Below are 55530 nucleotides of genomic sequence, written 5' to 3'. Positions count from 1 at the left end.
TGTCCGGCCGTTTGGCAGCAGCAATATGTCGAGTTATAGCTATTCCTGGTATTTTAAAGGGATTAAAACTTTTACAAACGGGAATGTCAGTTTGGGCGCCTATCTGGCAAAAGGGCAGTCCTATAAACCATTTATGCAGCTTCTGTCGCCTATTGAAGGCATTACAATCAATGGTCAAGATGCGCATAAAAAACCAATACCAGGCCCTCTATACAGCCAGCAAACATCCGGATTTTATGGTGCTCTACCATACAAGGATGACAGCAATACCGTATGGATGCTTTATCAAAAAACGAATGTGGATATTGGTGCGGGTACTGAGCTTCATAATATGGTTTGGTTTCGCCATGGTGATAGATTGCATTACCAAATCAGTCGATTTTACCCTGAAGACTATGAATATTATACGCCACATACCAATGTATATGGAGATAAGCTGAGTTTTGTTACGCATTTGCCATGGAATGAGCTGGAGTATGGTGGCTATTTTATCAATGAACGGTATACCGTAGAAAATAACAATTTTCCTTATGGTGCATATGACCCGGCAGCGGCCTTTAAACAAAAATATTTATATAAAACATTTGACTCAACGGCATTGGCAGCTTATCTGCAAGATCGCATCTCGCCCATTGAATCTCTGGATATCACCCCTGGGGTTCGCGTCGTAGGTTACCAAACCCGTTATACTCCCAATATGTGTGCAGAATCGCCTGAGGCCTGTGCGCTGGACCCGAAAGGTGAAGAATCCAGTCTTCCAGCTTCCTCGAAAAGCTATGAACAGGTGGAACCCTCGTTGGCAATCAACTGGAGACCAATGCAGCATCTCGCATTATTTGCCAGCTACGCAGTAGCCTATAAAACGCCGGGTGCTGCAGATGACGGTGGTGGGGTATTTCAGAGCATCCCGACCAGTGCCTTGAGTTTAGAAAAAGGTCAGGAATATCAGGCGGGCATGAAATTTCATGTCAAAGAAGCACCGTATCTTCATAACTTTCTCGCTAGTGTGAACTGGTATTTCCTGCATTTTTCAAATCAGTTTATTCCTATTACTTTGCCTGATAATTCGGTGATCAATGCTCAGGGAACATCTGATTATGACGGCGTCAACATCTCTCTGGAAGATGACCCGATCTATTGGCTACACCTGTTTACCAATCTGAGTTTTGAAAAGGCGAATTTTACCCACTATGCCCTTCAGGGTGGAAAAAGCTACAACGGCTTACCACTGCCTTATGTCCCCTCCCAAACCGCAAATGTAGGGTTTTATACGCAGAACTACGTTGCAGGGGTAGATATTGAACCACGGCTGTGGATGACCTATACCGGGCCACAGGCGATATTTGACTCCATCACAAATGCGCCCTCACCAGATATTAAAATGCCTGCTTTTACCCTGGTCAATTTTTCTCTGGGCGCGAAAGTGCCGGTGCATTTCATAGGTTTGAACTATCTCAGTAGCAAGCTGGAAATCATGAACCTGCTGGGAAAGAAATATAATCGTTATGTTCAGGTAGATAGCGGAAGTTCTGGCCAATTTGGTCCCTTGGGGGCAGGTGCACTGGTGGGTTACGCCGGAGCACCAAGACTGGTTTACTTCAGCGTTTCGGCAAAGTTCTAGATATTTACTACGCAGGGTGAGCCAAAGTCCCATTATCGGGGCCATTGGCAACCCTGTACTTATCCGCACTGTCAATTATTGCTGATTATTACTTCGTGGAGACTTTTATGACAAAGACCATATATCGCCGTGATTTCATGAAGCAAATGCTTGGAATCACCGCTGGCATCATCACCGCACCCTACCTCATGACCTCGGCAAAAGCTACAGGTACCACATCCTATAACCAATTACGTAATAATATTGATCATATAGTGGTCATTTTTCAGGAAAATAGAGGTTTTGATCATTATTTCGGGACTTATCGTTCACCACATGGTGCAAAAATTCTGAACCTTTTAAATGCCCAAGGTGAAGTGGATCCAAGATTTACCGGATTACAGAAAGATATATCTGGGACCCCCTACCAAACTTTGCCATTGCCAAAGGATGTTCCTGGTTTTCAAAATGTGACTTTGATGAACAAACCTTTTCATCTGGAGCCATACATTCCATCTGATTCTGGAGTACGCTGGAACCCTACCCATCATTTTTTTCGCATGCGGGCAGAAATCAATAACGGGAAAATGGATCGTTTTGTCGCCCTGGCGCTCGGGCAAAAAAATGTACACCTATCCCCAAAAGATTTGGAGACCTTTTCTCCTGACCAGCTCGCTCGCAGTCTCAGTGCACCCACTGGTCCCGTACTTGGGTATTATGAGCGGGCGGATATACCCTTCTACCACCAACTAGCAGATAAACATGTATTGTTTGACCGATTTTTTCAGGCGATGAGTGGGGGCTCTACCGGTAATGCGTTGTACCTGGCTGCGGCCCGTTCCTGCATCAATACCAAGGCCCCTGTAGATCGCAGAAGTCCGGCAAATCCACCTTTCGATGCCCGGGAGCATCCGTTTTATGATTTACCCTACAATCATGAGGGAGTACTCATCAACGACATCAACCCGGTACAGGGGCCAACAGTGGTTCGTTCCGACAAATTTCCTGCAGATTATCCGCCCCCGGAAGAACAAACGTATGCGAACATTGGCGATCGTCTGCAATCGGCTGGACTGGATTGGGCCTGGTACAACGAAAATTGGGAGATGGTCAAGCCCTGGGCAATGAAAAGCGCCTTTGACCGTGGTGATGGTTCGGCGGTGATTGATGAAATACACGAAAGTCACTATGTGCCTCATCACAATCCTTTCCAATACTACCAGCGCTGGTATGACTATGTGCGGCAAGGGCATATGCGCAGTACGAATGATTTTGTGGATGATGCCAGGAGTGGAAAATTGCCGCCGGTTTCGTTCATCAAGGCTGCAGGTCCCCGTAGTGAACATCCTGGTGAGGATACACCCGTAGCGGGGATGAACTGGGTAGAATCCCTGCTCAAAGCGGTCTCGGAAGGTCCTGCGTGGGGGAAAACCGCTATATTTATTACCTATGACGAGGGTGGTGGTTTCTGGGATTCTGTACCACCGCCACAGCTTGATGCATTTGGCTTGGGTACGCGTACCCCAGCTCTACTGGTGAGTCCTTTCAGCCGTTCAGGTCTGGTAGATCACCATCTGGCACACACGGGCAGCATACTGAAACTCATTGAGACACGTTTCGGACTTGATCCGCTGAATGAACGTGATCGTCATGCCTACGATATGCTTGCGGCTTTCGATTTTGATCAGGCACCCAAGGCGTTGCTATGAGAAAATCATACCGGAAGTAGGTTTCCTTTTCATAATTACTTAACCCGTATACTCTTAACGGAACAACCTTATAAGGGGGGTGTTCTCATGACTACAGCAAGACAGTTTGAGGAACCAATAACCAATCTATACGAAGTGGACTTTCTGGCATGGATAGAAGACCAGGCCCAGGCCTTGCGTGCTCGGAAGTCAAGCAGCCTGGATTGGGAAAATATTCTGGAGGAATTGGAGAGCATGGGCAGAAGCGAAAAAAACGCCCTCAGAAGCCATTTGCGAGTGCTGCTCATGCACTTGATAAAATGGCAATGGCAGCCCCAAAAACAGACCAAGAGTTGGGCGACCACCATAAGAAACCAACGGCTTGAACTCAAATATCTCCTTAAAGACTCACCAAGTCTCAAGAGGCTGATTCCTGAAATGCTGCCGGACGCTTGGAATAATGCCGCTGACGAAGCTGCTTTTGAAACGGAGTTGCCGATCTCCACCTTTCCAGAATTGTGTCCTTGGGATATTGACACGCAAATCTTTGCTAACTGGTGGTCAGAATAAACACGGTCACTGCGTAAGCCTTTTCCACGCTCATTATCATACTCACAAGGCGGCACGGTCTGCGGTACGCGCCAAACAACCCATTTCCAGGATGTCACCGTTAGGTGCAATATCCCTAAAGCGGGTGATCAATGTTGCTTTCATGGAATGATTTTATCGTTTTCTTGGATCCGTGACACAACAGAACTGACGCTACTGACGGAGCCAGAGCAGCAACTCTATCGGGATCTCAAGCGGCTGCGCTGGGGGCAAAACATTCGCTTGGAGCAGGCGCGGATCAACTGGGCTACCGCATGGAGCGTGTTGCAGCGGACATTGGCCTAAAGCCACTGGCCCGCAATGGTTACCTGCCGATGGCAGAACCCGATCAACGCAGCGCGTTCAACACTTTTTCGGCTTCCGGCCAGGGCAGCCGTCGCTTACCTGACTTCATTCGGTCGAGTGCCTTGAGGGCGTCGTCGACTATCAGCAGGTGGTTCTTGATCATGGCGTACAGCAACCCGATGGTGCCCATGACGTTGACCTGCTCCTTGTTGGCAACAATCCGCAAATTGGTGTCGCCGGTCAGTAAGGTGCAGGTCTCCTGCTTCGCAAGCGCCAGTGCCAAGTAGTCGTTGTGACTGGGCTTGGGGCCGTTTTTCGCGGGAAGCAGATGGTTGTGCTGGCCTGGCAACTGCTCGGCATACGCCACGAAGTCGCCGCTGACCTCCATGACCTGCAAACCCAGGTCTTCAAGGCCAGGACTGCCCGGCTCAATTTCTTCGTAGTACAGCAAATCAGGGATGCCGAACTGCATCGGAAGCTGGAAGAGCGTCGCCATCAACGCTCCCGCTTCCATATCGATCAAGATGTTCGCATCACTGATGAGCAACCGCATCCGATGACTCCAGTTGGCGTTCTTTGTGGAAGCGCATCATCGGGATGCCCAGCAGTTCCGCCGCCTTGCCTTCGGAGATGTATTGCTCGGCCAACGCGCGGTACACCAACTGATCAAATAGTCGGGGATGCTCTTGCGGCAGGGGCTGGCCAGGCTCGGTCTTGCGCCAGCCCTTGGCCGAAAACCGCTTGAACAGAGAGAGATGAGCGGCCTCGGTGATCACGCCACACTGTTTGGCGCGCTGCAGCCATCCAGTCATCGACAGTCCGAACTTGTGCTTGAGCACATACAGCTCTTGCCATTCTAGCGCATGGCGTTGTGCACCAAGCAACTGCAACACCGCGACACGCGGAGCCAGGAAGGCACCGGCGAACCGGTCGCAAGCTTTCTCTTCGTTGATGCCGTCAGCCAGTCGTCCTTCGAGCAGCAGGTGCCCCAGTTCATGCGCCAGCGTGAACCGCTGCCGATCACCGGGCCAGCGCTTGGAAACAGCCACGACCGGATACTCCCGGCCATCTTCGGTCCGAGCCTTGGCCGTCAAGCCAGAGAAGCCCGGGTTCTCTTCATCGACCACGATGACCAGTAAGCCAACCCCTTCGAGGGTGTCGGTGAGGTCAGCAATCGGATTCAGCCCCAACTGCCAAGCGTTGCGGACCGAATCCGAGAACGCATCGATCTCATCCAGCGAGGAGATGTGCTCGGGCAGATTCGCGGGCGGCGCAAACGCCGGGAATGGCAGTTCGGGAAATGCGCCGAGCAACTCCACGCGCTTTTCCACCAGCTCGGCGACCTTGATCTTCAGCGCATCCTGCGCGGTCTTGCCAAAGGTCGAGAGCTTGCGGAACTCGGGCTGCAGCAGTTCAACCGTATGCATGCGAAAGAAGTATTCGGTCCGAATGCCGCAGGCGCGGGCCAGTTTGAGCAACTGAGTCGACGACGGCGTCAGCAGACCCTTCTCGTACTTCTGGATGGCGGTGTGAGAAACACCCACCTGTTCGCCCAACGCACCCAGGGTCAGACCTGCCGCCAATCGTGCTTGACGAATGCGATCTGCAATCATGACGTCTCCTTGGGTTAGGTTTAAAACAACCGATATTCTACAAAATTTTTAAACCAAAGAGAAGCCTGCCCGTCTCGGTGACCGTGGCGTCACTCGTGGGCGTAGCGCCACAGATATAGTAAGCGGCACCATCTCGGCATTCGCAGACGTGTTTCAGAAGCACATTGGCCGATGCCAATGAAACTCGTGATGTTGAGAATTTAGCGTTTGGGGAACAGCACGGGAAAACATCACCAACTGGTGGCCTTCACCACCCCGCCGGATGCTGCAGTACCCGCTAGCCCGTGTTCACGGCACAAATCCCGCCACTGCAAGGCGGTCACGGACTGTATCAATGACACGCTGGCGATCCGGCATGGCCAGACAGCCTATGCGTTCTGCCATATCCATCTCTACAGTGGCGATTTTTGCTGTGCGCACCACCGACGCCGCCGACAGGCCGACACCTGCGAGATCAGCAATCTCAACATCTCCAGACCACCCCCTGTTTTCCGCGCTGGTGATCATGAGCACCCACAGCAGGAGTGGACTCCCCGTGCCGTTGCTGATTGCAATGACCAGGGCGGGGCGGTACTGATGAACAGGTCGGTTGGTATAGGGGAACGGTAGCCTTACGACATCCCAAACTTCACAACTGCCCATAGGCCCGTCGATCTGCTTCGCTGTCCCATTCGGAAAATAGCACGAAGGGGTCTTCCTCAGCCTCTTGAGTCGCTTTACTCAGCAGGACCCGGCCATCCTCAATGCGGTAGGCGATCGCATCCCCCTCACGAAGATGCAATGCAATCCGCACCGGCTGCGGAATGGTGGTTTGGGCTTTGCTGGTCAATTTGCTGGTAATCATGGCGATCATCCCTGCGAGTTCCGAGACGACTTATGGTAAGGATATTCCTTGCTGGCTGCAAGCCCTGGGAAGAACTGAACTGACTGATCCACTCAAAGGCCAACAATCGCATAATCACTGAATCTGCCAAAGTATGGGGTCGCCCCAAAAAGATTCAGCGGAGTATCGCTCTTACGGTCATAGTGCTTATGATTAACCTCTGACCAGACTCGCCCAGCGTAAATAGACCAGCTGCGGCTTTCAGTTGATATCATATCAATCATACGATGGGTGGGTTTTTGAGGATAGGTAATCATATAATATACGCATCAAACTATAGTGCATATCTATAAATTGACAAAAAATGGTTGAATGCCTATATTCTGATAGGTGATAAAGGGCGGATTGGCTGCGCAACCGGATGAATATAAAATGGATGTTAGGAATACGGCCAGAAAGCAGTACGTACGAATAGTGGATCGCACATCGGAGCAGCTTCGTAATCTTTACCAACCGAAAGGCGGGTGGCTAACTCTGTTGCGTCATGCACTTGGCATGTCCGGCGCTCAGGTCGCCGCCCGCATGGGCGTTAGCCGCAACGCGATCTATCAGGCGGAAGGCAACGAACGCGCCGGCGCGATCACCATCGCCCAGATGCACAAAATAGCCAAGGCCATGAATGCCGAGTTCGTCTACGCGCTCGTACCCAAAGGCAGCGTTGACGATGTCATCCGCGCCCAGGCAAGGCAGAAGGCCGAAGCACTTGTGCGGCGTGCGAGCGCGCATATGGCCCTCGAAAGCCAGTCACTTTCCAATGAACAGACCAAACAGCGGATCGAAGATCTCGCCGATGAGCTTGTTCGTGACATGCCTTCCGGCTTCTGGGAGAACGAATGATTTTCGTGGGGCCGGAAGGCACGACACCGCTCGACCCCGATGAGCGGCAAGGCCTCAGATACGAACACATCAGCACACGCTCCGAGCTGGACGAACTGGAGCAGGCAAACATCGAGCAGGGGCTCGCCTGGGTCACGAGGCAACATCGTGTCGATATCTTCGATGACGCCTTTATCCGTCGGCTCCACATGAAGCTCTTCGGCGATGTCTGGACTTGGGCAGGTCGTTTCGACTTGCGACCCTTGCTTCTCTATGGTTTCCTGCCAATAGCGCGTAACCAATGTTTCCAGATTCGACGCCGCTGCAGTCCAGGCATTCGCCGCCCCATTGCATTGGCGGGTATCTCACGATGTAAATGAACGGTTCCTTGCGCATATATAACGTCATTTGGGCAAAAAGGCAATGAGACGCAAAAAAGCACCTAGCAAATATCGCTAAGTGTTTGTTTTATTTGGGGTGGCTGACGGGGCTCGAACCCGCGACAACCGGAATCACAATCCGGGACTCTACCGACTGAGCTACAGCCACCATATTGAAGAGAGCGCATGATACAACGGGCAAAGTTTGGCCGCAAGGCGACAGGCAGGAATTAATCCGATTAATCCATGAATAATGAGCTGACCGAGTCTTCTTCAGCAATGCGACGAATGGTTTCGGCCATGAGTTCGGCGACCGACAGTACGCGAATTTTCGGGCTATTCTGCGCTTCTTTGCTGAGCGGAATGGTGTCCGTAACTACCAGTTCATCCAGTTCGGAGCGCGCTATCCGTTCCATGGCTGGCCCGGAGAGGACTGGGTGAGTACAATAGGCGCAGACCTTGACCGCCCCCTGGGCTTTGAGGGCATGCGCTGCCTCGCAAAGGGTATTGGCGGTATCCACCATATCATCTACCAATACGCAGGTCCGTCCTTCGACGTCACCAATAATGTTCATGACCACGGATTCATTGGGGCGAGGACGGCGTTTGTCGATGATGGCCAGATCCACTTCCAGCCGTTTGGCAATGGCGCGGGCACGGACTACACCCCCTACGTCAGGAGAAACCACAATGAGTTCCGGGTAGCTTTTTCGCCAGATGTCACCCAGTAAAATGGGGGAGGCGTAAATATTATCCACAGGAACATCAAAAAATCCCTGAATCTGATCGGCATGCAGATCCATGGTCAAAACCCGATTGGCCCCGGCGCTGGTGATGAGGTCCGCCACCAGCTTGGCCGTAATGGCCGTGCGCGAGCGGGATTTCCGGTCTTGGCGCGCATAACCAAAATAAGGCATGGCAGCGGTAATCCGGTTGGCCGAGGCGCGTTTCAGGGCGTCAATCATGGTCAGTAATTCCATGAGATGATCATTGGTAGGTGCGCAGGTGGGCTGGAGGACAAAGACATCGCGCCCCCGGACGTTTTCGAGAATTTCGACAAATACTTCGCCGTCACTGAAAGAACTGACTTCGGCGCGTCCAAGGGGGATTTGCAGAAAACGGGCTACTTGCGCAGCAAGAACAGGATTGGCGTTTCCACTGAACACCATAAGATTGCCGTGGGCCATGTGATGTCATTCTCTCTGTGCAGGTGGCAAAACAGTCCGAGGACAATTTGGCTGGGGCGCCAGGGATCGAACCTGGGAATGCCGGAATCAAAATCCGGTGCCTTACCGCTTGGCTACGCCCCAATAACTCATTACTCGGCAGGGTCAAATAGGGGATGCCGATTACATCCTTTGACTGCCCAGGATCGCCATGGCACCGGTACTTGTCCAGCGATGATCCGGGCGCTACTTGCATCTTCCGCAACCCCAAAAACACAGGCTCCGCTCCCCGTTAAACGAACATCGCGCAAGCCATGACTTTTCAGCCATTGGATAGCGGATTCGACCTCTGGATAGCGTGCACATACTGTGCTTTGCAGGGTGTTTTCCATGACCCCGCCGAGAAACGCGCCTATTGTGCTGGGCGGGTGCTGTCGTGTCAATTCTGGAGCGGTAAAAATTTCCCGGGTACTGACAGCAATGCCGGGATGTACGAGTACATAATGGGATTCGGGAACCTCATCCAGGGCGGATAGCTGTTCACCGATCCCTTCTGCCCAGGCGCTCTGTCCAAAAATGAACACAGGAACATCCGCACCCAGTTGGGTGCCGAGCGCCATCAGCTCCTGGCGGGTAAAGCCGGTTCGCCAGAGACGGTTGAGAACGATCAGAGTGCTGGCGGCATCCGAGGAGCCTCCGCCAATCCCGCCGCCCAGCGGCAGAACCTTGTCGATGTGAATATGGACGCCTTCCTGGATGCCGGCACTTTCCATCAGCAGGCGCGCGGCACGGATGGTGAGATCATCTGTCTCAGCTACTGTTGCGGCTCCGCCACTTCGGGAGAACTGACCTGCGGGTCGCGAACTGAATTGTAGCTGATCAGCAAAATCAATAAATTGAAACACGGTCTGCAGTTCATGGTAGCCGTCGGGCCGTTGTCCGACGACCCGGAGCATCAGGTTCAGTTTTGCCGGAGCAGGGTAGGAAATACGCATGTTTACTTTGCCTGACCCATTTGCCACTGAGTAATGGCCATACGCAGGGCAATGCCATCCGGACCATTTGCCTGTAATAATTTGGGCATGGTCAGTCCGCCGACGGGGGTGTATTGCAAATAATGGACCTGCCAGGGGCCACTGCGGAGAATGTTCGGCAATCCTGAAGCGTTGTTGCTGATGGTGCTGGTGTTGCCGCGCAAGCCGAGCATCCAGTCCGGCAGCTCCGCAGCCGGTAGTTCGACATGCAGGACCATGCTCAGTAGCGTGGACAGATTGCGAGCTTGCCGATGTTCTCCGCTAATGGTTTCCAGATGAGCGCCGGAAGCCTCTACCGTGATGCGTGCCACGGTTCTGCCCAGAGGGTCATAAATGGAAAGTTCCTGCAGCTGGGGCGACTGTTCCCAGCGAAAGCCAAAGTTTTCATTCTGTTTGGGTGTGCTGAGGACGGCTTCGCCACTGGCACGCCAGTATTTCAGGCTGGAAATCACCTGATTGCGTTCCGCCGTGGGGAGAACGCTGGACGCGTTGGGGTGCACGGGAGTCATCGTCGCGCAGGCCGAGAGCGTCAACGCAAGCAGTGCCCCGGCACCGAGTTGCAGAGGCCGGTTCAGCACCGTAAAGGGAAAAGTTGTGGGGAAAGAAAGTCTCATGGCTGGCGGGTCAGTTCCTGGCGGAGAGGGATGTCGTTGGGATTTTTATCCAGTGCCTGTTGCCAGACGTTACGGGCTTCCTGATATTTACCCAGAGCCCAGAGGATACGTCCCAGATGCGTGCTGAGTTCGGGATCATCCGGAAGGGCCTGGTGGGCTTTTTGCAGGTATTCCAAAGCTTTCTGGTTGTCGCCCTGACGATGATGGAGCCAGCCGATACTGTCCAGAATTTCCGGATTTTCGGGTTCAAGTTCAATGGCTTTGTGTAAAAGCGTGCTGGCTTCGGGGAGGTTCTGATTTCTTTCCACAAGGCTGTAGCCCAGAAAATTGTAAGCCTGGGCATTATCAGGGGCGAGCTGAATGACCTGATGCATGGATTTCTCCATGGCGGGAAAATCATGGAGTTGTTCCTGGACGGCACCTTGGGCGTACCAGAGTTCCGCATTTTCAGGAAGACCTTCGAGAGCTTGCTGAAGTATTTGCAGGGCTTGCTGCAGGTGGCCGCTGCTTTGTAATAAATCTGCCTGGAGAAGGGGAATCTGCGCCTCTTTGGGGTGGGCAGTCGCCAGGGCTTGCAGGCGGGCCAGGGCTTTTTTATGGTCACCCAGCTGATACTCCACGCGCGCACTGTGAAGTGCCACTTCTGCAGACAGGGGACCAGAGTGAATGCGTTGATACCATTGCAGGGATTCCGCCCAGTGGCCCTGGGCTTCATACAGTCGGCCCAAATAATATATGGGTGCGGGAGATTGGGGGGCCAGATCACGGGCGCGCTGCAGATGACTTTCGGCTGCAGGCCAGTTGTGGCGTTCAATGTCCATGATCCCCAGGGACAAGGCGATTTCAGGATTATCCGGATGCTGCCGCGCCATTCCCTGATAAAGCCGGTAGGCCTGGGTTGTGCCGCCCATTTTCAGGTACAGCGCAGCCAGGTACTGGCGCGCTTTTGTCGCGTCTGGATAACGGGCTGTAAAAGACTGGATGCTGTGCAGGGCCACGGTCGGGCCTTGGGTGGCTTGCTGGGCTTCTGCCAGTTGAATGGCAGCTTCCTGCCAGTCAGGTCGCAGGCTCAAGGCTTTTTCCAGCCAGGTGATAGCATGATCGGGCTGGTTTTCGATCAGATCAATGCGACCCAAGGTATAGTAAGCACTGGCAGAATGTGGATTTTTGCTGGCCAGAGCGGTCAATAGTCGCTTTGCTTCGCCACTTTGGCCGTGGGCAATCAGTAATTCCGAGAGTTGCAGGGTGATTTTGGGATCATCAGGAAAGCGCGCCAGAGTTGCCTGGAGTAGACTAATGGCTTGTTGTTCCTGACCTTTGGTCAGCAGCAGTGCTGCCTCAAACTGGTCGGCCTTGGCGCTATCCGGTGCCAGTTCCCGCCATTTTCTGGCCAGGGTCAGGGCGTCATCAAAATCCCCAAAACGGGCGGTAGCCTGGGTGGCGCGCTCCAGAACATTTGCCTCGGGAGCCAGTTTGGCCGCTTCCGCCCATGCCGGTATGGCGAGCTTCGGCTCCTGCTGCAAGGTCGCAAATTCGGCAACCAATAGGTAATACAACTGTTCTCCGGTCATCCCGGCAGGGTTGGTGTCAGCCACAGCGTTTCCAGCGATGAGGCTGAGCAGTATTCCTGCCACCATGCCGCTCAGCTTGCTTCTCATACCATCTGCTCCGGATTGATCATTCAGCAAGCACAATAACTGCTGGCGCTGCGGCTTGCAATCCTGTGCGCGGTCAGCGACAATTCAGCCCCTCCATCGTCGCTCTGCAGGGACGGTCGCTGCTATTTTCTGCTTTGGTCTAAGTCATCATACTGCCCCGATTGCGGTTCGGGAAAAGGTTGCCTTTTCTCCGGAATCACTGGCTGTGGCGCATCGCGATCTGCTTGATCAGGGGCTCGCCAAGGAAGCTCTGATTGTCTCTACCTGCAACCGCACCGAAATTTATGTGCACGGCGGTCATGGGCTGAATCGTCAGGCCTTGCAGAACTGGCTCTGTGCTTTTCATCAGATTGATCCCCGCTCTCTGGACGGACACATTTATTACTCTAACGACGCAGAGGCTGTCCGCCATCTGTTTCGGATGGCCTGCGGTCTCGATTCCATGATTATTGGTGAACCCCAGATTTTGGGACAGGTGAAAGATGCTTATCAAGCATCTGCCGACAGCGGTGCAGCTGGTCCAGTCTTGAATCGCCTGCTGCACTGGACGTTTCGGGTTGCAAAACGGGTGCGTTCGGAAACCGCCATTGGCTCTGCCCCGGTGAGTGTGGCCTATGCAGCAGTCAGCCTGGCCAAACAGTTGCTCGGTGGTCTGGAAGGTCGCTCGGTATTGCTGATTGGGGCTGGAGATACCATAGAACTGGTGGCTACCCATTTGCGAGAGCACGGCGTAAGTACGTTTGCGGTGGCCAATCGCAGCCTCGAACGCGGTGAGCAACTGGCCGCAAAGTTTGCGGGCAATGCCCATGCCCTGGAAATGATCCCCAGTCTTCTGCATGACGTCGATGTGGTGGTGAGCTGCACGGCCAGTACCCAGCCCATAGTCAGCCGTGAGGCGGTATCTGCCGTCATGGCGCAACGCGAACGTGGCGACCTGATGCTGGTGGATCTGGCCGTACCCCGGGATATTGCCCCCGAGGTGGAAAGCATTGAGCAGTGTTATTTGTACACGCTGGATGATCTGAATGATATTGCCCAGGCGGGAATGCGGGCGCGACGTGAAGCCGCTGCAGCTGCCGAGCTGATTATTGCCGACGAGGTGGGCCAATTTCAGCAGTGGCGCGAAAGTCTGGATGTGGTGCCAGCTATCCGTCGCCTGCGCGATCACGTGGAAGAACGGCGTCAGGACGAAGTGCGGCGTTTTCAGCATTATCTGGATCAGGGCCAGGACCCGCACGCGGTACTGGATGCTTTTTCCAAGGCGTTGATCAATAAAGTGCTGCATGATCCCATTGCGACCTTGCGCCAGCCTTGCCAGGAAGCCACCAATGAGAGCCTGGTCGCGGCTTTGGATATTCTTTTTCATCTCAGTGATGCCGAAGGATGAGCCTCAGTCCGCGTTTGCAGGGGCAACTGGAACAATTGGCCTTTCGCTTTGAAGAGCTGAGCCAGATGTTGACCAGCCCTGAGTTGGTTAATGATACCCAGCGCTTTCAGAGTCTTTCCAGAGAGTTGGGTGAAATCAGCCCCATACTGGATTTGTTGCGCCGTCACGAACTGCGCCAGCGGGATCATGACGATGCGGAAAAAATGCTGCTTGAAGAGCGCGATCCCGATTTGCGGGAAATGGCTCATGACGAGCTGGCGAGCGCCAATAATGATCTGGAGGATCTGGAAGAGTCCTTGCGCTTACGCTTGTTGCCCAAAGATCCTAATGATGAGCGCAATGTTTTCGTGGAAGTGCGTGCGGGGACCGGGGGAGAAGAAGCTGCCCTATTTGCTGGTGATCTGGTGCGCATGTATACCCGCTATGCCGAGAGTCAGGGTTTTGCGGTGCTGTTGTTGTCGGCATCAGAGTCGGAGCGGGGCGGCTACAAGGAGGCCGTGCTGGAAATCAGTGGGCGCGGTGCTTATTCCCGACTCAAGTTTGAATCGGGCGGCCATCGGGTTCAGCGCGTCCCGGAAACTGAAGCCCAGGGGCGCATCCATACCTCCGCCTGTACGGTGGCGGTATTGCCGGAGGTGGATACGGTCAGCGAGATCAATATCAATCCTGCGGATTTGCGGGTGGATACCTTTCGAGCCAGTGGCGCCGGTGGTCAGCACATTAACAAGACCGATTCGGCCATCCGGATTACCCATATTCCTTCGGGTCTGGTGGTAGCCTGTCAGGAAGATCGCTCACAGCACAAAAACCGCGCCAAGGCGATGGCCTTGTTACAGGCCCGATTGCTGGAAACGGAGCAGGAAAAGCAGCAGAGCAGTGCTGCGCAAACCCGGCGGCTTTTGATTGGTTCTGGCGATCGCTCCGAACGCATTCGTACTTATAATTTTCCGCAAGGACGCCTGACGGATCATCGTATCAATCTGACCCTGTACCGACTGGAAGCTATTCTGGCGGGAGATCTGGATGCCGTCATTGCGCCGCTGATCAAGGAATATCAGGCCGATTTGCTGCAAAATCTGGGTGATGATTAGTCTTCTGATTAGTCTTCAGGACTGGCAGCGCCATCTGGGTGCGCAGTTGGCGGCAGTCAGTGACCAGCCCACCCAGGAAGCGCGCTGGCTGATGACACATGGTCTTGGTCTCCGTTCCACGGAACTTCTGATGAATCCTCACCAGGTTTTGACTCCCACTGAAAGAGCGCAATTACAGACACTGCTGGACCAGCGACTCAGCGGTTTGCCCCTGGCTTACTGTCTGGGTGAATGGTCTTTTTATGGACTGGATCTGGCAGTTACTGCTGCAGTATTAATTCCTCGTCCCGATAGTGAATTGCTGGTCAGTCTGGCGCTTATGGAGAGTCAGGCAGAGGATGACCTGCAACTGCTTGATCTGGGCACAGGGTCCGGAGCACTGGCCTTGGTGCTGGCCCGGGAGCGGCCGCAAGCCAGAGTTTTTGCGGTGGAGCAAAGCCCCGAAGCCTTGGCCGTCGCCCGGCTGAATGGGGTTCGAATCGGGCTAAAAAACATCCAGTGGTTGCAAGGTGATTGGTATGCTCCCCTGGATGCTAGCCTGCGTTTTGATCAAATTATTTCCAATCCGCCTTACCTCGCCAGTAATGATCCGCATCTGCCGGACTTACAGCATGAGCCCAGGACTGCGCTGGTGGCTGGTCCAACGGGTCTGGAATGTCTGGAACCTATTATTTTCGGTGCCCGTTCGCGTTTGCATCCGGGGGGACGTATTTTGCTGGAGCATGGGTGCGAGCAGGCTGCTGCGGTGTGCAGACTCCTGCACGACCAGGGTTTTCAGCAGGTACAGACGCACTGTGATCTGGCGGGCAGAGAACGTGTAAGTAGCGCCAGGAGTCCTGATCATGCCTGAATTACCGGAAGTGGAAGTAACCCGCCTGGGAATCAGTCCGCATCTTTTGGGAAAAAATCTGCAGGGCGCGATTGTGCGTGAATCACGTTTGCGCCTGGCCGTGAATGCGGATTTGAGTGCGCAGCTTGCCGGTCAGAAACTGGAGCAAATAAGACGGCGCGGCAAATATCTGCTGCTGGATTTGCAACGCGGCAGTATTCTGATTCATTTGGGGATGAGTGGACACTTGCGGGTACTCCCGCAGGACACTCCGGTGGAGAAGCATGATCATGTGGATCTGCTTTTTGCTCAGGATACATGTTTGCGTTTCCATGATCCCCGCCGTTTTGGCGTACTTTGCTGGCTGAAAGAAGCGGATGCGCACCCATTGATTGCTCGCCTTGGTCCTGAACCTCTGGGCGAGGATTTTTCCGGAGCCTATCTCCATGCTCAGAGTCGTCAGCGCCAGATTCCGGTAAAAGCCTTTCTGATGGATGCGCATCAAGTGGTGGGTGTGGGAAATATTTACGCCAACGAGGCCCTTTTTGCCGCAGGCATTGATCCGCGTCGTCCGGCCGGACGCATCTCGCTGGCTCGCTACACGCTCCTGGCCGCAGCCGTGCGTTCCGTGCTGGAAGCCGCTATTCAGCAGGGAGGAACGACTTTGCGCGACTTTACCCGACCAGATGGCAGAAATGGATATTTTCGACTATCTCTGGCGGTATACGGACGAGAAGGACAAGCCTGTATCCGCTGCGGAAAAGCTTTGCTGGGAATGCGCATCGGAGGGCGGGCGACTACTTATTGTTCCCATTGTCAGCACTGACCTGTCGGGAGTACCTATGAGCATTGAGCAGTCGATTACCCGGTCGCCGATTTTGGACGGCCTGTCCGCATTGAACCGCTGGCGCCAGGATCTGGTCAGTGGTCTGCACGAAATGGCGGCACTCACTGCCGACCTCGGCCTACTGCCCAGCGGAACCATGCTGCAGCTGGAAACTCTGGCCTACGATACGGAACAGGACAGCCTGCGCATTGCTTTTGTCGGGGAATTTTCCCGGGGTAAAACCGAACTGATCAACGCCTTGTTTTTTTCGGATATGGGGCAAAGACTCCTGCCTTCCAGCTCCGGCCAGACCACCATGTGTCCCGTGGAAATTCGCGGCGCGCCGCAAGGTCGTCCCGGTCTGCAGCTACTGCCCATCGCCAGCCGCAGCCTCGATGTCAGCATTGAAAAGCTTAAAAAGGCGGGAAGTGCCTGGCGCAAATTCCCCTTGTCTTTGGCAGACAAAAAGGAGCGTTCCGAGTCGTTGGCGCACTTGACGGAAACGGTTTGTGTGGCCGTAGAAGATGCCCGGCGTATTGGTCTTTGCCCGCCGCTGAACCGTACTCCCAAAAATCGCGAACGCACGGTTTGCCCTTCTTGCGGATTGGGTAAGGTACTGATTCCGCGCTGGCGACACGCCATATTATATATGGCGCACCCCGTCCTGGATGCAGGGTTGACGGTGCTGGATACCCCGGGGCTCAATGCCATTGGTGCGGAGCCGGAACTGACCTTCAGCATGCTGGCAGATGCAGAAGCTATTGTATTTCTTCTGGGTGCAGACACCGGGGTAACGCAAAGTGATCTGATGATCTGGGATCAATACCTGATGCGCAATGCCCATCAAAAGCAAATCGTACTCTTGAATAAAATTGACACCCTTTGGGACGAGTTGCGGGAAGAAGACGATATTCAACAGGAAATTAGCCAGCAGGTGGCTAATACGGCAACCCGCTTACGCATCAGCCCCGATCAGGTCATTCCGGTTTCCGGTCAAAAAGGTCTGGTTGCCCGAATCCGTCAGGATGCGGAGCTTCTGGAACGGAGTGGCATGGCCGCGCTGGAACGCTCCATAGCGGAAGTACTTTTGCCAGCGCGTCATGAAACCATTAAGGAAAAATGCCGGACGCTCATAGAGCGGGCGGTGCTGGATCAAAAAAATATGTTGCAGGATCAGCGCCATCGTCTTTTAGCGCAAATGGATAGTGTACGGAGTCTCAAGGACCGTACGGCTGAAAAAATCCCCAAACTGGTTGAACAGCACCAAATTCTACTCAAAAATTTTGAGCAGGATCGACTAGCTTTTGAAGAGAAAAAAGCCCAGTTTCGCCAGGCAGTGGAAGAGCTGTTGCTGATTCCTCTGGCTCCCAATACCTTTGATCTGGTGATCAGCAATGCCAAGGCGGAAATGCTTTCGGCCTGGACAACCGCAGGAATTGTCGAGCGTTTTCGGCAGTTTTTCAGTGAAGCCATTGCCCACTTTGACCGGGCACTGGCGGGTGCACAACAAGTGTCCGCCATAGTCGCGGAAGAATATCAGGCCTTGCAGAAGCGTTACCGTCTGCCCCCCTTGCGGGCCGTGCCCTACGCCATGATGCCCAGACGTGCGGAATTGATGGATATGTCTGAAAGCTACGAGCGTTTTGGAATGATGCTGGAAATTGCGGTAAACACCCAAAGTAGCGTGGTGCGTAAGGCATTTTTGACGGTAGCGGGCCGCACCCGTGATTTTGTCGTCGAAACCCGTCGGGAAGCAGAAAACTGGGTGGATGAAATCATGGCCGTCATGAACCAGCAACTCCAGCTATTTCACCAGAATGCCGAAGAAGAGCTGAATGCGCTACAAAGCATTGCCACGACCATGGGTAATATTGATACGAGAGTGCAGCAGCTGGAACAAGGTCTTGCCGAGATTCAGGAGCAGAGCGACCGGTTGGATCGGCAGTCTGCTCCGCTGCTGATTCTGCTGAGAGCGCCTTTCAGGCCTGTCCGGTAAGTTGCCGGAATTTGCTTTGCAGTTGTTCAGCCGATTCTGCATGGTCAGGATCTTTGCTGATACAATCCACCGGGCAGACTTCCATGCATTGGGGCGTATCGTAGTGACCAATGCACTCGGTGCAAAGGTTGGGGTCAATGACATAGATGTTCGGCCCCATGCTGATGGCGCTGTTGGGACATTCGGGCTCACAGACATCGCAGTTGATGCAGTTGTCATCAATAAGCAGAGACATTTATTTCTCCTTGGACCAATTCTATATTCTACTTTTCTGAATGGCTCAGGTCCACTCCGTTGCGAAAATGTCTTTTCAGGGCGCTGGCTACAGCAGGATGGACAAAAGCGCTGACATCTCCGCCCAGACGACTGATTTCCCTAACCAGGCTGGAGGAAAGAAAAGTATGCTGATCGGAAGTCATCAAAAATAGCGTCTCAATTTGCGCATCCATACGGCGATTGATGGAAGCCAATTGAAATTCATGCTCAAAATCAGAAATGGCGCGCAATCCGCGCAAAATCAGATGGGTTTTTTCTTCCTGCAAAAGATGGATTAATAATCCGGAAAAAGTGCGTACCCGGACTCCCGGAATGCCTGTGAGGGTTTCCGTTGCCAGGGCGACTCTTTCAGCGAGAGGAAATATGGGATTTTTGGGAGTTTCCGAGGCGATGGCCACCACGACCTCGTCAAAAAGCTGGGCAGCACGACGGACCAGGTCTTCGTGTCCATGGGTGATTGGATCAAAAGTGCCGGGATAAATAATCCGTCGGGGCTGGGATGTTGTGCTCATGGGCTCCTACTGCTTGCTAAACAGCGTGTAAAAAGCATCACCACAATGTCCGTGGCGATAAGTCTGCCAACCCGCAGGAATATTTGCGGCCTGCCATTGTTCCGTAGCCGAGCTTTCCAGGTATAGCCAGCAGGGTTTTTCCGACGTTGCACGGGCAGCAAAACAAGACGCCAGACGCTGTGGCCAGCCCTGATCAAAGGGCGGATCAGCAAGCACTATATCAAAGGAAGCGGCATTCTGCTGTAGATAATGCAGCGCATCCTTACCTGCAAGCTGGCTTTCCGGAACCCCGCAAGCCGTGAGATTCTGGAGTAACAGGGCACGATGCCGGGGATTTTTTTCGACAAAAACCACTTCCTTGGCATCTCTTGACCAGGCTTCCAGCCCCAAAGCGCCACTTCCGGCGAAAAGGTCCAGAACCCGCGCGCCTGCAACCACCCCGCCCAACCAGTTAAACAATCGTTCACGGACTACCCCGGGCGTAGGGCGAACGCCTGAATCTGCGGGAGTCAACAGACGGCGACCTCGATGACGTCCAGCAATAATGCTGACGGTCATGGATTTTTACCCCAAATTGCAGGTGGCAGATAGTCATAAGCGATGGGCGCATTGTTCGCTGCACTGCTTCGGTGGATAATGCAACTATTCATAATGTCTGAGGTTCTGCCCGTCCAATGGTTTTTAATTGGTTCAAGCGTAACAAAAGCCCTTCTCAGGAGGAAATGACAGAAGCTGCTGACGCAACTGTCCAGTCTGAGCCTGCTGAGGAAAAACCTGAGACTGCTCTGCCTGCACATGTTGAGGCAGTGCCAGAAGCCGAATCTGAAGAAGAGGCTTCCCCGCCACCCGAACCCGCCGCTAATTCCGTGCAAAAAGGGCTGTTCACACGACTGCGAGAAGGTCTGAACCGGAGTCGTGAGCAATTTACCGAAGGCGTCGGCCGACTGGTTCTGGGTAAAAAAGTCATTGATGACGAATTGCTGGAAGATCTGGAAGCGTTATTGTTACAAGCGGATCTAGGTTCTGCAGCGACTCAGGAAATCATGGCCTCGGTGACGGAAAAAGTGCGTCGCAAAGAACTCACGGATCCTGCCATCCTGAAAAAAGCTCTGCGCGATGCGCTGCTCGATATTTTGCGGCCGCGTGCGGAACTCTGGATGCCGGAAAAGGGACGGACTCAGGTATTGATGATGGTGGGTATTAATGGTGCCGGGAAAACGACGACTACGGGCAAACTTGCCGCACGCTGGAAAGCCGAAGGCTTTTCCATGGTACTGGCGGCCGGAGACACTTTTCGGGCGGCTGCGGTTGAACAGTTGCAGGGCTGGGGGCAACGTGTGCAGGTTCCGGTAGTTGCGCAGGGAATGGGTGCAGATAGTGCCTCGGTAGTTTTTGATGCTTTTGCGGCGGCGCGGGCCCGATCTGCCGATCTGCTCATTGCCGATACGGCAGGACGTCTGCATACCCAGGACCATCTGATGGAAGAGCTGAAAAAAGTCAAAAGGGTACTGGCAAAGCAGGATCCAGATGCGCCCCATCAGGTCTGGTTGGTGCTGGATGCAGGAACCGGACAAAATGCCCTGAATCAGGCCCAGCAGTTTCATGAGGCTATTGGTCTGACGGGTATTTGTATTACCAAACTGGATGGCACCGCCAAGGGCGGGGTGGTGGCGGCTATTGCCAAGGCGCTGCCGATTCCGATTCGTTATATTGGCGTAGGAGAACAGGTGGCCGACTTGCGTCCCTTTGATCCAGAATCTTTTGTTGATGCCCTCTTCGCGGAGCCGAAGTCATGATTGAATTTATCAATGTCACCAAACACTATCCCGGCCGCCATCATGTGCTGCGGGAACTGAATCTTAAATTGCCGACCGGGCAGATGGCTTTATTGACCGGGCCTTCGGGGGCAGGCAAAAGTACGCTTCTGAAATTGTTGCTGCGTCTGGAAGATGTCAGCCATGGCACGCTGATGGTCAATGGCGTGGATGTTTCGACCCTGGAAAAACGCCATATACCAGCCTATCGTCGGCGCATTGGGGTGGTTTTTCAGGATCACAAATTATTGATGGATCGTGACGTGTTCAATAATGTCGCCCTGACTTTGCAGGTCAGTGGGGTATCTGGAAAGCAGATTCAGAGCCGGGTAAGGGCAGCGCTGGAAAAGGTCGGGTTGGGTAACCGGATTCATAATTTTCCGGCCACTTTGTCGGGTGGCGAACAGCAGCGGGTGGGGATTGCCCGGGCCATTGTGCATACCCCGGAAATTTTGCTCGCCGATGAGCCGACCGGTAATCTGGATGGTTCGTTGAGCACAGAAATTCTGGATCTGTTTAGGGACTTTCATCAGCACGGTACCACGGTTCTGGTGGCTACCCACGACCAGTCCCAGGTAGAGCGTCTGGGGCTCCCCGTCTTTCATCTGGAGCAAGGGATGCTGCAAAATGCCAAGGAGAAATCCGCGTGAGTGCTATTCGTCGGGAAGCCGCCCAAAATGCCTTGAACACCCTGCTGAAGCAACCGTTAGCGACACTAATGACCATTTTTGCCCTGGCTATTGTGCTGGCACTGCCCGTGGGCCTTTTTGCGGCGCTCAATAATCTCCAGCAATTGTTGGGGCAATGGCGAGATCAAGCCCAGATTTCCCTGTTTCTCCATCAGGATGCTACAGAGCAAGACATACAGCAGCTGCAGAAGCATTTACAGGGCAGCACCGGAGTCGTCAATGTGCGCTATGTCGGTAAGGAAGCCGCATTGAAAACATTTGAAAAAAACGCCGGAATGACTGCTGCCATCAAAATTCTCGGAGAAAACCCACTACCGGCTGCGTTTATTGTTGAACTGAATCCATTGTCTGAAAGTCCGGCGGCCTTGCAGGCGCAAGTTCAGAAGTGGGCGCGTCAACCCGGAGTTGCCAGTGCCCAATCCGATTTGCATTGGGTGGCTCGCCTGCAGGCCATTCTGGCCCTGGGTAAAACGGCTGTCTGGATTTTGGCCATTATGTTGGCCGTGGGCGCAATTCTGGTCATGGGTAATACCATTCGCCTGCATATTGCCCAGCGCCGCGATGAAATTGATGTCGCCAGTCTGGTGGGGGCAACGCGGGCCTTTATCCGCCGGCCATTTTTGTACCAGGGACTGATCCAGGGGGCCATTGCCGGAATACTAGCCTGGATTATTATTGCGATTACCATCACGATTTTGCAGGGACCGGTTGATCGTCTGGCGACTTTGTATGGTACCCGGTTTCAGCTTTTGGGCCTGACGGGTCTGGAAGGGCTGATCCTGATTATTATCAGCGCTATTCTTGGCTGGTTGGGTTCACGCCTTGCAGTGGGCCAGCACCTCGACCATACTTTTTCATAATGGATGCGCTGTCCTTGAAAATATTATTCGGGATCCCCATCTAGTTAACATGTTGTGTATGTATTGAGAGGCTGGGTTCAGTTTTCGGGAATAAGGAACCAGCTGCAGATCTTGAGAGTCCAAGGTATGTTGATTGATGCGGGGACTAACTATGAATGAACTTGCTATAGCCAGTAGGGATTTGGTCAGCGCCGACGGGCTGACGGCTTACCTGCGTTTCGTCAATGCCCAGCCCATGCTGGAGCCCGAAGAAGAGCGGGATCTGGCCCTGCGTCTGCGCGATCATGAAGATGTCGAAGCGGCAAAATCCCTGGTGCTCAGTCATCTGCGCTTTGTGGTGCGGATTGCTCGGGGTTATCGGGGCTACGGCCTGCAGGAAGCCGACCTGATTCAGGAAGGGAATATTGGCCTGATGAAAGCCGTCAAGCGCTATGATCCTGATCATGGCGTACGTCTGGTCTCTTTTGCCGTACATTGGGTCAAAGCGGAAATTCATGAATTCATTTTGCGCAACTGGCGTATTGTCAAAGTGGCTACTACCAAGGCCCAGCGCAAGCTGTTCTTTAATCTGCGTTCCAGCCGAACCCACACCGGCTGGTTGAGTGGTGAGGAAAGTGCCGCCATTGCTGAAGATCTTGGCGTTACCCAGGAGCAGGTGCTGGAAATGGAAGGCCGGATGACCGGTCATGACTATTCCCTGAATATGGAACCCGATGAGGAAAGTGGCCACTCGCGGGTCATGGAACTGGCTGATCCCGCAGAGTCCACTGTGGATCAACTCCTCGATAGAGATTGGGGCGAGCACCAGCATGCCGTATTGCAGGGTGCCTTGTCGGCCCTGCCTCAGCGCGATCGCTACATCATTGAAAACCGTTGGCTCAGCGAGGATCCCAAGACCTTACAAGTGCTGGGTGACGAGCTGGGAGTTTCTGCAGAGCGTATCCGCCAGCTGGAAAAAAGCAGCATGGGCAAGCTGCGCCAGAAAATGTTGGCATTCAGTCCGGCGGCCTGAGCAGATGTTGTTGTTTCATATTGATGATGCAGGACGTTGGCCGAATTTGTTGGCCAACGTGCGCAATGCAGCGGCTGCTGATCCCGATCAGGCGCTGCGCGTCATCGCCAATGGTCAGTCTCCGGTTTCACTGTGGGCGCATGGTCACTGGCGGCGTGAAATCGAAGAGCGGATCAGCGCCGGTTTATGCGTGGATTTTTGTGAAAACAGCCTGCGCAACATGGGGCTTGACCCCGCCGCCCGGCCTGCTGGCAGTCATCTGGTTCCGGCGGGCGTCATTGCCATTGCCGAAGCCCAGGCGGCTGGAGCGTTTTATCTCAAGCCCTGAGTTCCATTCTGGTAACACCATCTGAACCCGGTCTATAAAATATAGCGGGACAGATCTTCGTCCTGGGCCAGATCCTGCAAGCGCCCATCCACATATTCTGCATTGACTTCCACGCTGGGCTGACTCAGGTCTGGCGCTGAAAAAGCCACTTCTTCCAGCAGGCGTTCCATGACGGTATGCAGGCGACGGGCACCAATGTTCTCGACCCGTTCGTTGACCTGTTGCGCGATTTCGGCAATGCGCCGTACGCCATCATCGGTAAATTGCAGGGTGACCCCATCACTGGCGAGCAGGGCGCTGTACTGGCGCACCAGGGCATTTTCTGGCTCCTGCAGAATACGGACCAGGTCTGCCGCACTCAGGGCATCCAGCTCTACGCGAATGGGGAGTCGTCCTTGCAGTTCCGGGATCAGGTCAGAAGGTTTGCTGAGATGAAATGCCCCGGACGCGATAAACAGGATATGGTCGGTTTTCACCACGCCATAACGGGTGCTGACATTGGACCCTTCCACTAGCGGCAACAAATCCCGTTGCACCCCTTCCCGGGAGATGTCGGTACCCTGCTGACTCCCGGAACGTACGGCCACCTTGTCGATTTCATCAATGAAAACAATGCCGCCCGACTGTACCCTTTCCAGGGCCCGGGCGCGTACTTCTTCTTCGTTGACCAGCTTGGCGGCTTCGTCCTCAGTCAGCAGACGCCGGGCTTCCGCCACCGGCACCTTGCGGGTGCTGGTTTTACCCTGGGACATATTGGAGAACATATCCCGCAGCTGGTTGGTCATTTCTTCCATACCCGCTGGTGCCATGATTTCCACACCCGCTTTGGGCGCAGCAACCTCAATTTCAATTTCCTGCTGATCCAGCTTGCCCTCGCGGAGCATCTTGCGGAATTTTTGGCGGGTACCTTCATCGCTGCGTGGCACAGTGCTGTCCCGGGGGCCAGGAATCAACGCATCGAGAATGCGTTCTTCGGCCATTTCTTCAGCGCGCTGGCGCATGGCTGTTTGGCGTTCGCTACGAATCATGTCTACAGCGGTTTCTGTCAGGTCCCGGATAATGGATTCCACATCCTTGCCGACGTAACCCACTTCTGTGAATTTGGTGGCTTCCACCTTGATGAAAGGGGCGTTGGCCAACTGCGCCAGACGGCGGGCAATTTCGGTTTTGCCGACGCCGGTAGGTCCAATCATCAGGATATTTTTGGGGGTGATCTCCTGATGCAGGGGGGCAGGCACCTGGCCGCGCCGCCAGCGGTTGCGCAGGGCAATAGCCACGGCACGCTTGGCGTCAGACTGGCCGATGATGTACTTGTCCAGTTCCTGGACGATTTCACGGGGGGTCATTTCAGACATGCTCATAGTTCTTCAATCGTATGGTTGTGGTTGGTATAAATGCAGATGTCCCCGGCGATGCCCAGCGCCCGTTCGGCGACCTCTCGGGCCGGCAACTCGGTATTTTCGAGCAGGGCACGGGCTGCAGAAAGCGCATAGGGACCGCCGGAGCCAATGGCAATAATGCCGAATTCCGGCTCCAGCACATCGCCCTGTCCGGTAATAATCAGACTTTGTTTATCGTCCGCAACGGCCAGCATCGCTTCCAGTCGCCGCAATACCCGGTCGGTGCGCCACTCTTTAGCAAGTTCAACGGCAGCCTTGGCCAGTTGTCCGGGATGGGCTTTCAGTTTGGCTTCGAAGCGTTCGAGCAGGGTAAAAGCGTCGGCGGTAGCCCCCGCGAAGCCAGTCAATACGTCCGGTTCAATACGCCGTACCTTGCGGGCATTGCCTTTCATGACGGTATTGCCAAAAGTTACCTGACCATCTCCGGCCATCACCACATTGTTGCCGCGTCGCACGCAAAGAATGGTGGTGCCGTGCATGGGTAATGCATCTGTCATAAGTTGTCCTCGGTTTCCGGGCGTTTTGTGTGTCTGGCGCGCGGGTGAGCCGCATCATATACATGCGCCAACTGCTGATAGTCCATATGGGTATAAATAGCCGTCGTTGCAATACCTGCGTGTCCCAAATACTCCTGCACGGCGCGCAAATCTCCGGCGGACTGGAGAAAATGGCTGGCTGCACTATGGCGCAGGGTGTGGGGATGAATATGCTGACCCAGGCGTTTTTCTCCCATTTCCTTCATGCGGATCTGAATGCTGCGGATACTGAGGCGATGCGCAGAGGCGTTGAGCAGTAAAGCGTTTTCTTCAAGAAGATGCTTGTCCATAAGCAGGGCATGACGTAGGGGTAAATACAGATCGAGCATTCGCCAGACGGTTTTCCCGGCCGGAACAATGCGCTCCTTGCTGCCTTTGCCCATGACCCGCACGGTCCCGCCATGACGATCCAGATCTTGCAGGTCCAATCCCGCCAGTTCACTGACGCGCAGGGCGCTGGAGTAGAGCAGTTCCAGTATCAGTTGATCGCGGCTCTGCGCAAAATTGGGGGTTGTAGAGGGTTTTTCGGCAGGGTCCATCAACTGTTTGGCCTGATCGACGGTCAACCAGTCCGGCAGGCGTTGTTCGGATTTGGGCATGATGATGCCTTGCACCGGGTTCGACAAATCCGGTGATTCCTTTTGCAAATGCCGATACAGGGCACGGAGGGCGGCGAAACGTCTGCGCAGGCTGCGCACAGCCACTCCGCGACTGCGTTCCGCCATCAGATAAGCGCGCAAATCGCCGGGCTGAATATGGGCAATGTCCTGATGTCCACGGCTTTGCATAAAGTGTAACCAGCCTTGTAAATCGCGATGATAAGCCTCGACGGTGGCAGGGCTGCTGCGCCCGCTGCGGGCAAGAGTCTCTGTGAAGTCGTTGACGGCTTCCTGCATCAACATGGGGTCAGGCAGCGATCCAGAGCGGCTGTCACCAGGCGGGCAATTTGATTGAGCAAATCCGCACCCGCATCCTTGGCATAACGCTCAGGATTTTGACTGCCCAGCACAATGCCCGCCTGAATATGCTGGCCAACCAATGGAATCAGGGCAAAAGATTCCAGAGCGGCGCCCTCGGCTGCAAACAAAGTGCTCCGCAGGCTCGGATTGATAGAGAGACCAGTGGCCGCTTGGGTGGGCGGCGAGCCGTCCAGTATCTCCAGAAAATCCGCTTCTTCAAGCACCGTAAATTGGGGCAGACCTGACACCGGCGTGCGGGCAATTAAGGCCAGCGCCTCCACCTGAAAACCTTCGTGCAGCCGGGTCAGCACGGTATTCATGGTTGCCGGACAGTCCGGCGTGTTCAGCAATTCGGTAGCCAGATCCGAAAGGTGCAGGCCCAGCGCCGCGTTTTGTTGGGCGGCACCCAGCAGGGCGGCAATACGTTGCTGCAGACGGCTATTTTCGTCGCGTAAAACCTGTGCCTGTCTTTCCAGCAGGGAAGAGGCGGACCCGCGACCTACATGGGGAAGGGTCAGGGACAGTAACAAATCTTCCTGATCCCATAAATATTGAGGATGTTCGAGCAGGTACTGGCGGACTTGTTCTGCCTGAGCATCGTGTTCAGGGGCTGTTGCCAACTTAATCGTCCTCCCAATGGGTATCGCTATAGCGTTCGGGGGCGCTGTGTACTTCCAGTGCCGCGATCAGATGGGCGAGGGTTTCGCCTTCCTGATCCGTCAATTTGTGTAGAAAAGCCAGATCCCGGGCGTCGCAGTTCAGGCTGTCAGCTATGGCTTGTACCGTAGTATTTTGCATGATGGTGTTCCCCTTTGTCTGTCAAACCATGCGTTATAAGGGCCAGGTTCCGTCAAAAACCACCTGCGCTGGTCCTGTCATCATAACGGCTTGTCCCGGTCCTGCCCATTGAATGTGCAATTGCCCACCGGGAAGATCTACCGCAACGGCCTGATCCAGCGCTCCCCAGCGGATTCCAGCCACCACCGCCGCACAGGCATTACTGCCACAGGCCAGGGTTTCTCCGGCACCACGTTCCCAGACCCGCAGACGAATGTGGGAGCGGTCACAGATTTCCATGAATCCGACATTGCAGCGTTGCGGAAAATCCGGGTGTTTTTCGATTTGCGGCCCGAGCTGGGTGACGGGTGCTGTGACCACATCCGGCACGCGCAGCACGGCGTGCGGATTACCCATGCTGAGTGCGGCCAGGCGCAGGGTGTCATGGTTGACTTCCAGCAGGTATTCGGGGCCTTCTTCCTGAGTTTTAAAAGGAATGGCCTCCGGAGAAAAACGCGGTGCCCCCATATTAACGCTTACCTCGCCGTTTTCGAGAATGCGCAGTTGCATTTGTCCGGATTGGGTTTCTACCTGAATGACATCCTTGTCACTGAGCCCGGCGCGGCGAACAAATACCGCAAAGCAGCGCGCACCATTACCACACTGGGCGACTTCACCGCCGTCCGCATTGAAAATGCGATAACGAAAATCACAGTCCGGGGACTGGGGAGGTTCTACCAGCAGGATTTGATCGCAGCCGATACCAAAATGACGGTCAGCAAGGGCGCGAATTTGTTCTGGCGTCAGATGGACCCGCTGGCGGATACCATCGAACACGACAAAATCATTGCCGAGGCCGTGCATTTTAGTGAAATTCAGTGCGCTGCGGGCAGTTTGATCGGTTTTAGCTATCATGGACAAGAGTTTAGCACGGACTTAGGCGGAAGGCTCGAAAAGGGCCAGTGTCCCCATGGCAACAAAAAAGCGCCGAGGAAAAACCTGGGCGCTGCTATGTTCTTGGCTGGGGAACGTGGATTCGAACCACGGTTAGCGGAGTCAGAGTCCGCTGTCCTGCCGCTAGACGATTCCCCAAGAGTGGCGGCGATAATAGCTTCAGGCCTGCTTCCCTGTCAAACCGGATTGCCGGATCAGGTGAAAGCAAGCCTGAATTTTGTATTTATTTTGCCGACGTTGTAAAAAAGGTGTTGTCAAAATGTTGCAAGCTGTCCACACCGGTGCTATAACTTGCACCGTAGTATCCAAACAATGCTCTCGAGGAGGGGCTTTATCATGAAGAAGAATCTTATCGCTTTGGCCGTTGCGGCCGCAGTTTTGGTTCCTGGTGTGGCTTTTGCAGCAACCAGTGATGGTTCCAGCAAGGTGTTTCTGCCTGAGAACTCCCAGGATACCGGTCCTATCCTTTATGGATTTGCCCAGATCACCGGTAGTCAGCAGTTTGGTACCCCTGGACAGGAAGGGTTGATTTTTGGCGCCCACCGCATCCGTTTGGGCGTGAAGGGTACGGCTGTTCCCGGTGTAACCTATAACTTCCAGTACAAGTGGGATGGCGCTTGGATGAGCGGTGGTTCCCTAGAAAGTGCGAATAGCCTTTTTCCTGGAGTTAGTGGCGAATCCGGCGTACAGGACGCGGAAATTAATTTTGGTTTCATCCCCGAAGTACAACTGAAAGTCGGCAAGTTCCGTGTGCCGGTCGGCATGGAGCGGACCCAGTTCGGTGGCGATGACTTGTGGTTTATTCAACGCTCCATGAATCAGTCTTTGGGTGCCGACCGTAGTGCGGGTGCCATGTTCCACAGCTCGGACGTGATGGGTACTGGTATCTACTACAGTGCGGGTATTTTTGATAATCATTCTTTGGATGGGAATAATGCTTTTACTCTGTTTGGCAAAAATCCCACTGCTTATGCTCCCAACGTGGGGGTTCCTTTTGTAAAAACCACAGCTCAGACCAGCGTCGGTGGAGTGCTGACCCAAGGTTCTGGTCGTTACTTGTTTGCAGGTATGGTGGGTTACAAGCTTAACCCTCTTCTCAATGTTGAATTATCTGGTGCTCGTGCTGACACTTTAGATTCAGCTCCGGGTTATGCCAAGCAAATTGATTCTTGGAATGTCGGCGCCCGTGGCGGCATGATGGGCCTCAAGTACATGGCGGAATATAGCCATGTAACCAGTTATCAGGGCATCGCCGGTCTTGGTGCTCAGGATTGGTATGTAGCTTTAGCTGCTAACCTTCATCAGATGACCTTGACGCCGGATTGGTTGGATATTGAGCCAGCTTTCCGCTTTGAGCGTTTTAACTGGACTGGTGACAACAATCTTGGAAGTCTTAACAACTACACGATTGGCGTAAACTACTCCTTCAATCCTAACAATCCTTACGCGGCTCGCATTCAGGCTAACTATGTGATTCCGCAGGGTGGTTCAATGTATCGTCAGGCTTATGGCCTTGGACATACAGGTTCAGTGCCTACCAACGGCTATATCTACAACACCATGGTGTTGCAGTTCCAGGCTGGTTTCTAAGTCAAAGCAATTCCCGGGCGGCTTCGGTCGCCCTCTTGCCGCCCCTTTCGGGGCGGTTTTTATTTGCTTTTTGAGCAGGATACCGTTATAAGAAAACCCGCTGCGGGGAGGCTTGATCCCGCATTTTTTCTTATGACCGTTTTGGGGAATATCAGTGGCTCGTCAAATTCGTAATATCGCTATCATCGCCCACGTTGACCATGGCAAAACCACGCTGGTGGATCAGTTGCTCCGTCAGTCCGGTACTTTTGCCGCTCACCAGCAGCTGGAAGAGCGGGTGATGGACAGCAACGATCTTGAAAAAGAGCGCGGCATTACCATTATGGCGAAAAATACGGCGGTGCAGTGGGGAGATACCCATATCAATATTGTCGACACTCCCGGACATGCCGACTTTGGCGCCGAAGTAGAGCGGGTGCTGGGTATGGTCGATGGCGTGTTGCTGCTGGTGGATGCTGTTGAAGGCCCCATGCCGCAGACCCGCTTCGTGACCCGCAAGGCCCTGGAACTGGGTCTGAAGCCCATTGTGGTGATCAACAAGGTGGACCGCCCCGGCGCTCGCGCCGACTATGTCATCAGCGCCACCTTTGATCTCTTCGACAAGCTCGGCGCTACCGAAGAGCAACTGGATTTCCCGATTATTTATGCCTCCGGTCTGCAGGGCTATGCGGGTGAAGATCCTGAGGTGCGCTCAGGGGACATGAAACCTCTCTTTGAGATGGTTTTGACGCATGTGCATGCCCCGGAAGGTGATCCGGAAGGTCCTTTGCAAATGCAAATTGCTGATCTGGATTACTCCAGTTATGTGGGTCGTATTGCCATTGGCCGGATCCGCCGTGGTTCCATGAAACCCGGTCAGGATATTGTCCTGATTCATGGTGTGGATCAGACCCAGACCAAGGCGCGGATTTTGCAGTTGCTGGGTTTTGATGGCCTCAAGCGGGTGCCGTGGGAAACGGCTACGGTGGGCGATATTGTGGCGGTGACAGGTATTGAAGAGCCTTCCATTGGTGCGACCATTGCAGCACCGGAAGCGCCCGAAGCCCTGCCCTGGAAACCCATTGATGAACCGACCCTGAACATGACCTTTCAGGTGAATACCAGCCCCTTTGCCGGGCGCGAAGGCAAGTTTGTCACCAGCCGCCAGTTGCGCGATCGCCTGTATAAGGAGTTGCTCATTAACGTGGCGTTGCGGGTGGAAGATACGGATAATGCCGACGTGTTCATGGTCTCCGGACGCGGCGAACTACATCTCACCATCCTCATTGAAAACATGCGCCGCGAAGGCTATGAACTGGCTGTATCCCGCCCTAGGGTGATTCAGCGTCAGGTGGATGGCGCCTGGGAAGAGCCTTATGAAGCCTTGACCGTAGATGTGGAAGAAACCCATCAGGGCACCATCATGGAGCGTCTCGGTATCCGGCGCGGTGAGTTGCAGGACATGATGCCCGATGGCCGTGGCCGGGTGCGTCTGGAATACAAAATTCCCGCGCGCGGTCTGATCGGCTTTCATACGGAGTTTCTGACGGCCACTTCCGGTACGGGGGTGATCAGCCATATTTTCGACGGTTACGGTCCGGTCAAGGGCAGCATTCCGGCGCGTAATAATGGCGTGCTGATTTCCGCAGAAGAAGGCGAGGCCGTGGGTTTTGCCCTCTTCAATTTGCAGGATCGGGGGCGGATGTTTGTCAGCCCCGGTGACAAGGTCTATGAAGGCATGGTGATTGGTATTCACAGCCGCGACAATGATCTGGTGGTCAACCCCCTCAAGGAAAAGAAGCTGACCAACATGCGGGCTTCGGGTTCTGATGAAAACATCATGTTGACGCCACCCATCAAAATGACGCTGGAAGCGGCAGTAGAGTTTCTGGCCGACGACGAACTGGTGGAAGCGACGCCCCAGTCCATCCGGATTCGCAAGCGCTTCCTTACGGACAACGAGCGTAAAAAGGCGTCACGCGGCGGTGCCGGAAACGGATAAGAGGACTTCGCCACCGAAACACGGCGTGTTCGGTGGCTGACACTGCAGGCCCGGAAGCGGCAACGCTTACCGGGCTTGATATTTTATGGTGTTTTTTCCAGCGTGATGAGGCGGAACCAGCCACCCATGGCACCCGGTTCATCACGCATACACTGTAATTCCGGGCGCTCTGCCAGAATCTCCTCAAAGGTCAGATCGGTATGAGTAGCTACGGCACCCGCCACCCGACCCAGGGCGCGTCTTAACCAGGCTTTTTGGCCGGGACGTAAAAATTTGTCGAGTAGCAAAATCCGGCCTCCGGGTTTGAGAACGCGGCTGGCTTCTGCCAATGCTTTACCGGCATTGGGGACCACCGCCAGAATCAGATGCATCACCACAAAATCGAACGAGGCATTGGCAAAGGGCAGCACTTCTGCGTCGGCCTGAACCAGTGGAATGGGGCTTGGCAGGTTTTGCGCACGGCGCAGCATGGCATAGGTCAGGTCAATACCAATGGCGGTACAGTGAACGGGTAAAAAGGGAATATCCAGTCCGGTGCCGATGCCGTCGACTAAAACCTGACAGGACTCATTTTGGGGGATTTGGCGGAGGCTGCGCTGACGCAAAGGTTCGGAAAAGCCGCGTACTGCCTGATCGTAAATGGGCGCCCAGATGCCGTAGGCGCGCTGCAGGCTACTGCGGCTCAATGAAATACCGTAGCGACGGCCAGACGAAATGCAGGAATGGGGCTTTCGAAGGTTTCCCCGTCTGCTGTAATCCATTCGTAACTGCCGTGCATGCTGCCTACAGCCGTCGACAGAACCGAGCCGCTGGAATAGCGAAAGCGTTGTCCAGGCTGCAGGGTGGGCTGTTCGCCGACTACGCCGGGGCCTTTGACTTCCTGGATATGACCTTCGGCGTCGGTAATAATCCAGTGGCGGTTGAGCAGCTGTGCGGTTTGCGGGCCGTGGTTTTCGATGGTGATCTGGTAGGCAAAAGCATAATGCGCCTGCTCGGGGCTGGATTGTTCGGGAATATATCGGGTTTCTACGGTGATCCGAATGTCTGTGGGGGCGTTTTCTGCCATGATCTTACTCCGGGCGTTGAGCCACTAGGATAATCAAGAACCAGTCTAACGAGCGGGAAGCCACCTGCCAAGCGGCTTCAGCGTCGTTTGTTTGGCATTTTTGCAGCAGGCCGGAGCCGGTACAGGATGACGATGCGGCCAATACGTCCAACAATTTCGGCGTGACTGGCGCTGACCAACTGGGTAATCATGGCATCGCGCAGCGCATGTTCCAGTTGGGGCAAGCGGACTTTGATGAGTTCATGGGCATCCAGAGCAATTTCCAGTTCGGCGAGCAGGGCATCGGTGACGCCCTGAGCACCAATCATCACAACCGGTTTGAGGGTATGGGCCTGACCGCGCAGGTTTTGTCTTTGTTTGGCGTCCAGCATGGTATCCTCGTCAGACAGGTGATTCGATAAATGGTGGACGGGAGTGTACGTTTGCGCGATGCGGTGGTCAAAGGTCGGAGGGTGTTGCAGTGGCTAGAAGTAAATCCAGTGAAAAATGGCTGAAAGAACATTTTCGGGATGTGTTCGTGCAGCGTGCCATGAAAGAAGGGTATCGTTCGCGGGCAGCCTACAAATTACTGGAAATTCAGGAGAAGGATCGGCTGATTCGCCCCGGTATGCGCGTCCTTGACGTGGGTGCCGCGCCGGGTGGCTGGACCCAGGTGGCCGCCCCGCTCATCGGCCGTAACGGGCGGCTGGTGGCTGTGGATCGGCTGGCCATGGATCCGGTCGCCGATGCCACGGTCATTTGTGGTGACGTTTATGAAGATGCGGTGATTGCCGCCTGTCGGGAGGCCTTGCCGGAAGGGGTCGATCTGATCATGAGTGATATGGCCCCCAATATGTCCGGTATTGCCAGTGTCGATCAGGCGCGCGCCATAGACCTGGCGGAGCTGGCGCTGGATATGGCTCAACGCTGGCTGCGTCCGGGCGGATCGCTGCTGATCAAGGTGTTTATGGGGACAGGCGCTGAAGAGTTGCGCCGTGCTCTGCGCAAGGATTTCAAAAAAATTGTGGTACGCAAACCGGAAGCTTCCCGCGCCCGTTCTACCGAACAGTACTGGCTGGCGCTGGACTTTCAGGGGGTTGCACAGGAAAGGTTGGACAACGCGCCAGCGAGTTCCCTATAATCTGCAGCACGCGCAGTTAGCTCAGCTGGATAGAGTGTCGGCCTCCGAAGCCGAAGGTCACTGGTTCGAATCCAGTACTGCGCACCAATAAAATCAATAAGTTGTAAATTTTCTCTTCCCCGGAATATCTCTGCGTGACCACCCCGTGACCATTTCGTGACCGAATCGTGACCAATCACTGAAGCACATCAACTTTTAAGTATGGCTAATTGAGTGTTAGCTTCCGTGACCGTTTTATACGTTCACCTCAGCTGTTTTTGACGCACTATGAACATGTTCATATATCTCGCCTACGTTACATTCTAAGAATTCACATAGCATGTCGATGGTTTCGAGATCTACGCGATTCGCTGTTTCGTGATACAAACGAGAAAGCGTCCCTCTGTTTATTCCTGTTGCAGCGCATACATCAGATATCTTTAAGCGCTTTTCACCCATGATGCGTGATAAGTGACATTTCAGCATTATCCTTCTCCGTATAAAGTGATCTCCTGCAGAGCAAAAAGGCTTGCAATGGGGCAAAATAGTGCTATTATGATCTATAGGAGGTCGTTTGGTTTGCTCGTAAGCATACACAACCTTCTGGAGATCATTATATGTTCACTATCGGAGATGAGCCAATGTCAAAAACCTATTTAACCACTTATGAATTGTCTGAAAAGATCAAGTATGACCCTCGTACTATCCGGGACCGACTGAAGGATTCTGTTCTTATTGAGGGAAGACATTATTTTCGGCCGTTTGGGGGACGCAAGATCCTCTACATTTGGGAAGTTATTGAAGAGGATATGGCCACAATGAGTCTGTCTGGGCATGGCACAGCGATTCCCATGGCTAATGGGGGAGCGTGTCATGGCTAGTATCAATGTTCGCAAAGATCTTGGAACTCTGTATTTTGATTTTCGTTATGCAGGAGTTCGCTGTCGTGAGCAAACGGCACTAAAAGATACGCCAGTCAATCGGCGTATCATGAAAAATACCCTCAAAAAAATGGAAAAGGAAATGGTAGAGGGGACTTTTGATTATCATCGTTATTTTCCTGACGGGCCTAATGGTCACCGGTTTCATCGTGGTGGGAAGGCTCCACTCGCATCCACAATCAAGAGGGTCATACCCGATACTGAAGTTGTTGGTACCCCCACCTTCGCAGAATTTGCAGAGTTATGGTTGGGAGAAATGCGGATTCAGTGGCGGGATACCCAGTACCATACGGTGGAAAACGCATTGCAAAAGCACCTGTTGCCCGCGTTCGGGGAGAAAAGGGTTGGCCAAATCACCAAGGGAGATATTCTTGCGTTCCGTTCGGGCCTCGCCAAAGTCCCCGGACGGAAAGGGAAAACCCTTTCTGCTTCAAGAATCAATCATATCCTCACACCCTTGCGGATGATCCTCAACGAAGCGGCCAACCGCTTTGAGTTTACCGCACCTTATCATGGAATCAAAAGCCTGAAGGTGCCGCGTACGGACGTGGAACCTTTTTCTCTGGAAGAAGTGGATACGATTTTACGGAATGTGCGTGCTGATTTCCGGGATTATTATCTGATCCGCTTCTTTACGGGTTTACGTACCAGTGAAATAGACGGCCTGCGCTGGGAAAAGGTAGATCTAGCACGCCGCCAGATACTGGTGCATGAAGCTTTGGTCAACGGGCAGGTGGTATCTACTAAAAATGATGGTTCCTTTCGGACCGTAGAAATGTCTTTGCCTGTTCATCAGGCGTTTAAGGCTTTGCACGAGATTTACCATCACAAGGATAGGGCCAAGGGGCGGGCGTCTAATGATTATGTTTTCTGCACCCGCGAAGGAACCCCCCTGCGCCACGATAATGTGACCAAGCGGGTCTGGTACCCCTTGCTACGTTATCTGGATCTCAAAGCTCGCAGGCCTTATCAAACCCGCCATACGGCGGCCACACTCTGGCTGGCTTCTGGTGAAAGCCCAGAATGGATTGCCCGGCAAATGGGGCATAGCACCACAGAAATGCTGTTTCGTGTTTATTCGCGCTATGTCCCCAATCTTACCCGGCAGGATGGCTCAGCGATGGAGCGGTTGCTGCTGTCCCATTTGTCATTACCCTCGGAGGTGGATCATGACTGAACAACAACTTCCAACGGTACCATCGTTGCAGCCATCAGGAGCTCTTCCCCCGGTGCGTAATGAGGTTCTGGACCGTCTAGTGGCAGCTCTGGAAGCCTCTTTTATCCTGCCTGATCCAATAACGCTTTGTCAGATGCTTGATGTATCGGGAGAAACTTCCACCCAAGTGATTTTACTGCAATGGATTTGCAGGGTGTTACTGGAAATGGATGAAGCACAGGCCGCACAACGGCTGCCGGATATTGTGCACAGGCTGGATAGGGCGCTGAACGCTGGAGACCTATGCTAATGGCCACCATGACTCATTTGCCGATATATCAACACACATTTGTGCTTTCCCGATTACAGCAACGCACCAGTCGCTTTGGGGAGGCTTTCTGCTCCTGTCGTCTCACAACTCCCGGGGGACGACATTGGATGGCTTATTGGTGGCAGGCGTTTCCGTTCCGAAGCTTCTGGCCAGATGGGGTCGAAGTTTCTGCCAGCGTACGTCCGCGTCGATTGGGACAAGAGTGGGTGCTGGATATCATGGACTTGCGTCTGGCTTCTTTTGCCGATCCTGATCTGCACAACAGAGCAATGTCCAGTCTACCAAACTGGTTGCTATCTGAAACACCTTACCCGGTTCACCTCCGGGAATTATGGGCGCATATCCAATTGATGACGAATGCCTCATTACGCCGCTTCAATCAACGGATTCTACGCGACCCGGAGATCAGCCTGTTTTGGGTCAATATTCCAGCAAGCCAGACACATCACCACGCAGAGAAGGGTGGATTGTTACGGCACTCGGTGGAAGCCCTTCGTCTTTTGACCCGGATGGAACCCATGACATTGCTGGAATGGGAGATCGCGCGCACGGCTCTGCTATGGCACGATGCCGGTAAGGTTCTGGGTTATGAGCAAAATGGCAAGCGCAATATGGAAGGCTGGACCGTTGCCCATGAGGAGGCCACAACAGAAGTGCTGGCTCCTCATCTCGCGTGGTTGAGACAGCAGGATCCTGATCTGGTCGCTGCTCTAAAAATTCACTGGTCCAGTCGTTCGTCCCGCCCCCTGATGCCTGGCAGGATTCAGGTAGAAGCCTGTGACCGGATGAGTGCAGCATTGGATAGCCGCCAGCAGGCATTTACAGCACAACCATCCCATCGACAGTTTGCTTGCCTGCCAGGTCCTGGGCCCGCTTCGCGTTTCTGGCGACCCATGACTGAGGGCAGGCGGTATTAAACCAACGGTCAGCCGTGTTCGCAGCCTGGGCAGTGCATAAAGTATAATCGCCAGAATGGAAGCTCCCCTTCTCCAAGGCCGTTCCCTTATAATTTATCGATAGAGATGAACGGCGTCTATTGCGGACAAATGGCGTTCTCGCCAACCCCCGGCATTTTTTTGGGTGACAATCTCCTGCGGGTACCTAATCGAATCTGATGGAATATTGATATCCAGCAAATAGTGTGATGAGTATTATCTGGCATAGATCAGGCGGCGCTCGGGTAACAACTCCAGATCGCGCTGAATATCATCATGCAGCGCCAAAAGGCGATGGAAAACATTCTGGTCATGTTGATGACGGGCGGCCCACGCCGGATCACGACCCGCTCCGCGCATGCCAATATTCATATTTTGTTGAGAAAACAATGGATACTCCTTAAATTGAAGAAATTGCGCCACACAGACGATTTGCCGGGACGGCCACATCAATGAGTTGGGGATCCGGTAAATCCAGAGCCGTCATGATGGCGATAAATTCTTCTCGTGATTTACCCCCAAGACGCTGATTACTTGGGATTTCTTCAGCAATACAGCTTACCCAACGTCCGTGATAGTCATGGCCAGGGTAAACCAGGGTCTCCTCGGGCAGCGTGAACAGTTTTGAAGTGATGCTGTCGTACAGCGTACCGGCATCACCACCTTGAAAATCTGTGCGGCCACAACCGCCAATCAAGAGGGCATCGCCGGTAAACACGCGGTCGTACCAGCGGAAACTCAGGGATTCCGGTGTATGTCCTGGGGTACTGATGACCCGGATCACTTCATCTCCCAGCACCAGAAAATCTCCATCTTCTACAGCAATATCGGCACAATCTGCGTGGGCTTTATTACTTAAAGCCACTTGTGCGCCGCTTTGCTCTTGCAATTTACGGGCAGCGCTGATGTGATCGGCATGTAAATGGGTTTCCAGAATATGGGTGAGCTGTAAATCCTGCTCACGCAAAATTTGCAGAATTTCGTCGCTGCTATCTGCCACGGCATCAATGACTACCGCATCGCGCCAGGTACTGTCAGCGAGAATTTAGGTATTAAGTACTACTTTCCTCGTGAAATATTTGTCGAAAAAACATGACATATCTCCTTGACCTGATGCTCACGAGAACATCCTTGGCAAGGAGTATCCTGCAGGTACTACAGAGCTGCATTGAGAAAAATCAATTTTAGCTGATGTAGGCATGTATGGACCTACCGCACCTCAAGCAACGCGGATTAGGCTTGAGGATCTGTAACACCACAGGCTCAGTTAATCAATCCGAAATAACCGCTTACATCATTCCTCGCAGCATCGCGGGCATGCCCTCTTTGACAAAGCGCGTAATCTCACGCGCGTGGGCATGAATCACCTGGATCATTTCTGGATCCGATGATGTCTCTGTTATTGCCACCCCATCTTTCAGATAGTCCAGTTTTCTCTGGTATAGCGTCGGATGGGCGAACATGACTGGAACGCTTCGACTGGCCGGATATGGGAAGGGTTGGTCTTCCGCGAGGCGCTGATACATCTGAGTCACATGCGCCTGGAGTAAAGCAACTGTATGTGGCACGGCTGAAATGGTGACTGCGTGTATCCCATCCGGCAAAAAGGTCACTTTGCGATGAACCTCCGCATGTACCTGAAACAACTCCATCCCTGTTCCCATGGGGCCGCGATTCTCCGGCGACATCATGGCGCGCATTCCATCATCTTCAGACGCATTACCTCTCATCATGCCACCCATACCCGAGGCAATGGCTCGGTCCGACTGCACATAACCCGCTATAGCCAGTGCCGACAATATCGACTTCAATAACTGTCTTCGGTTCATAACATCTCTCCATTTATGAATTTTACCGCAGCTTTTAAGTGGCGCAGATGCCAACGCGTATACTCACTCGCCTATTTCGCGACGGTTTTTTAAGCATGGTGGTGATAGTTTTTTCTCCAATCACTGCTTCTGATGAGTTTAGGTCAGTCAACACGCGGACACATTGATAAATATCAATCTAGACAAAATTAGTCGGTCCGGCTGGTGGAGCTTACGGGGGATGCGCACTGCCCGTACAGCCATTACGAAAAAGCGGACATGGTGTTCCAGGCGCAAGGTTAAGATCGTTTTTGATGACAGATAAATTCGCAGGTGCTTGATGGCGCAACGCCGTGCCTGCATATCAATCCGAATAGCCAACAGGTTGATTTATGAACGTCAATTCTGATGATAGTCCTGTGGTTGCCCATTGATGGTATCCGTAGCAACATAATAGCGGATGCATTCTGGGGAGATAGAAAGGCAATGTAATGACTGATGCAGAAAACGCAAGCCTCTCTCGTTCGCCCCAGCTCAAAAAGCCAGGTGGAAAAAAGTCCGCAGCGGTTGCGCCCCGGGACTGCCCGGAATTCCAGCGTTGCATGGAAGCTGCTGAAAAAGACCCGACCATTTCGGCCGCTGCTCTGTTGGCCCTGTTTCGGGATATTGGGGTCTATGGCACGTTACGGGAGTTGACTATTGTTGCAGAAAATCTGCGCTCAATCCTTGACCTGATTGATTCGACGGAATTTTTGACAGCGCCGCCGGTGGAAATGTCGCAGTGGCCCCTGTTGCTTGAATGGATTCAACGCCAGGAACCAGAGGTTATTCCTCCCTCTGAATATGCAAAAAATCCCCATAAGTCTCCCTTGTCAGGTGTTTGTACCAAATCTCATCCACTCTATGCGCTCCTGTGGTGGAAAACTGACTCAGGCCAACAGGATGACTGGTATTTATTGCAGGGACATGTACTTCTGGCGCATCTGCGCTTAATCGCCAGGAACAAAGAACGGTTCTATGACTTTGCAAGTGTTACTTCAGCCCCCTACGACGATATTTTGGGTTATACCTACCGGGCAGGTATTTTTTTACGGGAAATTTCTGTGCGTCGTGCAGGGATTTCGGCAGAACTGTTGCATCCTGAACGCGTTCCTCAGGAACTGGCGGAATCGATTTATAATGCCTGGCAGCTCTTTACCAAGGGCAAAAAGAAAGACGCTCAAAAGGAACAGGATGATGAAGATGAGTGGGAGGAGGAAAACGAGTATGACGAAGATTTGAATGAACTGTTGCGCAAATCCGGTTATTCCTCCCTGCGGAGCCACCTGCAAGGCTTCATCTATATGCTGGCTACCGCCTATGACTGCCATCAGCCAACGGAACGGTTGACTCACGGTAGGGGCAAAAAGGAAAGTATCGCGGGGTACCTGCCTCTTATGGATCTGGATCAAGAATCGATCGAGCCAGATTTTCAAGATCCTCACAAACCTCAGCGCCCCCTTCGCAAAAGGGCCGAAGCGGCTGGCAGTTTAGGCAGCAAGCCGGGTGATGCGGTCCGCTATCAGCTGGAGTATGACATTGATGTCGATGAAAATCTGGGTGAGGCTTTTGTCGAGGAATTGTCCATCTGTTCCCGTAAATCCGGTGGTGGTGCGGCTAATCTGCTGACGACGGCATTGCAGGGTCGAGTTCGGGCGGAGGCTCTGCAAAACCAGCTTTTCCTCTGGGATTATGAACAGTTGACGGATACCGCCATCCGCAGGTTACGTCGTGCAATGGCCGAGGCTTTCCCCGGGGTCCTCAAAAAAAGCTGCCTGAAGTCATCATTGCACGCACAGAGTCTCGTTATCTTGTTTGTTTTACTCGGAACCGGCGTTGGCTTCGAAAAATGTTATCAGCTGAAACTGGTCAAAAGCCGAGGCCATATCAAAGAACACCATCATTTTGCCTATCAACCGGGAGAAGTGGAGCAATGGGGTACATGGTATGTCAAAATCGAGCCTCCCAGCAGTTGGCACAGTCAATCTGCTGAGGCACAGAGCTTGTGTGCGGATATCCAGGACTCCATTTTATGCCTGCCGGATGTGACGGGCTGTGGCAAATATCTGGAGCAGCTACTAAAACATTACTCAGATACAAACCTCTCCAAAATGCACCTGTTCACAGGGGGGAAGCGCAAGCGGCAGCGAGAGATCCAGGAATATTTACGAATGGTTGACCCCTCTGGCTATCTCACCCTGACCCGTGTGGAAAATTATCTCTGGTACCGATGCGCGGGTCGCGGAGACATCGGGGAAACAGAACTGGTTTTTCCTAAAAAACAGCGCCTCGGTCAGGTACGGCGTTTTTATACGACACTCACCCAGAAAAGTCTGGTGGCGCGCTATGTCCAGGTGTTGCAGGAAACCTATGGCAGCCGTTCCTTGTTGGCCGGTTCCGTTGAGGCATTGCCAGCGGATGATTCAGGCTATCTGGGTTCCCTGTTTCGTCCCAGGATAGAAAGCATTCAGACAGGAATAAAACGCTTGCAGGATCGTCTGGATCAGCAAGTCCAGGCGATCCAGGCTCTTGGCAACGATTCCCCCAAGCTGCGTGCAGACTGGAATGCCTATTACAACGACTACACGCTCTACACCTGGTTGTATTTTGCCTATGCCACGGCTTCGCGGGTGATTTGTACGCCCTTTCCGGAACATCCCGCAGAAGGAACTGCCTCGGGCTTTATCGTTCATCAGGATAAATCGACGCGGGATCGGTCGCATCTGCGCCTGCTCTGGTTACCCCCGGATCTGCTTCAGCAATTGCAGAGGCAATGGGATCTGGCCACGCAACAGAAAAAATGGTTGGAGAATTCACATGTCCGCGACAGGATTTCTGGCAGCAATTTTCTGATGAAAGGTCGGGTGATAACACGCTTGTGTCCAAAGGACCTGCGTCCTGCACTGCAATCGCTTTTCGATGCGGATATGCCTGTGAACAGTCATCGGCGATTCTGCCGTAGTTATCTGTTGGAACAGGATTGCCCGGCCGAAGTGGTCGATGCCTTCATGGGACATTGGTATACCGGAGAATCTCCCTGGAGCCGCTACTCCAGTCAGTCGGCTCGAGCCTATGTGAATCTGCTGAAGCCGCATCTGGAGTCGATGCTGAATATCTTGGGTTTCCGGTCATTGCCCTTGCCAACCAGAGTAGCCAAACGACGAAAATGATGGAAGAAGCAAACGCATCCCTGAATGTTGCAACACCCAAACCTCCCCTCCCGACAGCCTCTTTTAAGGAAATTTGTCAGGAAATGCTGCAGATACCGGCTGCCAAACGTGGACAGTTTCTGTTTGGCGAGGCAGAAATCAGAGAGTACGAGCTATGGCTTTTGCGGGAAAGCGATTCGGCATATGCCGGAAAGAGAAGAGCTGAAGGACTGCCTTATAGAACCTTTCTCAATAATCTGCAGGGAGACGTAACCTATTCTTCGGTATCCGATGAGAATCGGGAGTCCCTGGCTACCGCGCTGCATGACCGGATCCTGGAAACCTATGCTCCGGCTGGGGGCGAAAAACAAAGTGCAGACATCAAATCCGGACTCAAATCCGGACTCAAATCCCGGCTGCGGGCTCAGGCCAAATGTTTGCAATATTTTAGTCTGCTGATTCGGCGTGGGAATCAGGCATCTTTATGGACCTGGTGCCCACCGGCCGTGCCGATGATGCTGGAACGCGAAGCGACACCCTTTCGCCAGCAAGCCTTAGCGGATTACCAACAGGTCTGCAATGCCAGAACGCTGCTTAAACAGGCCATGCAGCAAGGGCACCCGAGGCGGGATGGGGCCAGCGAGGAAAGCCAGGCTTATTGTGAGGGAGAAATCCTGCTGGCAGCGCTACTTTTTGGTGGCTTAGGGGAAATGGCGGCATTAAAGCGCCTGTTGTCTATGTTGCGTGGGCGGTGCGCGCTGGTCCACTTCGAATCAGCAGGACTCACATTCTGGGATCTGCAAATACCCATGTCTCGGGGTGGTGTGCGTTTGCGTCGCTGGTTTCCTGATCCATTTTCGGAAATCCTGATTTTGCGCTATCTGCAGGTATTTCCACGACCTGATAATGCAGAAAACATGGTACAGCAACGGACCTCGGGAATATCCGCGCAAGAAATACAACGAATCATGACGTTACCCTTGCGTAAATGGCCCCGGATAGGACGACGGCATCTCCAAATCAGGGCATTGTTCAGAGGCATGACACAAGCAGCGCGCCTGGAATTACCGCAATTTTTGGGTGCTTATGCCTTGGGAGATCTGGATGCCCATGCCTTGGACCGTAAATGTTGGTGGCGCATTCATGGCTATTCTGAAGGGCCTCAGGCCGAAATTTCCGGGGCAAAGGAAATCATACCGAATAAAGCGGACGCGGCGTTGGAATCCGCCCCTGAAGTCGTGGAAGGGGTCGTGACGGTCGCCTGGCTGCGGGCGCTGCGGCAGGCCCTACGGGCCAAAAATCGTCCCAATGCCCTAAAGCTGCTCAAGGACTCTCTGGAGCAGGAGAATGTTTCGGATCCCCTGGGGCAACGCATGTTTGCCTGGGCCGTACATTTATTGAAAGAAGGCTCATCCTATCGCCATCGTTTGGAGATGACGACCATTCGCCGCTATGTCAGCCGTCTTGCTGCCTTGATGCTACAGGTGCTGGAAAACACCCCGTTGGTGGAAAGTTTCGGTGATCCGTCCTGGCGCCAACTTTATGAAGACCTTCTGGAACAGGTCGATACTGTACACCAGAGAGTTCATTTGATTCGGGCCATTCGGGAATGGCATCAGTTTCTGGTGGAGCGTCAGGGGGTAGACCCATTGCTGCTTCAGGATCTGGGTGGGTTTCAGATGGATGTGATTCCGGACGCACGGGTCATCAGCGAGGTGGAGTACGTTTGCCTGAAAAAACGCCTTCAGGATGGAAGGCATGCACTGCATCATCACCAGCTTCCCGATCTGCTCACCCTGGTCGCCATTTTGGGCTATCGCTGTGGTTTGCGACGCATGGAAGTGTTGCGTCTGCGCATGACCGACTGTCATCTGGAAGGGCAGGCCAGATTGCTCATTCGTCCATTCAGTGAACGGCGCCTGAAAACCCGTAATGCAACGCGCGCTTTACCACTGGATGTGTTGTTAGAGAATGACGAGCTGGAACTTCTGCGTAAATGGATAGCCTATCGCGGAGAAAGTGGCGCGGTTTTGGGTGAGGAATACCTCTTTGTGCTGCCTGAGATTGGTCATAATCCTATTGCTCAGGAAACTGCGATGTCCCGCATCCATGCTGATATGCGAGCGGTCACCGGCGACCAGCGTTTGCATTTCCATCATTTGCGGCATAGTTTTGCCAATCAGATACTGTGGAAGTTGATGCTGGCAGATATTGAACCGCAACATTTACCATTGCCATATCGGCGCGAACAAAATTCCGCCCGGGTATTTCGGCAAAGATTGTTGGGCGTCGATCACGCTACCCGCAAGCAGCTCTATGCCATAGCAGCGCTGTTGGGACACTCCGGTCCGGAAATCAGTATGAACCACTACCTGCATAACCTGGATCTGATTCTGGCTTTGCATCTGCGCGCCCAGGTAGCTGAGGCCCATTCGGTCCGTGAATGGCTCGCAATACTGGCAGGCCAACTGCATGAGAAAACCATCTATCGAGCCTACAAGCACGAAGGCATGGATGGTCTGCTGTCCCGGCTTCGGATCAAAATGCCGGATACCCTGCAGATCCCCGAATCTTTACAGGAGGACGGGATGTTTCAAGCAGTGTCCTCTGAAACAGCATCCGCTAAATCCGCAGGAGCGTCCAAAACCCGCATTCTGGAAAATCTTTGGTATTTACTCTTGCAAGGATTTACCCAATCTGCAGCGATTGCTGATCCGCAAAAAGCGGGAGACGAAATGTTCTGGCAGCCCATAGCCGAAGACGTTGACTACACCGCACAGCAATTAGCCCGAATGGCGCGAAAAGCGCAGGACATATTTGCGCTGAAAAGTCGGATGGGTCCGCGCCACAAGTCGCTTAAAATTCCGCAGTTCGGCAAAGGTACGCTGAAAATACCCTTGCCACCCAGGCCCTTAACCCGGAACGATCAGGAACACCTAAAAAACATGCTGCCAGGATTCTGGGCCATGATGGATAAAGATCCTGCACTGTTACGCAGGACGTTGGATGCCTATCTGAAAAGAGCATGGCGCAGTGAGCCTGGCTCTTTACTGATGAAATCCCCGGATGATGCTAAGGAAGTGGCTTTGGCGCAAGCCTACAAGCAACTACTGCTGCAATTGGGCATTTCTCCGCGTAATATCCGCTATCTGAGCTTTGATCATGAGAAGCAGCGTTCCCGTTGGCGGCAATCCTGGCGGGAAGCACTACATCTTAACAAGCGGGATGTGATTCAGGTCAAGCATGCTTTTGAAAAATGGGAGAGTACGGAAGCATCCTGGCTACAGATCCAGCCAGTTTTTGAGCGGGCAGGGCGGCAAGCGCAAGGCATGTCCCCGGCGTTCAGTTATTTGATGGTGATGGGGGCGATGGTTTTGGCGGGGTTGTAAATTGATCGTAAGCTTCAACGTGTGAATTGGTGCGCTTTTAAGATCCTTGCACCATATGGGTGATGTTGCACCGTAATTGTGCAGAATTTCGATGTTCCTAATTTAATCTCTTGTGATTTTCGTGGTTATTTGGACCAGCGCATTTTTGGCATTCAGCAAGGTCGTTTGCGATTTATTAAAAAAGTTCTTAATACTGAAGTTTCACCGTTTTTCCACGAGGGAAATCGGTGGGGTTAACAAAAAAGCCGGCCATAAAATATTATTATTTGTGCATTAATTATACTTAATGACGCGCTATTTGGTTACCCTGTTTTTTTATTTTATTTCTTGTGAATCAGTTAGATAAAGGTGAACAGAACCGCCTTCCGTGATATAATGAGTGATCGTTAACGCACTGATTATAAAACGCAAGAGGCCCTGTTCGATGTCCATGCTACGCGATTTGCTCATCCCTTTCCAATCGGCATTTTCTGATTCGCGACTAGGGCGCGAACGGGCTCAATGGTTCCCCTTCATCCTGTTGGCTATCATAGTGCCCTTCACCTCTTCCATGAGCGCCAATCTGTTGCGCTCCCTGCAGACCCTGTTCGGTCTGGATGTGAACGCCCGCCGCTTCTACCTCTTCATGGCCTCCACCCAACTGGCCTGGGATCGCCTCTGGCCGATTGCCTGGAATCTGATCCCGTCCCCGCTGGTCGATGGGCGCTTGATCCTGGCCCTCGATGACACCCTCAACCACAAAGCCGGCAAGCGGATCTTCGGCTGCGGCTTTTTCTTCGATCATACCGCCAAGGTGAATCATCCCACTTATCCCTGGGCACAGAATATCGTCATGCTCGGCCTGCTCAAGCCCATCAAAGGCCGCTGGGCCTGCCTGCCGCTGGCCGGTCGCTTCTACCATCGGCAGAAGGACATTGAGGCCGGCAAGATCAACGTCCGCTGTCATGGACAGGTGCCGATCTTTCAGTCGAAAATGGCCCAGGCTGCAGCCATGATCCTGCAGGTGGCCACCCATTTCAGCAGCCACTCTCCTCTGATCGTCTGCGACAGATGGTTCGGGAATAATGGGCTGTGGAAGCCTCTGAATGCAGCGGAACCGTCCATCCACCTGTTGTCCCGCTTGCGGAGTAGTACCGTCCTGTATGCAGAACCACCGGATGCGGCCCCGACTGCCAAGGGTCGGCCCCGCAAATATGGGGATCGTTGCGGTTCGGTGACCGAGCTGGCGACGTCTTTGCGGGAGCGGGCGCAAAGGTACACGGTCCAGCTTTATGGCAAAGCGCGGGAAATACGCGCCTATGATCAGATCTGTCTGCTCAAAACCCTGCGCTGCCCGGTGCGGGTGGTCTGGGTCTTTCGCAAAACCCAGTGGGTGGCTTTCTTCACGACGGACCTGACTCTCTCCGTCACCCAAATCGTCGAATACTATGGTGCCCGCTGGAAAATCGAAGCCGGCTTCAAAGAAATCAAACAGGAAATCGGGAGCGCCCGCAGCCAGAACCGTACCGCCGACGCCGTCACCAACCACCTCCATTTCTGCCTGCTCGCCACGACCCTGACCTGGATTTACGCCGACCGGATCACGGCGGACCCCAAACGCGGACATATCGTCAAGGAACGGACCAGTTTTGCCTTCTCCGATGCCCGCAAACTGATTACAGACGAAGCCCTCTCCGACCATTTTCTGGGACTTTGGCCCCATCTCTGCCAACCCCCACATAAATCATTCACTCAGATGCTCATGCGTATGGTGGCGTAACATTCGGCGGGCTGTATCTCATGAAAATCGGTGAAACTTCAATTTGAGGGTGGACACACACTGGGTAGGCATGGCCTGCTGGTGGCGCTGCTGCAGGATGGCGAGCGCGCAGTCGTCGGGCAAAGGCTGCTGGGGATCGAGCCAGCCGTGCTGTGCAGCCTGGTTACGTAGGGCACCCAGTTTCTTGCGCCCCATGAGTCCGGAACGGGCGATCTCTCGGTCCCGATCACCTTGGCGCATCCGCACCAGGATTTGGCGTATCGTAAACATCTCAAACCTCCGATTACTCATGGTTACCCCCCCCAAAAAGCTGGGAGGATAACCGATCCAAGGGAAGTTCAAGACCCTACTGAAGCACTATGTGGGTGGCGCCATTACGCCGACTACGGTTTGGCTCCATATTGCCGATCCGTGACACTTGGCGGCCACAGATATGGACATCGTCATCGAACCTGCCTGGAAAGTGAGTCTGATTTACGGTATGCCCTGTGCCATTTATCATCAATTACCTGCTGCTTACTACTTGGACAGTCGTTTCAGCGATGATTATGAATCCGCCGTATTGCACGCCATCAACGGAGGCGGACAAAATATGTCCCGCGCGATGCTAACAGGGGCGCTCGTAGGAGCTCAGGTAGGTTTGGAGGGGATCCCCCGTCGTTTCATCACCGGCCTGCGTGATTCCCAGCGATATCTGGCGCTGGCCTCGGAAATAGAGCAATTGGCGGTACGACAGAAGCCGATTTAACCCATGCCAGAACAGCAAATGACTGTTCACTGCCCTGCCGCCGTCGAGTCTCGATGGTCGGCAGCAGACTGATTGCGGTCATTCAGCGGCGGAAAGCAGAGGACGTCATCCAACCCATTGCAGCGCTTCGGCGCACTTATTCGGGCGTCAGGTCCGCCGCGTGTGCGGACTTTGGGAGGGGTCACATATGTCCACATATAGGCTCCCAGATGGGGGGTGCACTAACAATGGAAAGTCTGCATTTCACGGGCGTGCGAAGGTGAAATGGAATCGAGAGAAGGTCGATAATAATTTATTTTATTGCTAGTTGAAATAATCCTTATTTATGCCTATCAGTTACTCGTAATGATAGGAAATAATTAGCGCAAAGAATAGAAACTTTTAAACGAAACTATAAATTTTTTTCTTTCTCAGCGTCATGTTTAAATAATCCTGATTTACTTGCTGTGTTAAAGCGTACCCCAGGTGGATCTTGCCATGCTAACCATGTGTGTAGATTTGCTTTATCTATATGACATATTCTGCATGGTGCTCCTGATTGTATTGCACCAGAAACTGATGATTTTTCCATATTCCAAAGGCTGGGCGTTGGCTCGTCAATCAGTGTTGAAAGAAATGTTTCTAGCATTCCGCTTGTACTATTATCAGGCATTATCCACAATCCTAATTGTATCCCGGAATACGTTCTGTGGAAGCAGGAAGGCATTCATAACTTCGCAATTAAGGTGACTGCTTGCGAAATGTAACTTATGATCGAGGCTGCTGTTTGGAAATCTCCGACAATGGCTTTTATTGCATGTTCGTCAGCTTGTAAGCCGCTGGCCTGAGATTGCAACGCTGCCGTGGCGTTGGCAAAACCAACATCATCTGCCGAATTTTGAGCGTGCAGCAACTGGGAAAGGTAGGAATCGAGGTTATTATATTCATTCGTGAGCTTTATCGACGTTAGTACATCGGTTGCTACACGATTTTGTTGGGTAAGCAATTCCTCTGCGGCACGAATGGCGGCAATAGCATTGGCGATGTTGGTTTGCTGGGTGAGTGTCGGCATGGTCGTGTGTCCTCTTAGGAAGGGAATATCATTTAGTGGAATTGAATAGCGTGGCAGCTTGCCGTGCCCGGTCGATTAAATTGGACACTTCTGGAATTGCTCCGTCGTTAGTCGCATGGGCGAGGGCATGGTTGGCCGCTACGATGGCATCAAGAGTATCGTTGAGCTGAGTCACATTTGGGGTTGGGATGATGATCGACTGAAGAGCGATGTGAGCGTAAATAACGTCTAGGAAGCTTGCTGAGTGCATTTGATTACGGGCGGCCAAAAGGGCCGGTTGGAACATATTGGCTACAGCATCAGCCTTACTCGCAAGGCTTTGGGCGTCACTTATATTTTCAGCCTTCAGTTGTGCGATGACGATCGTCAAGGCTGGCTGTACAGAAGAAGCAGCCTCTTTGATTTCTTTATATTTGGTATGGTCAACGATAAAGCTGGTGATGGTCTCGACGGCAGTATTCACTGCGGCGGTATCAGAAGCCGTGACGGCAGTGAAGCCTTGTTGCTTAGCCAGGCTTTGAATATTTCTGGCCAGATCTTGCGAGTTTTTGCTTAAATCAGTGTCATCGGTACCGTTTGCGAGTGTCTGAATCGCATCGGCATAAAGGGTAATGGTGTCTAATAAGTTTTGGCGAATTTGCAACTGAGTATTAGTCAGTTCCTGGGGGGTGCAAGAAGGCGTGAGATCGAGCGAATACGCAGGGTACTTATGTGTCTTTTTGTTCTTTCTTGCTGTCGCAAAGGAAAATGCTTGTTTATAAAATTGTTGTCTGCAGTCTGCAGATTGAACTTGATGGAACAGAGCCATCTCCGCTGTACTTGCGGAATGGACTCCTTGGTCAAACTTGGTGACCGTATTATGCATTTGTGTTAAATCGGTGCTGCAACCGGACATAAGCACGGCAGCGCTGGCAATCGTGATTACTTGAAACGGTCTCATTGCGGCTCCATCCGAGAGAATCTAGTTCGATTGGTAACTATTCGAAGCTAGTGATGCCTGCATTGTCCGTCAATCCAAGACGTTTACCAAGCATCCCTATGAGGCGGTTGAAAAAACCTTGTTTCACATCTCTGGCTCTTTTCTGAATGGGCGTCTTTGGTTGGTTGCACACCTTGTCTGTGGTTCCGACTGGCAGCTTAGAATGCCGTGTATGCACTTGGTCCAAGGTCACACATCATCACTGAACTCCTGCCGAAGCCATTTGTCTACTCACCGGCTAACCACGGTTACGCGACTTGGCTTCACTTACTCGATCAGCGATCTCGGCAAGGTACTGTGCCGCTTGCGCCCTCGTTTTCACCGATTGTGCTCGATTCAGCACCGCCATTCGTTGTTCAGGATTAGACAGCGCAAGTTCGTGGCGCATGGCGATGTGAAGAAACAGCGGCAGGTTCCCGCTATCGACCGAATCGCTTCCTGGTTGCGCTGTTGCAGCCGGTTGTTTGGGTGGCAGGTAGGGAGGCAGGGTTTCCGGTGTGTCACGCCTAGGCTCAGGGAGGGTCAGGAGCGCAGCGACTGAGTTGGCCGCGCTATCGCGCTTGGTCAGAGGCTGCAAACCGAAAGATTTTTCCACCGTCCGCAGGATGGAACTGTGATCATACGCTCGATGATCAATGGTGCCAGCGGGGATATAGGGAGAGATCACCACAGCGGGCACACGGACGCCGAGCCGGGTAAAGTTAAATCCGTATTTATTGTATTTGGACCCCGGTTTCGTGTCCCCAGGTGCCACAGCACTCCCTGGTCGCACGTGATCATAGAATCCACCATGCTCATCCCAGGTCACGATCAGAAGGCTGGACTCCCATAGCTGCGAACCCCGAATGGTCTCATAGACCTCCTTGATCAATTTTTCTCCACCAGCAACATTATCCATGGGATGCTGCGAGGATCCGCCCTTAAATGTACCGGAGACCATGTCGCCATAATCCGGCTCGATCCATGTCAGGCGGTAAGGGTATGTGCCCGAATTCAGGTCATTTCCCATCTTATCAATGGAATGCACATCGAATATGTTGATGCCATTCAGCGCTGAAACCAGCGGAAAGTCGCTCCCAGCATAGATCCGCCATGATTCATCACCGTGGCTCGCCTTAAGCGCATCGAAGATCGAGCCGCGAGGAAATATGAAGCCGTCAAGTCCCTCCCACGTGAGCAATTCCAATGTCGATGGGCTATGGTCCAGGCCACCTGATGATGCCCCCATGGCAAAAAGCCGGTTCGGGAAAGTTGGCCCGGGCAGAGACGAATGCCAACCGTCACAAACCGCAAAAGCATTCGCCAAGGCGTTCAAGACTGGGAGCTGGTCGGCGGTAAAGCCATCCATGATCTGCCCGAAGTTTCGCGTTGCGTTCCCCTCATCCTTCGAGTGCGACCGCGCATAATTGCTCACGAAGCCGCTGTTGTTGATGCGGGGATAGGATCTTCCACGTTTGTAGATTACTTGGGTTCCACAGAGCTGCTCTAGGACGTCAAGAAATTCGTGCGCCGGATCGACTGGGATGGGTTCATGGAAGGGTTTCCCCACAAAATAGGGCGCGCCGAGATAGTTGTTCGATTCCAAACCGTTAAGGCCCGCGATTTGGGGTGGCACACCATTGACTACATCGGTTCCAGTGATGCCGGAGAATCCCAGCATATGATCAAAGGAGCGATTCTCCAGAAGTAAAACAAAAATGTTCTTGATCTCTGCAGCCATCGTGTGCCTCTTCGTGCTGGTGAAAGTTACCTTCGGTCACTTCTCGATCGACTGGACCAATGTTATGCGCAACACCACACCCTACCCCTCAGGCGGAACGGCCTCATTTCTCAGGGCACTTGCAGATTCAGATACTGCATTTGGCAATCTGCGTGCCACCGGTCATTCAACTAGATCAACGCCACCGCTAGCAAGGTCCGGCCTCCAATAGATCGTGGTGTCATCACCGAATGTCCGAAACAGACCGATATTAGTCGTTCTCTGTGCTGACGTAAATGCCCGCTTACGCTGCATTTTGATCGTTCGGATCTTACGCTTGCCGATCCGTGATATTAACCGACCCAACACACGCACGCGCCATGGTGGACATGGCCAAGACCTTGTCGATCCATGTCGTCGCAGAAGGCGTTGAGGACCAACACACGGCAGAGATTCTGGATGCCATGGGCGTGCAGCATGCCCAGGGGTATCTGTTTGCCAAACCCATGGAAGCCGCTGAAATGACCCGGATGCTGGGTTAACGCCGGCGTTTGTTTTGGGCACAAGCAATGACACGGAGCCAGAATCCCCCCGAATGGTTTCACCTGAATAGTTTCAAATTTGCAACAGTTGTTCTTCGTTGTTACAGTGCATAAGCAGAATACGACACCATTATCCGGTAGAGGAATCCACAGACTTCACATAGCCTGGCGAACCCATGAGCCTTTCCGTCGACGATACCAACTTAGGGATGCTGCTGCCCATGCGCGCAGGGCACAGCATGGTCGAATATCAGCAGGCTGTTCTCACAGAATTTGCAGAACCCATTCAGGACCATATCCCCGAACATCTGTGTACGACAACGGCTGCCGACGCCATGCTGTTTTCTGATGAAGCGAGTGAAGACGGGCAGCACTTCGTTTTCCGGGGCTGTGATCAGGGTGGTTTGGTATTTTCCCCGAAAAATCCGCTTCTGCCGGCTGAGCATTATCAAAACACCCTGATATTTTTGGAGATAGACAGCCGCATTTACACCTTCATTGCGCCACTCAAGTACATTTTTCAGGGGGATCTGCATTTCGATATGCCCCAAATCCTCCATAAACGCCAAACCCGTCATAATAAACGCGTCAGAATCGAAGGCAGCGTGGTTCTCGGACGCAAAAATGGCCGTACCGCCATTGCCCGCATTTATGATTTCAGCCCGACCGGACTCAGTTTTCTGAGCGAAGAAACGGACTTTCTGCCCGGAGAAAGCCTATTGGCGTCGTTTGATGTTCCCGAGTGTGGCACCTGCGAAACCATCGCCACCATCGTCCGGGTCGACAACCGGCCTGCGGGGCGCGGTTTTCGGGCTCTCGTTGCGGTCAAAATGACCCTGACTCAGCCGCAACGCGCCAAGGCGGAACAACTGTATCTCTGCAAAAAAGCCGAAGAACTCAAAAAACGTTCGGAATCTTCCCGGACCCTCCGTCCGGGGGAGTTTTATTTAAAATAACGGACTGGCAGAGCCTCAAGCGGACAAATCTGAATGCATCGCCGATAACGCCTTTCGGAATGCTTCGTGCTGCTTTTGCAGCGCTTCGCGCAAGGCCGACAAATCGGGTGAATGTTCTTGCGCCGCCTGCAGGAGTTGAACGGTTAACTGATGAATCTGCTGATGCGGGACGGCCAGCTCCTGAAAACCACGAAGGGAAGCAAACTGCATCCGGCCAGTGCCATCGTACCATTTTCCCAGACGGCAGGCGTGAGAATCCATCGGCAGCGGCAGGTGATCTGGAGACAGGGCCTGGGCGCCCTTTTCGGATTCGCGCAAGGCCACCTCGACGAAATGCTGGTGAGTCTCCTGTGTCGCTTCGAACTGTAACAGCGTGGTCATCTTCCGCAGATGATGCGACTTGTCCAATAAGCGCTGTACGACAGAATCGACGCCAGCCGTCTGCTCCTGAACCGCGCTGTTTTTCTGTTGCATGGCTTTTCCGGAATCCGCAATCTGTTCCATGCCCTCCCGGATTTCGACCGTTGCTTCCTGAACATGGGCCGCCAAGCTGCGCACTTCATCCGCCACCACCGCAAAACCCCGCCCATTTTCTCCTGCCCGCGCTGCCTCAATGGCCGCATTCAAGGCGAGTAGATTGGTTTTATAGGAAATATCCTTGATAGTACCCACGACCCGACTAATTTCCTGAATCTTTTTGAGCAGCAGCTGCACCGAAGACACGTTATCCGTAATGGCCGATTTGACCTGACCAGAACTTTGTTGCACTTCCTGCATGGCTGTTTCAATATCCGCCGCCGCCCCATCCACATTGACGGTAACCGCCCGCAAGTGCTCCACCAGTTGATGGGTTTTTTCCTGCAAACCCAATAGTCGGGAAATCATGGGTTGCGCGAGGGCTTCAAAGTCGGGGTGCTCGACAAGGATCTGCTCCATACGCGGCCCATCGCCTTCCAATTGGGCCTCCAGATATTCCAGTAATGCGCATGCCGCCCTGCTTTCCTCTGCCACGGTTATCTCTCCTCGCTATTTTTATCGACTGCATTAAGTACGGTCACTGATCTCTGAACCCTGTAGACGGGTAACATCAGGAGTTCTCGTTGCCGACATATCCGGAGCACCAGAGACCTCCGTGTTGCGATCAACGCAATAGCCCAGGAGGGCCTCCATCAGGAGGATATCCAGTATACCTTCGGTCGACAGGCCAGAATCCCCGATCAATAGGGTGAGCGCCCTTTTCTGAAAAGGCGTGATGCGTTCCCCAGGCAGGGAATGGATTTTTCTAGAAATCTTCATCTGGCATACCTCCCATGATCGTCCCGCGCTGGCCGCTTCCTTTGAGGCCCGGTGGTGAGCACTAACCTACCGAACATGGGGATTCCCCAGAAAGCGGTGTAACGCATCCATCAGCTGGGCATTGGTTTCCAGCAGCTCCTGAGCTAATTGCCGCGCTGGCGGACTGCCCGGTGGATCGACATGATCTCTCAGCAGTTGGTGCAGGCGGTGATGGAGCCGATCCACCTCGACCGGCAAAGCGGCGCGGTCGGGCAACTGGTCCAGCCACAGGGCCAGATGGCAATGTTCTGCATCATCGAGGCCCAAGATCCGCTCCGGCAGACGGCCCTTCCCCTGGAGGTACTGAACGGATTCTTGTACGCGTATCTGGTGCGCCCCCAACAGCCCCGTATCCGTTATACCCATGAGGTTATTGCGGGGGGGG

At 53.4% G+C, this 55530-nt stretch carries 60 protein-coding genes and 4 tRNA genes (1 of these 64 only partly in view); 29 read left to right on the top strand and 35 right to left on the bottom strand.

Features of this window, described 5'->3' with window-relative positions; translation table 11 throughout:
- The 4 genes from HAP95_RS00600 to HAP95_RS17425 all read left to right on the top strand — a co-directional run.
- Positions 1–1621: the 3' portion of a TonB-dependent receptor gene (locus HAP95_RS00600; protein ID WP_215882519.1), read on the top strand. 761 nt of this gene lie to the left of the window's left edge; only the last 1621 of its 2382 coding nucleotides appear in the window; its start codon lies beyond the left edge, outside the window; it ends in the stop codon at positions 1619–1621.
- A 107-nt stretch (positions 1622–1728) separates the two neighbouring features.
- Positions 1729–3309 (top strand): phospholipase C, encoded by a 1581-nt coding sequence (locus tag HAP95_RS00595; RefSeq protein WP_215882518.1) that lies wholly within the window; start codon positions 1729–1731, stop codon positions 3307–3309.
- 87 nt (positions 3310–3396) lie between these two features.
- Positions 3397–3858, top strand: coding sequence for a DUF29 domain-containing protein (locus tag HAP95_RS00590; protein WP_215882517.1), 462 nt, complete (start codon positions 3397–3399; stop codon positions 3856–3858).
- 147 nt (positions 3859–4005) lie between these two features.
- Positions 4006–4182 carry a Wadjet anti-phage system protein JetD domain-containing protein gene (locus HAP95_RS17425; RefSeq protein WP_215882516.1) on the top strand — a complete coding sequence of 59 codons (177 nt, stop codon included), beginning with the start codon at positions 4006–4008 and terminating at the stop codon, positions 4180–4182.
- Positions 4183–4225: 43 nt separating this feature from the next.
- Here the strand turns inward: HAP95_RS17425 and HAP95_RS00580 are convergent, their stop codons facing one another.
- The 4 genes from HAP95_RS00580 to HAP95_RS00565 all read right to left on the bottom strand — a co-directional run bounded on the left by HAP95_RS00580 (position 4226) and on the right by HAP95_RS00565 (position 6639).
- On the bottom strand, positions 4226–4735 hold the full coding sequence (locus tag HAP95_RS00580) for a PIN domain-containing protein (RefSeq protein ID WP_215882515.1): 510 nt from the start codon (positions 4733–4735) through the stop codon (positions 4226–4228).
- Positions 4716–5795 (bottom strand): helix-turn-helix domain-containing protein, encoded by a 1080-nt coding sequence (locus HAP95_RS00575; RefSeq protein WP_215882514.1) that lies wholly within the window; start codon positions 5793–5795, stop codon positions 4716–4718. The genes HAP95_RS00580 and HAP95_RS00575 overlap by 20 nt, the downstream gene beginning before the upstream one ends.
- A gap of 288 nt (positions 5796–6083) precedes the next feature.
- Positions 6084–6437, bottom strand: a complete 354-nt coding sequence (locus HAP95_RS00570; RefSeq protein WP_215882513.1) for a type II toxin-antitoxin system PemK/MazF family toxin — start codon at positions 6435–6437, stop codon at positions 6084–6086.
- Positions 6424–6639 carry a type II toxin-antitoxin system PrlF family antitoxin gene (locus HAP95_RS00565; RefSeq protein ID WP_226832318.1) on the bottom strand — a complete coding sequence of 72 codons (216 nt, stop codon included), beginning with the start codon at positions 6637–6639 and terminating at the stop codon, positions 6424–6426. Before HAP95_RS00565 ends, HAP95_RS00570 begins: the two co-directional genes overlap by 14 nt.
- A 411-nt stretch (positions 6640–7050) precedes the next feature.
- On the opposite strand from HAP95_RS00565, the gene HAP95_RS00560 reads away from it, so the two are divergent.
- Both HAP95_RS00560 and HAP95_RS00555 read left to right on the top strand, forming a co-directional pair.
- Positions 7051–7515, top strand: a complete 465-nt coding sequence (locus tag HAP95_RS00560; protein ID WP_226832340.1) for a mobile mystery protein A — start codon at positions 7051–7053, stop codon at positions 7513–7515.
- A complete protein-coding gene (locus HAP95_RS00555; RefSeq protein WP_215882510.1) occupies positions 7512–7874 on the top strand; it encodes a hypothetical protein in 363 nt (120 codons plus the stop codon). The genes HAP95_RS00560 and HAP95_RS00555 overlap by 4 nt, the downstream gene beginning before the upstream one ends.
- A 93-nt stretch (positions 7875–7967) precedes the next feature.
- Here HAP95_RS00555 and HAP95_RS00550 read toward each other — a convergent pair.
- From HAP95_RS00550 to HAP95_RS00525, 6 genes are all read right to left on the bottom strand, one after another.
- Positions 7968–8043: transfer RNA gene (locus HAP95_RS00550), tRNA-His, on the bottom strand.
- Between the two features lie 70 nt (positions 8044–8113).
- Entirely contained in the window at positions 8114–9061 is a 948-nt protein-coding gene (locus HAP95_RS00545) for a ribose-phosphate pyrophosphokinase (protein WP_215862662.1), read from the bottom strand.
- A 48-nt stretch (positions 9062–9109) separates the two neighbouring features.
- Positions 9110–9184, bottom strand: a tRNA-Gln gene (locus HAP95_RS00540).
- An 8-nt stretch (positions 9185–9192) separates the two neighbouring features.
- Positions 9193–10035, bottom strand: a complete 843-nt coding sequence (gene ispE / locus HAP95_RS00535; protein ID WP_215882509.1) for a 4-(cytidine 5'-diphospho)-2-C-methyl-D-erythritol kinase — start codon at positions 10033–10035, stop codon at positions 9193–9195.
- A gap of 2 nt (positions 10036–10037) precedes the next feature.
- On the bottom strand, positions 10038–10688 hold the full coding sequence (gene lolB, locus HAP95_RS00530) for a lipoprotein insertase outer membrane protein LolB (RefSeq protein ID WP_215882508.1): 651 nt from the start codon (positions 10686–10688) through the stop codon (positions 10038–10040).
- Positions 10685–12346: a tetratricopeptide repeat protein gene (locus HAP95_RS00525; protein WP_215882507.1), complete on the bottom strand. Its 1662-nt coding sequence runs from the start codon at positions 12344–12346 to the stop codon at positions 10685–10687. The genes lolB and HAP95_RS00525 overlap by 4 nt, the downstream gene beginning before the upstream one ends.
- Before the next feature lie 55 nt (positions 12347–12401).
- On the opposite strand from HAP95_RS00525, the gene hemA reads away from it, so the two are divergent.
- The 5 genes from hemA to HAP95_RS00500 are packed head-to-tail and all read left to right on the top strand — an operon-like array spanning position 12402 to position 18475.
- The gene (gene hemA / locus HAP95_RS00520; protein WP_215882506.1) at positions 12402–13733 is read left to right on the top strand and encodes a glutamyl-tRNA reductase; all 1332 of its coding nucleotides are present in this window, start codon (positions 12402–12404) and stop codon (positions 13731–13733) included.
- Positions 13730–14824 carry a peptide chain release factor 1 gene (prfA, locus tag HAP95_RS00515; RefSeq protein ID WP_215882505.1) on the top strand — a complete coding sequence of 365 codons (1095 nt, stop codon included), beginning with the start codon at positions 13730–13732 and terminating at the stop codon, positions 14822–14824. Before hemA ends, prfA begins: the two co-directional genes overlap by 4 nt.
- Complete coding sequence (gene prmC, locus HAP95_RS00510) at positions 14817–15674, top strand: peptide chain release factor N(5)-glutamine methyltransferase (RefSeq protein WP_215882537.1); 858 nt, start codon at positions 14817–14819, stop codon at positions 15672–15674. The genes prfA and prmC overlap by 8 nt, the downstream gene beginning before the upstream one ends.
- Positions 15667–16479, top strand: a complete 813-nt coding sequence (mutM, locus tag HAP95_RS00505) for a bifunctional DNA-formamidopyrimidine glycosylase/DNA-(apurinic or apyrimidinic site) lyase (RefSeq protein ID WP_215882504.1) — start codon at positions 15667–15669, stop codon at positions 16477–16479. The genes prmC and mutM overlap by 8 nt, the downstream gene beginning before the upstream one ends.
- Before the next feature lie 16 nt (positions 16480–16495).
- Complete coding sequence (locus tag HAP95_RS00500) at positions 16496–18475, top strand: dynamin family protein (RefSeq protein WP_215882503.1); 1980 nt, start codon at positions 16496–16498, stop codon at positions 18473–18475.
- On the opposite strand, the gene HAP95_RS00495 is transcribed toward HAP95_RS00500, so the two are convergent.
- Genes HAP95_RS00495 through rsmD form a run of 3 tightly spaced genes read right to left on the bottom strand, consistent with a single transcriptional unit; the run spans position 18459 to position 19821 of the window.
- On the bottom strand, positions 18459–18710 hold the full coding sequence (locus HAP95_RS00495) for a YfhL family 4Fe-4S dicluster ferredoxin (RefSeq protein WP_215862654.1): 252 nt from the start codon (positions 18708–18710) through the stop codon (positions 18459–18461). The genes HAP95_RS00500 and HAP95_RS00495 overlap by 17 nt on opposite strands.
- 28 nt (positions 18711–18738) lie before the next feature.
- Positions 18739–19263, bottom strand: coding sequence for a pantetheine-phosphate adenylyltransferase (coaD, locus tag HAP95_RS00490; protein ID WP_215882502.1), 525 nt, complete (start codon positions 19261–19263; stop codon positions 18739–18741).
- 6 nt (positions 19264–19269) lie between these two features.
- Positions 19270–19821, bottom strand: a complete 552-nt coding sequence (gene rsmD, locus HAP95_RS00485; RefSeq protein ID WP_215882501.1) for a 16S rRNA (guanine(966)-N(2))-methyltransferase RsmD — start codon at positions 19819–19821, stop codon at positions 19270–19272.
- Between the two features lie 116 nt (positions 19822–19937).
- Between rsmD and ftsY the strand changes: the two genes are divergently transcribed.
- The 5 genes from ftsY (at position 19938) to HAP95_RS00460 (ending at position 23966) form a co-directional block, all read left to right on the top strand.
- Positions 19938–21059 (top strand): signal recognition particle-docking protein FtsY, encoded by a 1122-nt coding sequence (gene ftsY, locus HAP95_RS00480; RefSeq protein WP_215882500.1) that lies wholly within the window; start codon positions 19938–19940, stop codon positions 21057–21059.
- Positions 21056–21727 (top strand): cell division ATP-binding protein FtsE, encoded by a 672-nt coding sequence (ftsE, locus tag HAP95_RS00475; RefSeq protein ID WP_215882499.1) that lies wholly within the window; start codon positions 21056–21058, stop codon positions 21725–21727. Before ftsY ends, ftsE begins: the two co-directional genes overlap by 4 nt.
- A complete protein-coding gene (ftsX, locus tag HAP95_RS00470) occupies positions 21724–22626 on the top strand; it encodes a permease-like cell division protein FtsX (RefSeq protein ID WP_215882498.1) in 903 nt (300 codons plus the stop codon). Before ftsE ends, ftsX begins: the two co-directional genes overlap by 4 nt.
- 151 nt (positions 22627–22777) lie before the next feature.
- Positions 22778–23638: an RNA polymerase sigma factor RpoH gene (gene rpoH / locus HAP95_RS00465; RefSeq protein WP_215882497.1), complete on the top strand. Its 861-nt coding sequence runs from the start codon at positions 22778–22780 to the stop codon at positions 23636–23638.
- A gap of 4 nt (positions 23639–23642) precedes the next feature.
- A complete protein-coding gene (locus HAP95_RS00460) occupies positions 23643–23966 on the top strand; it encodes a hypothetical protein (protein ID WP_215882496.1) in 324 nt (107 codons plus the stop codon).
- Between the two features lie 32 nt (positions 23967–23998).
- On the opposite strand, the gene hslU is transcribed toward HAP95_RS00460, so the two are convergent.
- The 7 genes from hslU to HAP95_RS00425 all read right to left on the bottom strand — a co-directional run bounded on the left by hslU (position 23999) and on the right by HAP95_RS00425 (position 28730).
- Entirely contained in the window at positions 23999–25321 is a 1323-nt protein-coding gene (gene hslU / locus HAP95_RS00455; RefSeq protein WP_215882495.1) for an ATP-dependent protease ATPase subunit HslU, read from the bottom strand.
- 2 nt (positions 25322–25323) lie between these two features.
- Complete coding sequence (gene hslV / locus HAP95_RS00450) at positions 25324–25863, bottom strand: ATP-dependent protease subunit HslV (RefSeq protein WP_303646374.1); 540 nt, start codon at positions 25861–25863, stop codon at positions 25324–25326.
- Positions 25860–26804 (bottom strand): tyrosine recombinase XerC, encoded by a 945-nt coding sequence (locus HAP95_RS00445; protein WP_215882494.1) that lies wholly within the window; start codon positions 26802–26804, stop codon positions 25860–25862. The genes hslV and HAP95_RS00445 overlap by 4 nt, the downstream gene beginning before the upstream one ends.
- On the bottom strand, positions 26798–27481 hold the full coding sequence (locus HAP95_RS00440) for a DUF484 family protein (protein WP_215882493.1): 684 nt from the start codon (positions 27479–27481) through the stop codon (positions 26798–26800). The genes HAP95_RS00445 and HAP95_RS00440 overlap by 7 nt, the downstream gene beginning before the upstream one ends.
- A gap of 1 nt (position 27482) precedes the next feature.
- Positions 27483–27659 carry a hypothetical protein gene (locus tag HAP95_RS00435; RefSeq protein WP_010639806.1) on the bottom strand — a complete coding sequence of 59 codons (177 nt, stop codon included), beginning with the start codon at positions 27657–27659 and terminating at the stop codon, positions 27483–27485.
- Positions 27660–27692: 33 nt separating this feature from the next.
- Positions 27693–28553 carry a diaminopimelate epimerase gene (dapF, locus tag HAP95_RS00430; protein WP_215882492.1) on the bottom strand — a complete coding sequence of 287 codons (861 nt, stop codon included), beginning with the start codon at positions 28551–28553 and terminating at the stop codon, positions 27693–27695.
- Positions 28554–28656: 103 nt separating this feature from the next.
- A tRNA-Gln gene (locus tag HAP95_RS00425) sits at positions 28657–28730 on the bottom strand.
- Positions 28731–28883: 153 nt separating this feature from the next.
- Between HAP95_RS00425 and HAP95_RS00420 the strand changes: the two genes are divergently transcribed.
- Positions 28884–30182: a porin gene (locus tag HAP95_RS00420; protein ID WP_226832314.1), complete on the top strand. Its 1299-nt coding sequence runs from the start codon at positions 28884–28886 to the stop codon at positions 30180–30182.
- 154 nt (positions 30183–30336) lie between these two features.
- Positions 30337–32163 (top strand): translational GTPase TypA, encoded by a 1827-nt coding sequence (gene typA, locus HAP95_RS00415; RefSeq protein ID WP_215882491.1) that lies wholly within the window; start codon positions 30337–30339, stop codon positions 32161–32163.
- Between the two features lie 83 nt (positions 32164–32246).
- Here the strand turns inward: typA and HAP95_RS00410 are convergent, their stop codons facing one another.
- The 3 genes from HAP95_RS00410 to HAP95_RS00400 all read right to left on the bottom strand — a co-directional run bounded on the left by HAP95_RS00410 (position 32247) and on the right by HAP95_RS00400 (position 33600).
- Complete coding sequence (locus HAP95_RS00410) at positions 32247–32849, bottom strand: class I SAM-dependent methyltransferase (RefSeq protein ID WP_215882490.1); 603 nt, start codon at positions 32847–32849, stop codon at positions 32247–32249.
- Positions 32846–33229, bottom strand: a complete 384-nt coding sequence (gene apaG, locus HAP95_RS00405) for a Co2+/Mg2+ efflux facilitator ApaG/CorD (RefSeq protein WP_024892925.1) — start codon at positions 33227–33229, stop codon at positions 32846–32848. The genes HAP95_RS00410 and apaG overlap by 4 nt, the downstream gene beginning before the upstream one ends.
- A gap of 77 nt (positions 33230–33306) precedes the next feature.
- Positions 33307–33600 (bottom strand): YhbY family RNA-binding protein, encoded by a 294-nt coding sequence (locus tag HAP95_RS00400; protein WP_215882489.1) that lies wholly within the window; start codon positions 33598–33600, stop codon positions 33307–33309.
- An 89-nt stretch (positions 33601–33689) separates the two neighbouring features.
- On the opposite strand from HAP95_RS00400, the gene HAP95_RS00395 reads away from it, so the two are divergent.
- Together HAP95_RS00395 and HAP95_RS00390 are read left to right on the top strand one after the other, a co-directional pair.
- Positions 33690–34349 (top strand): RlmE family RNA methyltransferase, encoded by a 660-nt coding sequence (locus HAP95_RS00395; RefSeq protein WP_215882488.1) that lies wholly within the window; start codon positions 33690–33692, stop codon positions 34347–34349.
- A gap of 10 nt (positions 34350–34359) precedes the next feature.
- Positions 34360–34436 (top strand) — tRNA-Arg (locus HAP95_RS00390).
- Positions 34437–34583: 147 nt separating this feature from the next.
- Here the strand turns inward: HAP95_RS00390 and HAP95_RS17420 are convergent.
- A complete protein-coding gene (locus HAP95_RS17420; protein ID WP_075323300.1) occupies positions 34584–34814 on the bottom strand; it encodes a helix-turn-helix domain-containing protein in 231 nt (76 codons plus the stop codon).
- Between the two features lie 387 nt (positions 34815–35201).
- On the opposite strand from HAP95_RS17420, the gene HAP95_RS00380 reads away from it, so the two are divergent.
- From HAP95_RS00380 to HAP95_RS00370, 3 genes are all read left to right on the top strand, one after another.
- Positions 35202–36446, top strand: a complete 1245-nt coding sequence (locus HAP95_RS00380) for a site-specific integrase (protein ID WP_215882487.1) — start codon at positions 35202–35204, stop codon at positions 36444–36446.
- The gene (locus HAP95_RS00375; RefSeq protein WP_215882486.1) at positions 36439–36735 is read left to right on the top strand and encodes a hypothetical protein; all 297 of its coding nucleotides are present in this window, start codon (positions 36439–36441) and stop codon (positions 36733–36735) included. Before HAP95_RS00380 ends, HAP95_RS00375 begins: the two co-directional genes overlap by 8 nt.
- A 128-nt stretch (positions 36736–36863) precedes the next feature.
- Positions 36864–37673: a TraI domain-containing protein gene (locus tag HAP95_RS00370; protein ID WP_215882485.1), complete on the top strand. Its 810-nt coding sequence runs from the start codon at positions 36864–36866 to the stop codon at positions 37671–37673.
- Between the two features lie 234 nt (positions 37674–37907).
- Here the strand turns inward: HAP95_RS00370 and HAP95_RS00365 are convergent, their stop codons facing one another.
- The 3 genes from HAP95_RS00365 to HAP95_RS00355 form a co-directional block, all read right to left on the bottom strand.
- Positions 37908–38081, bottom strand: a complete 174-nt coding sequence (locus tag HAP95_RS00365; RefSeq protein ID WP_215882484.1) for a hypothetical protein — start codon at positions 38079–38081, stop codon at positions 37908–37910.
- 10 nt (positions 38082–38091) lie between these two features.
- Entirely contained in the window at positions 38092–38691 is a 600-nt protein-coding gene (locus HAP95_RS00360; RefSeq protein WP_368356525.1) for an MBL fold metallo-hydrolase, read from the bottom strand.
- Positions 38692–38980: 289 nt separating this feature from the next.
- On the bottom strand, positions 38981–39520 hold the full coding sequence (locus HAP95_RS00355; RefSeq protein ID WP_215882483.1) for a hypothetical protein: 540 nt from the start codon (positions 39518–39520) through the stop codon (positions 38981–38983).
- A 470-nt stretch (positions 39521–39990) separates the two neighbouring features.
- Here HAP95_RS00355 and HAP95_RS00350 point away from each other — a divergent pair, with 470 nt between their 5' ends.
- The 3 genes from HAP95_RS00350 to HAP95_RS00340 all read left to right on the top strand — a co-directional run bounded on the left by HAP95_RS00350 (position 39991) and on the right by HAP95_RS00340 (position 47835).
- Entirely contained in the window at positions 39991–42708 is a 2718-nt protein-coding gene (locus tag HAP95_RS00350) for a hypothetical protein (protein WP_215882482.1), read from the top strand.
- An 83-nt stretch (positions 42709–42791) separates the two neighbouring features.
- Positions 42792–46076 carry a tyrosine-type recombinase/integrase gene (locus tag HAP95_RS00345; protein WP_215882481.1) on the top strand — a complete coding sequence of 1095 codons (3285 nt, stop codon included), beginning with the start codon at positions 42792–42794 and terminating at the stop codon, positions 46074–46076.
- Between the two features lie 424 nt (positions 46077–46500).
- Positions 46501–47835 (top strand): IS701 family transposase, encoded by a 1335-nt coding sequence (locus HAP95_RS00340; RefSeq protein WP_215882480.1) that lies wholly within the window; start codon positions 46501–46503, stop codon positions 47833–47835.
- An 18-nt stretch (positions 47836–47853) separates the two neighbouring features.
- Here HAP95_RS00340 and HAP95_RS00335 read toward each other — a convergent pair whose 3' ends face one another.
- A complete protein-coding gene (locus HAP95_RS00335) occupies positions 47854–48105 on the bottom strand; it encodes a hypothetical protein (protein ID WP_215882479.1) in 252 nt (83 codons plus the stop codon).
- Between the two features lie 163 nt (positions 48106–48268).
- Between HAP95_RS00335 and HAP95_RS00330 the strand changes: the two genes are divergently transcribed.
- Positions 48269–48583 carry an ADP-ribosylglycohydrolase family protein gene (locus HAP95_RS00330; RefSeq protein WP_226832312.1) on the top strand — a complete coding sequence of 105 codons (315 nt, stop codon included), beginning with the start codon at positions 48269–48271 and terminating at the stop codon, positions 48581–48583.
- 391 nt (positions 48584–48974) lie between these two features.
- On the opposite strand, the gene HAP95_RS00325 is transcribed toward HAP95_RS00330, so the two are convergent.
- The 4 genes from HAP95_RS00325 to HAP95_RS00310 all read right to left on the bottom strand — a co-directional run bounded on the left by HAP95_RS00325 (position 48975) and on the right by HAP95_RS00310 (position 52333).
- Positions 48975–49289, bottom strand: coding sequence for a DUF3226 domain-containing protein (locus tag HAP95_RS00325; protein ID WP_368356524.1), 315 nt, complete (start codon positions 49287–49289; stop codon positions 48975–48977).
- A complete protein-coding gene (locus HAP95_RS00320; protein ID WP_215882477.1) occupies positions 49290–49634 on the bottom strand; it encodes a hypothetical protein in 345 nt (114 codons plus the stop codon).
- Positions 49635–49662: 28 nt separating this feature from the next.
- Complete coding sequence (locus HAP95_RS00315) at positions 49663–50574, bottom strand: hypothetical protein (protein WP_215882476.1); 912 nt, start codon at positions 50572–50574, stop codon at positions 49663–49665.
- A gap of 277 nt (positions 50575–50851) precedes the next feature.
- The gene (locus tag HAP95_RS00310) at positions 50852–52333 is read right to left on the bottom strand and encodes an alkaline phosphatase family protein (RefSeq protein WP_215882475.1); all 1482 of its coding nucleotides are present in this window, start codon (positions 52331–52333) and stop codon (positions 50852–50854) included.
- A 326-nt stretch (positions 52334–52659) separates the two neighbouring features.
- On the opposite strand from HAP95_RS00310, the gene HAP95_RS00305 reads away from it, so the two are divergent.
- The gene (locus HAP95_RS00305) at positions 52660–52854 is read left to right on the top strand and encodes an EAL domain-containing protein (protein WP_215882474.1); all 195 of its coding nucleotides are present in this window, start codon (positions 52660–52662) and stop codon (positions 52852–52854) included.
- 176 nt (positions 52855–53030) lie between these two features.
- A complete protein-coding gene (locus HAP95_RS00300; RefSeq protein WP_215882473.1) occupies positions 53031–53810 on the top strand; it encodes a PilZ domain-containing protein in 780 nt (259 codons plus the stop codon).
- A gap of 15 nt (positions 53811–53825) precedes the next feature.
- Here HAP95_RS00300 and HAP95_RS17370 read toward each other — a convergent pair whose 3' ends face one another.
- The 3 genes from HAP95_RS17370 to HAP95_RS00285 form a co-directional block, all read right to left on the bottom strand.
- On the bottom strand, positions 53826–54821 hold the full coding sequence (locus tag HAP95_RS17370) for a methyl-accepting chemotaxis protein (RefSeq protein WP_215882472.1): 996 nt from the start codon (positions 54819–54821) through the stop codon (positions 53826–53828).
- A gap of 33 nt (positions 54822–54854) precedes the next feature.
- Entirely contained in the window at positions 54855–55106 is a 252-nt protein-coding gene (locus tag HAP95_RS00290; RefSeq protein WP_215882471.1) for a hypothetical protein, read from the bottom strand.
- A 66-nt stretch (positions 55107–55172) separates the two neighbouring features.
- On the bottom strand, positions 55173–55530 hold a 358-nt coding region (locus HAP95_RS00285; RefSeq protein ID WP_215882470.1), incomplete at its 5' end, for a hypothetical protein.

It is taken from the genome of Acidithiobacillus sulfurivorans (genome assembly GCF_018853815.1).
GTDB classification, from domain to species: Bacteria; Pseudomonadota; Gammaproteobacteria; order Acidithiobacillales; family Acidithiobacillaceae; genus Acidithiobacillus; species Acidithiobacillus sulfurivorans.
The sequence above is the reverse complement of the archived record's forward strand: the minus strand, read 5'-3'. Positions and strand labels throughout refer to the sequence as shown.

What these genes read in the sequence shown, in the direction of transcription:
- HAP95_RS00370 (WP_215882485.1), top strand. Translation starts at nt 36,864, where the DNA reads ATGGCTTATTGGTGGCAGGCGTTTCCGTTCCGAAGCTTCTGGCCAGAT.
- HAP95_RS00575 (WP_215882514.1), bottom strand. Translation starts at nt 5,795, where the DNA reads ATGATTGCAGATCGCATTCGTCAAGCACGATTGGCGGCAGGTCTGACC.
- lolB (WP_215882508.1), bottom strand. Translation starts at nt 10,688, where the DNA reads ATGAGACTTTCTTTCCCCACAACTTTTCCCTTTACGGTGCTGAACCGG.
- HAP95_RS00375 (WP_215882486.1), top strand. Translation starts at nt 36,439, where the DNA reads ATGACTGAACAACAACTTCCAACGGTACCATCGTTGCAGCCATCAGGA.
- HAP95_RS00445 (WP_215882494.1), bottom strand. Translation starts at nt 26,804, where the DNA reads ATGTTGATGCAGGAAGCCGTCAACGACTTCACAGAGACTCTTGCCCGC.
- coaD (WP_215882502.1), bottom strand. Translation starts at nt 19,263, where the DNA reads ATGAGCACAACATCCCAGCCCCGACGGATTATTTATCCCGGCACTTTT.
- hslV (WP_303646374.1), bottom strand. Translation starts at nt 25,863, where the DNA reads ATGACAGATGCATTACCCATGCACGGCACCACCATTCTTTGCGTGCGA.
- HAP95_RS17420 (WP_075323300.1), bottom strand. Translation starts at nt 34,814, where the DNA reads ATGCTGAAATGTCACTTATCACGCATCATGGGTGAAAAGCGCTTAAAG.
- prmC (WP_215882537.1), top strand. Translation starts at nt 14,817, where the DNA reads ATGATTAGTCTTCTGATTAGTCTTCAGGACTGGCAGCGCCATCTGGGT.
- HAP95_RS00525 (WP_215882507.1), bottom strand. Translation starts at nt 12,346, where the DNA reads ATGAGAAGCAAGCTGAGCGGCATGGTGGCAGGAATACTGCTCAGCCTC.
- HAP95_RS00435 (WP_010639806.1), bottom strand. Translation starts at nt 27,659, where the DNA reads ATGCAAAATACTACGGTACAAGCCATAGCTGACAGCCTGAACTGCGAC.
- HAP95_RS00350 (WP_215882482.1), top strand. Translation starts at nt 39,991, where the DNA reads ATGACTGATGCAGAAAACGCAAGCCTCTCTCGTTCGCCCCAGCTCAAA.
- HAP95_RS00400 (WP_215882489.1), bottom strand. Translation starts at nt 33,600, where the DNA reads ATGCTGGACGCCAAACAAAGACAAAACCTGCGCGGTCAGGCCCATACC.
- HAP95_RS00500 (WP_215882503.1), top strand. Translation starts at nt 16,496, where the DNA reads ATGAGCATTGAGCAGTCGATTACCCGGTCGCCGATTTTGGACGGCCTG.
- HAP95_RS00580 (WP_215882515.1), bottom strand. Translation starts at nt 4,735, where the DNA reads ATGCGGTTGCTCATCAGTGATGCGAACATCTTGATCGATATGGAAGCG.
- HAP95_RS00325 (WP_368356524.1), bottom strand. Translation starts at nt 49,289, where the DNA reads ATGCCTTCCTGCTTCCACAGAACGTATTCCGGGATACAATTAGGATTG.
- HAP95_RS00555 (WP_215882510.1), top strand. Translation starts at nt 7,512, where the DNA reads ATGATTTTCGTGGGGCCGGAAGGCACGACACCGCTCGACCCCGATGAG.
- dapF (WP_215882492.1), bottom strand. Translation starts at nt 28,553, where the DNA reads ATGATAGCTAAAACCGATCAAACTGCCCGCAGCGCACTGAATTTCACT.
- HAP95_RS00460 (WP_215882496.1), top strand. Translation starts at nt 23,643, where the DNA reads ATGTTGTTGTTTCATATTGATGATGCAGGACGTTGGCCGAATTTGTTG.
- HAP95_RS00380 (WP_215882487.1), top strand. Translation starts at nt 35,202, where the DNA reads ATGGCTAGTATCAATGTTCGCAAAGATCTTGGAACTCTGTATTTTGAT.
- HAP95_RS00590 (WP_215882517.1), top strand. Translation starts at nt 3,397, where the DNA reads ATGACTACAGCAAGACAGTTTGAGGAACCAATAACCAATCTATACGAA.
- hslU (WP_215882495.1), bottom strand. Translation starts at nt 25,321, where the DNA reads ATGTCTGAAATGACCCCCCGTGAAATCGTCCAGGAACTGGACAAGTAC.
- HAP95_RS00300 (WP_215882473.1), top strand. Translation starts at nt 53,031, where the DNA reads ATGAGCCTTTCCGTCGACGATACCAACTTAGGGATGCTGCTGCCCATG.
- rsmD (WP_215882501.1), bottom strand. Translation starts at nt 19,821, where the DNA reads ATGACCGTCAGCATTATTGCTGGACGTCATCGAGGTCGCCGTCTGTTG.
- rpoH (WP_215882497.1), top strand. Translation starts at nt 22,778, where the DNA reads ATGAATGAACTTGCTATAGCCAGTAGGGATTTGGTCAGCGCCGACGGG.
- HAP95_RS00335 (WP_215882479.1), bottom strand. Translation starts at nt 48,105, where the DNA reads ATGTTTACGATACGCCAAATCCTGGTGCGGATGCGCCAAGGTGATCGG.
- apaG (WP_024892925.1), bottom strand. Translation starts at nt 33,229, where the DNA reads ATGGCAGAAAACGCCCCCACAGACATTCGGATCACCGTAGAAACCCGA.
- HAP95_RS00570 (WP_215882513.1), bottom strand. Translation starts at nt 6,437, where the DNA reads ATGGGCAGTTGTGAAGTTTGGGATGTCGTAAGGCTACCGTTCCCCTAT.
- HAP95_RS00315 (WP_215882476.1), bottom strand. Translation starts at nt 50,574, where the DNA reads ATGAGACCGTTTCAAGTAATCACGATTGCCAGCGCTGCCGTGCTTATG.
- ftsE (WP_215882499.1), top strand. Translation starts at nt 21,056, where the DNA reads ATGATTGAATTTATCAATGTCACCAAACACTATCCCGGCCGCCATCAT.
- mutM (WP_215882504.1), top strand. Translation starts at nt 15,667, where the DNA reads ATGCCTGAATTACCGGAAGTGGAAGTAACCCGCCTGGGAATCAGTCCG.
- HAP95_RS00310 (WP_215882475.1), bottom strand. Translation starts at nt 52,333, where the DNA reads ATGGCTGCAGAGATCAAGAACATTTTTGTTTTACTTCTGGAGAATCGC.
- HAP95_RS00545 (WP_215862662.1), bottom strand. Translation starts at nt 9,061, where the DNA reads ATGGCCCACGGCAATCTTATGGTGTTCAGTGGAAACGCCAATCCTGTT.
- HAP95_RS00340 (WP_215882480.1), top strand. Translation starts at nt 46,501, where the DNA reads ATGTCCATGCTACGCGATTTGCTCATCCCTTTCCAATCGGCATTTTCT.
- HAP95_RS00320 (WP_215882477.1), bottom strand. Translation starts at nt 49,634, where the DNA reads ATGCCGACACTCACCCAGCAAACCAACATCGCCAATGCTATTGCCGCC.
- HAP95_RS00595 (WP_215882518.1), top strand. Translation starts at nt 1,729, where the DNA reads ATGACAAAGACCATATATCGCCGTGATTTCATGAAGCAAATGCTTGGA.
- HAP95_RS00495 (WP_215862654.1), bottom strand. Translation starts at nt 18,710, where the DNA reads ATGTCTCTGCTTATTGATGACAACTGCATCAACTGCGATGTCTGTGAG.
- ispE (WP_215882509.1), bottom strand. Translation starts at nt 10,035, where the DNA reads ATGCGTATTTCCTACCCTGCTCCGGCAAAACTGAACCTGATGCTCCGG.
- HAP95_RS00290 (WP_215882471.1), bottom strand. Translation starts at nt 55,106, where the DNA reads ATGAAGATTTCTAGAAAAATCCATTCCCTGCCTGGGGAACGCATCACG.
- prfA (WP_215882505.1), top strand. Translation starts at nt 13,730, where the DNA reads ATGAGCCTCAGTCCGCGTTTGCAGGGGCAACTGGAACAATTGGCCTTT.
- ftsY (WP_215882500.1), top strand. Translation starts at nt 19,938, where the DNA reads ATGGTTTTTAATTGGTTCAAGCGTAACAAAAGCCCTTCTCAGGAGGAA.
- HAP95_RS00345 (WP_215882481.1), top strand. Translation starts at nt 42,792, where the DNA reads ATGCTGCAGATACCGGCTGCCAAACGTGGACAGTTTCTGTTTGGCGAG.
- HAP95_RS17425 (WP_215882516.1), top strand. Translation starts at nt 4,006, where the DNA reads ATGATTTTATCGTTTTCTTGGATCCGTGACACAACAGAACTGACGCTA.
- HAP95_RS00560 (WP_226832340.1), top strand. Translation starts at nt 7,051, where the DNA reads ATGGATGTTAGGAATACGGCCAGAAAGCAGTACGTACGAATAGTGGAT.
- HAP95_RS00330 (WP_226832312.1), top strand. Translation starts at nt 48,269, where the DNA reads ATGGACATCGTCATCGAACCTGCCTGGAAAGTGAGTCTGATTTACGGT.
- HAP95_RS00565 (WP_226832318.1), bottom strand. Translation starts at nt 6,639, where the DNA reads ATGATTACCAGCAAATTGACCAGCAAAGCCCAAACCACCATTCCGCAG.
- HAP95_RS00355 (WP_215882483.1), bottom strand. Translation starts at nt 39,520, where the DNA reads ATGAACCGAAGACAGTTATTGAAGTCGATATTGTCGGCACTGGCTATA.